This is a genomic window from Nonomuraea endophytica (assembly GCF_014203235.1).
In the GTDB taxonomy this organism is placed as follows: domain Bacteria; phylum Actinomycetota; class Actinomycetes; order Streptosporangiales; family Streptosporangiaceae; genus Nonomuraea; species Nonomuraea endophytica.
In genome coordinates, this window is the sequence record NZ_JACHIN010000024.1 from 1 (window position 1) to 55,672 (window position 55,672).

The 55,672-nt window shown below is 71.5% G+C and carries 56 protein-coding genes and 1 tRNA gene (1 of these 57 cut by a window edge); 32 read left to right on the forward strand and 25 right to left on the reverse strand.

The window, feature by feature from the left end; all coding sequences use genetic code 11:
* Positions 1 to 441: 441 nt before the first annotated feature.
* From HNR40_RS49495 to HNR40_RS49525, 7 genes are all read left to right on the forward strand, one after another.
* The gene (locus tag HNR40_RS49495) at positions 442 to 624 is read left to right on the forward strand and encodes a DUF1918 domain-containing protein (protein ID WP_184974625.1); all 183 of its coding nucleotides are present in this window, start codon (positions 442 to 444) and stop codon (positions 622 to 624) included.
* Positions 625 to 633: 9 nt separating this feature from the next.
* Positions 634 to 1,041, forward strand: a complete 408-nt coding sequence (locus HNR40_RS49500) for a secondary thiamine-phosphate synthase enzyme YjbQ (RefSeq protein WP_184974628.1) — start codon at positions 634 to 636, stop codon at positions 1,039 to 1,041.
* Between the two features lie 119 nt (positions 1,042 to 1,160).
* Positions 1,161 to 1,589 (forward strand): DUF3052 domain-containing protein, encoded by a 429-nt coding sequence (locus tag HNR40_RS49505; RefSeq protein ID WP_184974631.1) that lies wholly within the window; start codon positions 1,161 to 1,163, stop codon positions 1,587 to 1,589.
* Positions 1,590 to 1,618: 29 nt separating this feature from the next.
* Complete coding sequence (locus tag HNR40_RS49510) at positions 1,619 to 2,062, forward strand: peroxiredoxin (protein ID WP_184974634.1); 444 nt, start codon at positions 1,619 to 1,621, stop codon at positions 2,060 to 2,062.
* Entirely contained in the window at positions 2,059 to 2,385 is a 327-nt protein-coding gene (locus HNR40_RS49515) for a hypothetical protein (protein WP_312896833.1), read from the forward strand. The genes HNR40_RS49510 and HNR40_RS49515 overlap by 4 nt, the downstream gene beginning before the upstream one ends.
* A 79-nt stretch (positions 2,386 to 2,464) precedes the next feature.
* A complete protein-coding gene (locus HNR40_RS49520; protein WP_184974944.1) occupies positions 2,465 to 3,406 on the forward strand; it encodes an ROK family protein in 942 nt (313 codons plus the stop codon).
* 16 nt (positions 3,407 to 3,422) lie between these two features.
* A tRNA-Val gene (locus HNR40_RS49525) sits at positions 3,423 to 3,494 on the forward strand.
* A gap of 68 nt (positions 3,495 to 3,562) precedes the next feature.
* Here the strand turns inward: HNR40_RS49525 and HNR40_RS49530 are convergent.
* Positions 3,563 to 4,153 (reverse strand): DUF4240 domain-containing protein, encoded by a 591-nt coding sequence (locus HNR40_RS49530; RefSeq protein ID WP_184974637.1) that lies wholly within the window; start codon positions 4,151 to 4,153, stop codon positions 3,563 to 3,565.
* Between the two features lie 68 nt (positions 4,154 to 4,221).
* A complete protein-coding gene (locus tag HNR40_RS49535) occupies positions 4,222 to 4,929 on the reverse strand; it encodes a LysR family substrate-binding domain-containing protein (RefSeq protein WP_312896834.1) in 708 nt (235 codons plus the stop codon).
* 55 nt (positions 4,930 to 4,984) lie between these two features.
* On the opposite strand from HNR40_RS49535, the gene HNR40_RS49540 reads away from it, so the two are divergent.
* From HNR40_RS49540 to HNR40_RS49550, 3 genes are all read left to right on the forward strand, one after another.
* Positions 4,985 to 5,356: a DUF5997 family protein gene (locus HNR40_RS49540; RefSeq protein ID WP_184974640.1), complete on the forward strand. Its 372-nt coding sequence runs from the start codon at positions 4,985 to 4,987 to the stop codon at positions 5,354 to 5,356.
* Positions 5,357 to 5,968: 612 nt separating this feature from the next.
* On the forward strand, positions 5,969 to 9,658 hold the full coding sequence (locus HNR40_RS49545) for a Pls/PosA family non-ribosomal peptide synthetase (RefSeq protein WP_312896835.1): 3,690 nt from the start codon (positions 5,969 to 5,971) through the stop codon (positions 9,656 to 9,658).
* Positions 9,655 to 10,938 (forward strand): M1 family metallopeptidase, encoded by a 1,284-nt coding sequence (locus HNR40_RS49550; protein WP_312896836.1) that lies wholly within the window; start codon positions 9,655 to 9,657, stop codon positions 10,936 to 10,938. The genes HNR40_RS49545 and HNR40_RS49550 overlap by 4 nt, the downstream gene beginning before the upstream one ends.
* 3 nt (positions 10,939 to 10,941) lie before the next feature.
* On the opposite strand, the gene HNR40_RS49555 is transcribed toward HNR40_RS49550, so the two are convergent.
* On the reverse strand, positions 10,942 to 11,223 hold the full coding sequence (locus HNR40_RS49555; RefSeq protein WP_184974646.1) for a metal-sensitive transcriptional regulator: 282 nt from the start codon (positions 11,221 to 11,223) through the stop codon (positions 10,942 to 10,944).
* A 94-nt stretch (positions 11,224 to 11,317) separates the two neighbouring features.
* Here HNR40_RS49555 and HNR40_RS49560 point away from each other — a divergent pair, with 94 nt between their 5' ends.
* Positions 11,318 to 12,772 carry an MFS transporter gene (locus HNR40_RS49560; protein WP_184974649.1) on the forward strand — a complete coding sequence of 485 codons (1,455 nt, stop codon included), beginning with the start codon at positions 11,318 to 11,320 and terminating at the stop codon, positions 12,770 to 12,772.
* Between the two features lie 117 nt (positions 12,773 to 12,889).
* Positions 12,890 to 14,782, forward strand: a complete 1,893-nt coding sequence (locus tag HNR40_RS49565; RefSeq protein WP_312896837.1) for a hypothetical protein — start codon at positions 12,890 to 12,892, stop codon at positions 14,780 to 14,782.
* A gap of 1 nt (position 14,783) precedes the next feature.
* On the opposite strand, the gene HNR40_RS49570 is transcribed toward HNR40_RS49565, so the two are convergent.
* The 3 genes from HNR40_RS49570 to HNR40_RS49580 are packed head-to-tail and all read right to left on the reverse strand — an operon-like array spanning position 14,784 to position 18,445.
* Complete coding sequence (locus tag HNR40_RS49570) at positions 14,784 to 16,436, reverse strand: VanW family protein (RefSeq protein WP_184974652.1); 1,653 nt, start codon at positions 16,434 to 16,436, stop codon at positions 14,784 to 14,786.
* 26 nt (positions 16,437 to 16,462) lie between these two features.
* The gene (locus HNR40_RS49575; protein WP_184974655.1) at positions 16,463 to 17,278 is read right to left on the reverse strand and encodes a F510_1955 family glycosylhydrolase; all 816 of its coding nucleotides are present in this window, start codon (positions 17,276 to 17,278) and stop codon (positions 16,463 to 16,465) included.
* Between the two features lie 12 nt (positions 17,279 to 17,290).
* Positions 17,291 to 18,445 carry an NAD(P)/FAD-dependent oxidoreductase gene (locus HNR40_RS49580; protein WP_184974659.1) on the reverse strand — a complete coding sequence of 385 codons (1,155 nt, stop codon included), beginning with the start codon at positions 18,443 to 18,445 and terminating at the stop codon, positions 17,291 to 17,293.
* 117 nt (positions 18,446 to 18,562) lie between these two features.
* Here HNR40_RS49580 and HNR40_RS49585 point away from each other — a divergent pair, with 117 nt between their 5' ends.
* From HNR40_RS49585 to HNR40_RS49595, 3 genes are all read left to right on the forward strand, one after another.
* Positions 18,563 to 18,769, forward strand: a complete 207-nt coding sequence (locus HNR40_RS49585; protein ID WP_184974662.1) for a heavy-metal-associated domain-containing protein — start codon at positions 18,563 to 18,565, stop codon at positions 18,767 to 18,769.
* A gap of 77 nt (positions 18,770 to 18,846) precedes the next feature.
* A complete protein-coding gene (locus HNR40_RS49590; RefSeq protein WP_184974665.1) occupies positions 18,847 to 19,176 on the forward strand; it encodes a hypothetical protein in 330 nt (109 codons plus the stop codon).
* 67 nt (positions 19,177 to 19,243) lie between these two features.
* Complete coding sequence (locus HNR40_RS49595; RefSeq protein WP_246510786.1) at positions 19,244 to 19,816, forward strand: DUF305 domain-containing protein; 573 nt, start codon at positions 19,244 to 19,246, stop codon at positions 19,814 to 19,816.
* A 36-nt stretch (positions 19,817 to 19,852) separates the two neighbouring features.
* On the opposite strand, the gene HNR40_RS49600 is transcribed toward HNR40_RS49595, so the two are convergent.
* The 3 genes from HNR40_RS49600 to HNR40_RS49610 all read right to left on the reverse strand — a co-directional run bounded on the left by HNR40_RS49600 (position 19,853) and on the right by HNR40_RS49610 (position 21,000).
* Positions 19,853 to 20,488, reverse strand: a complete 636-nt coding sequence (locus HNR40_RS49600) for a class I SAM-dependent methyltransferase (protein WP_184974669.1) — start codon at positions 20,486 to 20,488, stop codon at positions 19,853 to 19,855.
* 79 nt (positions 20,489 to 20,567) lie between these two features.
* Positions 20,568 to 20,795, reverse strand: coding sequence for a hypothetical protein (locus HNR40_RS49605; protein WP_184974671.1), 228 nt, complete (start codon positions 20,793 to 20,795; stop codon positions 20,568 to 20,570).
* Between the two features lie 61 nt (positions 20,796 to 20,856).
* Positions 20,857 to 21,000 carry a hypothetical protein gene (locus tag HNR40_RS49610; protein WP_184974673.1) on the reverse strand — a complete coding sequence of 48 codons (144 nt, stop codon included), beginning with the start codon at positions 20,998 to 21,000 and terminating at the stop codon, positions 20,857 to 20,859.
* 66 nt (positions 21,001 to 21,066) lie between these two features.
* Between HNR40_RS49610 and HNR40_RS49615 the strand changes: the two genes are divergently transcribed.
* The 10 genes from HNR40_RS49615 to HNR40_RS49660 all read left to right on the forward strand — a co-directional run bounded on the left by HNR40_RS49615 (position 21,067) and on the right by HNR40_RS49660 (position 30,401).
* Positions 21,067 to 21,765 carry a hypothetical protein gene (locus HNR40_RS49615; protein ID WP_184974675.1) on the forward strand — a complete coding sequence of 233 codons (699 nt, stop codon included), beginning with the start codon at positions 21,067 to 21,069 and terminating at the stop codon, positions 21,763 to 21,765.
* Positions 21,766 to 21,880: 115 nt separating this feature from the next.
* Positions 21,881 to 22,210 (forward strand): NADH-quinone oxidoreductase subunit A, encoded by a 330-nt coding sequence (locus HNR40_RS49620; RefSeq protein ID WP_312896838.1) that lies wholly within the window; start codon positions 21,881 to 21,883, stop codon positions 22,208 to 22,210.
* Positions 22,201 to 23,664 (forward strand): hypothetical protein, encoded by a 1,464-nt coding sequence (locus tag HNR40_RS49625; RefSeq protein WP_184974679.1) that lies wholly within the window; start codon positions 22,201 to 22,203, stop codon positions 23,662 to 23,664. The genes HNR40_RS49620 and HNR40_RS49625 overlap by 10 nt, the downstream gene beginning before the upstream one ends.
* Positions 23,657 to 24,508: an NADH-quinone oxidoreductase subunit H gene (locus tag HNR40_RS49630; protein ID WP_184974681.1), complete on the forward strand. Its 852-nt coding sequence runs from the start codon at positions 23,657 to 23,659 to the stop codon at positions 24,506 to 24,508. The genes HNR40_RS49625 and HNR40_RS49630 overlap by 8 nt, the downstream gene beginning before the upstream one ends.
* Positions 24,508 to 24,999, forward strand: a complete 492-nt coding sequence (locus tag HNR40_RS49635) for an NADH-quinone oxidoreductase subunit J (protein WP_184974683.1) — start codon at positions 24,508 to 24,510, stop codon at positions 24,997 to 24,999. The genes HNR40_RS49630 and HNR40_RS49635 overlap by 1 nt, the downstream gene beginning before the upstream one ends.
* Positions 24,989 to 25,294 carry an NADH-quinone oxidoreductase subunit NuoK gene (nuoK, locus tag HNR40_RS49640; protein WP_184974685.1) on the forward strand — a complete coding sequence of 102 codons (306 nt, stop codon included), beginning with the start codon at positions 24,989 to 24,991 and terminating at the stop codon, positions 25,292 to 25,294. The genes HNR40_RS49635 and nuoK overlap by 11 nt, the downstream gene beginning before the upstream one ends.
* The gene (locus tag HNR40_RS49645; RefSeq protein ID WP_184974687.1) at positions 25,291 to 27,057 is read left to right on the forward strand and encodes an NADH-quinone oxidoreductase subunit 5 family protein; all 1,767 of its coding nucleotides are present in this window, start codon (positions 25,291 to 25,293) and stop codon (positions 27,055 to 27,057) included. The genes nuoK and HNR40_RS49645 overlap by 4 nt, the downstream gene beginning before the upstream one ends.
* Before the next feature lie 3 nt (positions 27,058 to 27,060).
* Entirely contained in the window at positions 27,061 to 28,503 is a 1,443-nt protein-coding gene (locus tag HNR40_RS49650) for a complex I subunit 4 family protein (RefSeq protein ID WP_184974689.1), read from the forward strand.
* Positions 28,500 to 29,858, forward strand: coding sequence for an NADH-quinone oxidoreductase subunit N (locus tag HNR40_RS49655; protein ID WP_184974691.1), 1,359 nt, complete (start codon positions 28,500 to 28,502; stop codon positions 29,856 to 29,858). The genes HNR40_RS49650 and HNR40_RS49655 overlap by 4 nt, the downstream gene beginning before the upstream one ends.
* A 9-nt stretch (positions 29,859 to 29,867) precedes the next feature.
* Positions 29,868 to 30,401 (forward strand): carboxymuconolactone decarboxylase family protein, encoded by a 534-nt coding sequence (locus HNR40_RS49660; protein WP_184974693.1) that lies wholly within the window; start codon positions 29,868 to 29,870, stop codon positions 30,399 to 30,401.
* Here HNR40_RS49660 and HNR40_RS49665 read toward each other — a convergent pair.
* On the reverse strand, positions 30,352 to 30,927 hold the full coding sequence (locus HNR40_RS49665; protein WP_184974695.1) for a TetR/AcrR family transcriptional regulator: 576 nt from the start codon (positions 30,925 to 30,927) through the stop codon (positions 30,352 to 30,354). The genes HNR40_RS49660 and HNR40_RS49665 overlap by 50 nt on opposite strands.
* A gap of 450 nt (positions 30,928 to 31,377) precedes the next feature.
* Here HNR40_RS49665 and HNR40_RS49670 point away from each other — a divergent pair, with 450 nt between their 5' ends.
* Entirely contained in the window at positions 31,378 to 33,702 is a 2,325-nt protein-coding gene (locus tag HNR40_RS49670) for a glycoside hydrolase family 2 protein (protein WP_184974697.1), read from the forward strand.
* Positions 33,703 to 33,879: 177 nt separating this feature from the next.
* On the opposite strand, the gene HNR40_RS49675 is transcribed toward HNR40_RS49670, so the two are convergent.
* Positions 33,880 to 34,245, reverse strand: coding sequence for an aldo/keto reductase (locus HNR40_RS49675; protein ID WP_312896839.1), 366 nt, complete (start codon positions 34,243 to 34,245; stop codon positions 33,880 to 33,882).
* Here HNR40_RS49675 and HNR40_RS49680 point away from each other — a divergent pair.
* Positions 34,232 to 35,128 carry a glycoside hydrolase family 6 protein gene (locus tag HNR40_RS49680; RefSeq protein WP_246510787.1) on the forward strand — a complete coding sequence of 299 codons (897 nt, stop codon included), beginning with the start codon at positions 34,232 to 34,234 and terminating at the stop codon, positions 35,126 to 35,128. The genes HNR40_RS49675 and HNR40_RS49680 overlap by 14 nt on opposite strands.
* 41 nt (positions 35,129 to 35,169) lie before the next feature.
* Here HNR40_RS49680 and HNR40_RS49685 read toward each other — a convergent pair whose 3' ends face one another.
* Positions 35,170 to 35,532, reverse strand: a complete 363-nt coding sequence (locus tag HNR40_RS49685) for a winged helix-turn-helix transcriptional regulator (protein WP_184974705.1) — start codon at positions 35,530 to 35,532, stop codon at positions 35,170 to 35,172.
* 89 nt (positions 35,533 to 35,621) lie between these two features.
* Between HNR40_RS49685 and HNR40_RS49690 the strand changes: the two genes are divergently transcribed.
* Complete coding sequence (locus HNR40_RS49690; RefSeq protein ID WP_184974708.1) at positions 35,622 to 36,230, forward strand: NAD(P)-dependent oxidoreductase; 609 nt, start codon at positions 35,622 to 35,624, stop codon at positions 36,228 to 36,230.
* Here the strand turns inward: HNR40_RS49690 and HNR40_RS49695 are convergent.
* Together HNR40_RS49695 and HNR40_RS49700 are read right to left on the reverse strand one after the other, a co-directional pair.
* A complete protein-coding gene (locus tag HNR40_RS49695; protein WP_184974711.1) occupies positions 36,214 to 37,821 on the reverse strand; it encodes a nitroreductase family deazaflavin-dependent oxidoreductase in 1,608 nt (535 codons plus the stop codon). The genes HNR40_RS49690 and HNR40_RS49695 overlap by 17 nt on opposite strands.
* A complete protein-coding gene (locus HNR40_RS49700; protein WP_312896840.1) occupies positions 37,818 to 38,342 on the reverse strand; it encodes a TetR/AcrR family transcriptional regulator in 525 nt (174 codons plus the stop codon). Before HNR40_RS49700 ends, HNR40_RS49695 begins: the two co-directional genes overlap by 4 nt.
* A 552-nt stretch (positions 38,343 to 38,894) precedes the next feature.
* Between HNR40_RS49700 and HNR40_RS49705 the strand changes: the two genes are divergently transcribed.
* Together HNR40_RS49705 and HNR40_RS49710 are read left to right on the forward strand one after the other, a co-directional pair.
* Complete coding sequence (locus HNR40_RS49705) at positions 38,895 to 40,811, forward strand: Xaa-Pro dipeptidyl-peptidase (RefSeq protein ID WP_184974719.1); 1,917 nt, start codon at positions 38,895 to 38,897, stop codon at positions 40,809 to 40,811.
* Between the two features lie 448 nt (positions 40,812 to 41,259).
* Complete coding sequence (locus HNR40_RS49710; RefSeq protein WP_184974722.1) at positions 41,260 to 41,835, forward strand: hypothetical protein; 576 nt, start codon at positions 41,260 to 41,262, stop codon at positions 41,833 to 41,835.
* Position 41,836: 1 nt separating this feature from the next.
* Here HNR40_RS49710 and HNR40_RS49715 read toward each other — a convergent pair whose 3' ends face one another.
* Genes HNR40_RS49715 through HNR40_RS49765 form a run of 11 tightly spaced genes read right to left on the reverse strand, consistent with a single transcriptional unit; the run spans position 41,837 to position 53,236 of the window.
* Positions 41,837 to 43,561, reverse strand: a complete 1,725-nt coding sequence (locus HNR40_RS49715) for a hypothetical protein (protein WP_184974985.1) — start codon at positions 43,559 to 43,561, stop codon at positions 41,837 to 41,839.
* Positions 43,561 to 46,524 (reverse strand): hypothetical protein, encoded by a 2,964-nt coding sequence (locus tag HNR40_RS49720; protein WP_184974725.1) that lies wholly within the window; start codon positions 46,522 to 46,524, stop codon positions 43,561 to 43,563. Before HNR40_RS49720 ends, HNR40_RS49715 begins: the two co-directional genes overlap by 1 nt.
* A gap of 19 nt (positions 46,525 to 46,543) precedes the next feature.
* On the reverse strand, positions 46,544 to 47,521 hold the full coding sequence (hemB, locus tag HNR40_RS49725; RefSeq protein ID WP_184974728.1) for a porphobilinogen synthase: 978 nt from the start codon (positions 47,519 to 47,521) through the stop codon (positions 46,544 to 46,546).
* Positions 47,518 to 48,309, reverse strand: a complete 792-nt coding sequence (locus HNR40_RS49730) for an aspartate/glutamate racemase family protein (protein WP_184974732.1) — start codon at positions 48,307 to 48,309, stop codon at positions 47,518 to 47,520. Before HNR40_RS49730 ends, hemB begins: the two co-directional genes overlap by 4 nt.
* 1 nt (position 48,310) lies before the next feature.
* The gene (locus HNR40_RS49735; protein ID WP_184974736.1) at positions 48,311 to 49,456 is read right to left on the reverse strand and encodes an FAD-dependent oxidoreductase; all 1,146 of its coding nucleotides are present in this window, start codon (positions 49,454 to 49,456) and stop codon (positions 48,311 to 48,313) included.
* A complete protein-coding gene (locus HNR40_RS49740) occupies positions 49,453 to 50,169 on the reverse strand; it encodes a maleate cis-trans isomerase family protein (protein WP_221341788.1) in 717 nt (238 codons plus the stop codon). The genes HNR40_RS49735 and HNR40_RS49740 overlap by 4 nt, the downstream gene beginning before the upstream one ends.
* Positions 50,166 to 50,462, reverse strand: a complete 297-nt coding sequence (locus HNR40_RS49745) for a hypothetical protein (protein ID WP_221341789.1) — start codon at positions 50,460 to 50,462, stop codon at positions 50,166 to 50,168. Before HNR40_RS49745 ends, HNR40_RS49740 begins: the two co-directional genes overlap by 4 nt.
* A complete protein-coding gene (locus tag HNR40_RS49750) occupies positions 50,462 to 50,665 on the reverse strand; it encodes a hypothetical protein (protein ID WP_184974742.1) in 204 nt (67 codons plus the stop codon). Before HNR40_RS49750 ends, HNR40_RS49745 begins: the two co-directional genes overlap by 1 nt.
* On the reverse strand, positions 50,662 to 50,850 hold the full coding sequence (locus HNR40_RS49755; RefSeq protein WP_184974744.1) for a hypothetical protein: 189 nt from the start codon (positions 50,848 to 50,850) through the stop codon (positions 50,662 to 50,664). The genes HNR40_RS49750 and HNR40_RS49755 overlap by 4 nt, the downstream gene beginning before the upstream one ends.
* 20 nt (positions 50,851 to 50,870) lie before the next feature.
* Positions 50,871 to 52,526 (reverse strand): MFS transporter, encoded by a 1,656-nt coding sequence (locus HNR40_RS49760; RefSeq protein ID WP_184974746.1) that lies wholly within the window; start codon positions 52,524 to 52,526, stop codon positions 50,871 to 50,873.
* The gene (locus HNR40_RS49765) at positions 52,523 to 53,236 is read right to left on the reverse strand and encodes a hypothetical protein (RefSeq protein WP_184974748.1); all 714 of its coding nucleotides are present in this window, start codon (positions 53,234 to 53,236) and stop codon (positions 52,523 to 52,525) included. The genes HNR40_RS49760 and HNR40_RS49765 overlap by 4 nt, the downstream gene beginning before the upstream one ends.
* A 163-nt stretch (positions 53,237 to 53,399) precedes the next feature.
* Here HNR40_RS49765 and HNR40_RS49770 point away from each other — a divergent pair, with 163 nt between their 5' ends.
* Both HNR40_RS49770 and HNR40_RS49775 read left to right on the forward strand, forming a co-directional pair.
* Positions 53,400 to 54,638 carry a helix-turn-helix domain-containing protein gene (locus tag HNR40_RS49770; protein ID WP_184974751.1) on the forward strand — a complete coding sequence of 413 codons (1,239 nt, stop codon included), beginning with the start codon at positions 53,400 to 53,402 and terminating at the stop codon, positions 54,636 to 54,638.
* 314 nt (positions 54,639 to 54,952) lie between these two features.
* Positions 54,953 to 55,672, forward strand: partial view of an SAM-dependent methyltransferase gene (locus tag HNR40_RS49775; protein WP_184974754.1) — the 5' portion only. It continues 108 nt past the right edge of the window; 720 of the gene's 828 nt are visible here — the first part of the coding sequence; the start codon lies at positions 54,953 to 54,955; its stop codon lies beyond the right edge, outside the window.

The following is a 55,672-nucleotide window of genomic DNA, read 5'->3' on the forward strand; positions in this document are numbered from 1 at the left end:
TCTGGCACAACGACAAGACCGGCCAGCCCACCGCCCGATCCCTCACCGCCTACGACCATTGATCGTAAGCAGCCGCCTTGGAATCAACCATCTAGGGCGCCGGATGGCGAAGGGTGTGAGGGCAAGGGGTGAGGCGGCAAGGGGGAGGGGTGGCGAGAGGCGGGGCCGTGGGAGGTGGAGAACGAAGGGTCGTGACGGCGGGGACCACGTCCGACGTGAGAAGCGACCCCCACGATCGGCGCCCGCTCACGGCGGCGGGTGGCGTGGGGGGCGGCACCGCCGTAACGGAAGGGCGGGCTTGATCCTGAAGGGATCTTGAAGCGGAAACACGCTGGTTGATCTTGGGGGAGGTAACGTTTGGGTCAGGATTGGGGCCCGCTCTGATGGGAGTGCTGGTTGCGCCTCTTTCCCGAGCGCGCCTGTCGTACCAATGTGTGAGGTATGAACGCGACGGTAGGCGACCGGCTCCTCATGCACGGGAACACCGTTGGCGAAGGGGACCGGCGCGGAGAGATCATCGAGGTTCGCGGGACGGAAGGCGGACCGCCGTACATCGTACGGTTCGACGACGGGCACACGGGTCTGGTCTTTCCCGGCCCTGATGCGGTCGTTGTGCCTCAGTAGGATTTCCGTGTGGAATCCCAGATCATCTCGCTGACCACCGGGTCACGCGAGACGGTGCACGACATCACCCCGCAGTGTGAGGAGTTCGCGCGCGAGCAGGGCGGCGACGGGCTTTTGCACGTGTTCGTCCCGCACGCGACCGCCGGGGTGGCGCTGATCGAGCTGGGCGCGGGCAGTGATGATGACCTGCTGTCCGCCCTGGCCGACCTGCTGCCCGCGGACGATCGCTGGCGGCACGCGCACGGTTCGCGCGGTCACGGACGGTCGCACGTCATGCCCGCGCTGATTCCGCCATACGCGACGGTGCCGGTCCTCGGGGGACGGCTGGCGCTGGGAACCTGGCAGTCGATCTCGGTCGTTGACCTGAACGTCGACAACCGTGAACGCCACGTTCGTCTGTCGTTTTTGTCGGGTTGATTCGGACGGTCCTGTCGCCGTACCCGTGGCGACCGTTGACGACTGAGGGTCACAGCGTGTGGACTGTCCCGAAGCGATAAACCGCAAAATGCGGGGCCACTCAAGCAGGAGGGATAAACGTGAGCGCGACCGCGGGTCAGGCGCAGGGCGAGCGCGGCCTGGCCGAACGACTCGGCCTCAAGCCGGGTCAGGTGGTGCAGGAGATCGGTTGGGACGAGGACAGCGACGAAGAGCTTCGTTCGTCAATCGAGAACCTGACCGGCAACGAACTGCTCGATGAGGACAGTTACGACGTCGTAGACGTGGTGCTGATGTGGTGGCGCGACGGTGACGGCGATCTCTTCGACGTTCTGAGCGATGCCATGCGATCACTCGCAGAGGGCGGCCAGATCTGGCTGCTGACTCCCAAGGCCGGTCGCGACGGCCATGTGGAGCCGAGCGACATCGGGGAGGATGCCGCTACCGCGGGCCTTTCGCAGACGAGCAGCATCTCCGCCGCACCCGATTGGTCGGGGACCAGACTCGTCGGCCCCAAGGGCCGACGCTAGGGAGCCAGAGCGCCTGCCATGATGGCCGTGTGAACCCACTGGTAGGCGCCCTAGCTCCCGACTTCGAACTCCAGGACCAGCACGGCGCCCCGGTCAAGCTCTCCGCCTTCCGGGGCCGCGAGGTCGTGCTGGTCTTCTACCCGCTGGCCTTCAGCAACGTCTGCAACAGCGAGTTGTCGGCCTTGCGGGACTTTGTCACGGACGCGCAAATTCTGACTGTCTCCGTGGACTCTCTTTTCTCCCATCGTGCATGGGCGGACCAAGAGGGCTACACATTCCCACTCCTGTCGGATTTCTGGCCACACGGACAGGTCGCGCGGGCGTACGGTGTGTTCGATGAGCAGAAGGGGCTCGCGCAGCGGGGGACCTTCATCATCGACGGCGCGGGCGTGGTCCGTTGGTCGGTCGTGAACCCGATCGGCACGGCGCGTGACGTAGCCGACTATGCCAAGGCACTCGCCGAGATTTCGTGACAACGGAGGATGCGATGCCCTGCTACAACTGCGGGGCCCGGCAGACCGACCCGGTACGCGGTGCGAGCCCCTGGAAGCGCGGGGTGCGCGACGAGTCCCAGGTGCTCATCTGCCCGGACTGTCAACGGCTGCACGACCTCGACCTCGACACGTGCGGCACCTGCGGGTCCAGCGCGTTGATCTGCCGGTTGGGCGAGGTCGAATGCCGCTCGTGTGGCTCGGTCCGGCAGGCGCGATCGGGGGATCCGCTGGTGCCAGAAACGCCGCCGGGACTGTCGGCCGAGGTCGAGGCCGCTCTGAACCGGGTGCTGGGCCGGGCGTGACGGGGATGGTTGTCTCAGGGCGGCCACATTTTTTCCGGACATATGCTGAGCTGCGCTATCGTCTCCTTTCGTGTCCGCAATGAGTTCGTTCGTCGTCGCACTCGACGTTGGTGGCACGTCCATGAAGGGCGGCCTGGTCAGCGAGTCCGGCGTGGTGCTCCTCACCGAGCGCCGCCCGACCCCCCGCGAGGAGGGTCCGGACGCCGCGGTGAAGGCGATCCGCGAGTTCATCAGCCATCTCGCCGCGTCCGGTGACGGCATCCCGTCCGGGGTCGGCCTCGCCGTACCCGGGCTGGTCTCGGAGAACTCCGCGGTCTACTCCGCGAACATCGGCTGGCGCGACGTCCCCGCCGCCGACTTCACCGCTCTGGATGTTCCGGTACGGCTCGGCCACGACGTACAGACCGGCGGCCTGGCGGAGAACGTCCTCGGCGCCGGGCAGGGGGTGGACGACTTCCTCTTCCTGCCGATCGGTACCGGAATCGCCGGAGCCCTGATCCTGCGCGGCGAGCCGTACGGCGGCTCGGCCGGATGGGGCGGCGAGATCGGCCACATCCCGGTCTTCCCCGACGGCGAGCAGTGCGCCTGCGGCCAGTTCGGCTGCCTGGAGACCTACGCGTCGGCCGCCTCCGTGGGCCGCCGCTACAGCCAGCGCGCCGGCCTGTCAGGCGTCAAGGCCGAAGAGGTAGTGGCCTCCGACGACCCCCTGGCCGTCGAAGTCTGGGACGAGGCCGTAGAAGCCCTCTCCCTCGCCCTGGCCACCTACACCCTCCTCCTGGACCCCAGCATGATCGTCCTGGGCGGCGGCCTGGCCGAAGCGGGCCCCGCATTGTTCGACCCGGTACGCACCCGCCTGGTAAAGCGCCTGGCCTTCCGCGACGCGCCCCCGCTGGTGCCCGCGGCGCTCGGCGTGGACGCCGGCATGCTGGGCGCGTCCCTGCTCGGCTGGCGCGCCGCCGGCCGCCCCGACCTCGGCCCCGGCTGGACCGTCAATGTGCGCTCGGCGCCGTTGGTGTCGTAAGGTGTAGTGCCGTTCGGGACGATTAGCTCAGCGGTAGAGCACTCGCCTTACAAGCGAGGGGTCACTGGTTCGAACCCAGTATCGTCCACCTGGTCTTACACCTTCTTTCCGATCTTGTCTGCCGTCGCCGAGTGACCAATGGCTCGTGCTGGTGGTCTAGGCTCGGCCGTACAGTTGGCGCATGTAGCTGGTGCATCGGGGGAATCTGCGGGCTGACTCCTCCGGGTCGTCCGGGTCCCAGTCCTCGTCGGTCGGAGAGGGCAGACCGTTCAGCACGTAGCCTCGAGCCTGGAGGATGTCCGCAAGGGCGTCCCAATCCTTGCCCGTCACCCGTATCCACGCTTTGCCGGCCACGTAGTCGAGTTCCTCGAACTCCGGCCAGTCTTCGTCGGTGCGTGGGATGCGGTTGCTCTGCAAGTAGAGATAGTGCTGGACCGCCGGCACCTCGGCGAGGCTGTCCGGATCGCTTGTGACTCGTTCGAAGGTCTGCCGTCCAAGTCCGACCAGCCACATCTGGAAGTACCAGACACTGTCGAGGCCGCCCACCAGGTCGAGCTCATATGCCGCACCCCAGACCAGGTTCGTGTCCGCCTTGAGGCGGGCCTCCTGCATCCACGAGGCGAAATCCGCGATCTCCTCGGCGGGTCGCGTCACGAGTCGCTCATGGAGCCATCGCAGGCGCTCCTGCTTCGTCTCGCTCTCGTGGGCGGATCGCTCGATCAGATCCCAGAAGGCGTCGATGTCCATGGGGCGTGATCATGGCATGGCACAGGAGGGCTGGCCACTGCGGGTAGACCCACCGGGCCCCGGTAATTTCAGCGGGGGCGGTGGCCTTTCTTGGTTCGGTTGGTGGAGCGGGGCTGGGTGGGCTTTCGGGGCTTTTGGGGTGTTGGCCTTTTTGCGGGTGAGGTCGTACGGCCGCGCGTGCTGTTCACCGTTCGGCCGCGGACGATGCCGATGAAGTCGTCCATCAGGTCGGTTGTCGCATCCTTGAGCCAGGCCAGGCCGATCTGGGATTGCGGGGCGTCCGTCACCGGGCGGTAGGTCAGGTCTTTGCGGTGGTGGAGGCGGGCCAGGGACTGGGGGACCAGCAGGATGCCGGTGCCGGCGGCTACCAGTTCCACGGCCTCGCCGGTTGTGGGTGGGCGGGTGAACGCGGGTTCGCCGGGCAGGTCGGTCCACTCGATCGGGTCGTCCAGTGGCTGGAGTACCTCTTCGCCGGCCAGGTCCGCGATGGTCACCTCGTCTAGTGCGGCGGCCGCGTGGTCCTTCGGCACCACTACCACTGTGGTCTCGAGATAGAGGGGGATCACGTTGAGTCCGTCCCGGTCTACGGGCAGGCGGACGAATCCGGCGTCGGCGCCGCCTTCGCGCAGCATCGGCACGATTTCGGTGGCGGTGGTCTGGTGCAGGGTGAGTGGAACGTCGGGCTTTCGCTCTGCCCAGATGTTGGCCCATTTCGCGGGGGTCACCCCTGGCGCGTACGCCAGCCGGAACCCCGTACCGTTCTCCCCTGCAGTCACCCGCCCAGGGTACCTATGTCAGGAGAGCCCGTTCCGAGTGACTACGCTTGGCGACATGACCTCGCCCAAGACGAAGACCACCCAGACGATGAAGCCCGCGACCGCGGCCAAGAAGCTGGGTGTCCTGCTCTCGGCGACTCCCGCCGAGTTCCAGGAGGGCGTCGTCTCCAGGGACGAGCTGAACGAGCTGCAGTCCAAGCCGCCTACCTGGCTCGCTGACCTGCGGCGCAACGGCCCGCACCCCAAGCAGGTCGTCGCGGCGAAGCTCGGGGTTTCCATCTCCGGTCTGGCCAGAGGTGGCATCACCGAGCCGCTCACCACCGCCGAGATCGAGGCGCTGAAGGTGGAGAACCCGGGATGGCTGGAGCGCGAGCGGTCCATCCAGGCCGAGTTGCGCAAGGAAGCACTCAAGGTCAAGCAGGGCTGATCGGCGGCCCCATCGGGCGGGCTGCCAAGCGGTTCGTAGGAACGCCGCCAAGCAGGGCTGACCGGCGGCGCTAGCCCACGTCGGGAGGGGCGGGCTGCCAAGCGGTCCGCGGGAACGCCGCCAAGCAGGGCTGACCGGCGGCGGATTCCCGGGCCTTCCATAGACCCGCCGAACAACGCCGCCGAACAACGCCGCCGAACGCCGCCGAACGCCGAACAACGCCGCCGCCCAGCCCGCCCAACAACGGCGGCGGACAGCGTTCCGGCCGCATGCCGTCTCCGAGCGACGAGGTGTCTCCCTGGCGAGGCGCGGATGGCCGCCCGGGAACGAGCTGCGAAAACGCCCGGTCAACAAAACTGAATGACTCGCGAATGACCGGTAAAAGTGCGACAACCCGCGTGGATTGGGAAATATCTGGGTTACGTGGGATCGTTGAAGGCTCGGCGGCGTGGGGAGCGTCGCTACGGGCTGCGACCCGCCAACCGATCGCGTGAGGTCACGTACCGGGGCCCGCATCGTCTACGCATGAGGTGAGCCTTGGTGGTCAATGCCGTGATTCCGCAGGATGCCGTCTTCCTGTCCGCCGCTGGGAGTACGAGCGCGCGGACTCTCGTGGACGTTCTTCACGAGAGTGCCGCTGCCCACCCCCACGCGCCCGCGCTGGACGACGGCGTGAGCGTCCTCGACTACTCCCGGCTGGCCAAAGAGGTGGCGCACCTGGCCGGTTCGCTGGGCGAGATGGGCATCGGGCCGGGGGAGCGGGTCGGGATTCGGGTGCCGTCGGGCTCCAACGATCTCTATGTCGCCATCTTGGCGGTGCTGGCGGCCGGGGCGGCCTATGTGCCGGTGGATGCGGATGACCCCGACGAGCGGGCCGAGCTCGTGTTTCAGGAGGCGGACGTCGCGGCGGTGATCGGGGCGGCGGGGATTATGAGCAGGCGCGACGCCATGGCCGAGGCGCGGCCGCCGGTGCCCGAGGACGACGCCTGGATCATCTTCACCTCCGGCTCCACGGGCAAGCCCAAGGGCGTGGCGGTCAGCCATCGCAGCGCGGCCGCCTTCGTGGATGCCGAGGCGGGGTTGTTCCTGGAGCTGCGGCCCGGGGACCGAGTGCTCGCGGGCCTGTCGGTGGCGTTCGACGCCTCGTGTGAGGAGATGTGGCTGGCCTGGCGCAACGGCGCCTGCCTGGTTCCGGCGCCGCGTTCGCTGGTCCGCACCGGGATGGATCTCGGGCCGTGGCTGGTGGAGCGCGGGATCACGGTGGTGTCGACCGTACCCACGCTGGCGGCGTTGTGGCCGGTCGAGACGCTGGACGGCGTGCGGCTGCTGATCTTCGGCGGCGAGGCCTGCCCGCCCGAGCTGGCAGACCGGCTGAGCACTCCCGATCGGGAGGTCTGGAACACCTACGGGCCCACCGAGGCCACCGTCGTCGCGTGCGCGGCGCCGCTGGTCCAGGGGGAGCCGGTGCGGATCGGGCTGCCTCTGCGGGGCTGGGACCTGGCCGTGGTCGACCAGACGGGCCGGCCGGTCGCCATGGGGGAGGCGGGCGAACTTGTCATCGGGGGCGTCGGGCTGGCCCGCTACCTCGACGAGGACAAGGACCGGGAGAAGTACGCGCCGCTGGAGTCGCTCGGCTGGGAGCGCGCGTACCGCAGCGGTGATTTGGTCGTGGCCGATCCCGACGGGCTGCTGTTCGTGGGGCGGGCCGACGAGCAGATCAAGCTGGGCGGGCGGCGGATCGAGCTGGGCGAGGTGGATGCCGCCCTTCAGGCGCTGCCGGGGGTGACCGGTGCGGCGGCCGCGGTCAAGACCACGGCCTCAGGACACCAGCTTCTCGTCGGCTATATCGTGACAAATGGGGAAACAACCCACGCGCGGGAACAGCTTGAAGCCGTGCTGCCCGCCGCCCTCGTGCCCCGGCTGGCCGTGGTGGATCACCTGCCCACGCGCACTTCGGGGAAGATCGACCGTGACGCGCTGCCCTGGCCGCTCGATGACGACGACGAGGAGGCCGCCGACCTCGACGGACTCCAGGCGTGGCTGGCCGAGCAGTGGCAGGACGTCCTGGGGCAGCGGGTCGGCGGGCCCGACGCCGACTTCTTCACCGCGGGCGGCACCAGCCTGGCGGCGGCGCGGCTGGTCTCGACGCTGCGCGGCAGGTACCCGGACGTGGCGGTGGCCGACCTCTACGACCATCCGACGCTCAGCGGGCTGGCCGACCGGCTGGAAGAGCTGGAGCCGCCCGCCGAGGAGAACACGCGCGTCGTGCTGCCGATGCCGCGCCGGGCGGCGCTGGTCCAGACGGCGCTGATGCTGCCGCTGCTGACCGTGCGCGCGATGCCCTGGGTGGTCGGCGCGCTCGCGGTGGGCAATCTGACGAACGTCCACGCGGTCGGCTGGTGGTGGGTGATCGCGGGCGCGCTGCTGTTCCTGACGCCGTTCGGCCGCCTGTCGCTGGCGGCGGGCGCGGCGCGGCTGGTCCTGCGCGGCGTCAAGCCCGGCGTGTACGCCCGGGGCGGCGCCACCCACCTGAGGGTCTGGTTCGCCGAGCAGATGGCGGCCGGTCTCGGCGCCAGCGGTCTCGCCTCGGCGCCCTTGATCACCTATTACGCGCGGGCGCTGGGCGCGCAGGTGGGCGAGGACGCCGACCTGCACACGATGCCGCCCATCACCGGCATGCTCAAGCTCGGCCGGGCCGCCGCGATCGAGCCCGAGGTGGACCTCACCGGCTACTGGCTGGACGGCGACCTGTTCAGGCTCGGCGAGATCAGGATCGGGGCCGGCGCGACCGTCGGCGCCAGGTCGATCGTCCTGGCGGGCGCGCGGATCGGGAAGAACGCCCAGATCGCCCCCGGCTCGGCGGTCGGCGGCGACGTCCCGGCCGGGCAGCGGTGGGCGGGGGCGCCGGCCGTACGGAAGGGGAAGCTGACGCCCAAGGCGCCGGCGCCCCGCAGGTACCGCCGGTGGAGTGTGGCCTACGGCGTGTCCGCGATGGCGTTCAGCCTGATCCCGCTGGTGGCCGTGCTGCCCGGGATCGCCGTGCTCGGCCCGGCGGGCATCGCGGCGGCGACGGTCGTCTCGATGGTCAGCATGGCGTTGCTGCTGCTCGTGGCCGTCAGGCTGCTGTCGATCGGGCTGCGCGCGGGCAGCCACCCGGTGCACAGCCGTACGGCATGGCAGGCCTGGGCGACCGAGCGGCTCATGTCCATGGCCAGGGTGTGGCTGTTCCCGCTGTATGCCAGCGGGCTCACCCCGATGTGGCTGCGCGCGCTCGGTATGAAGGTGGGCCGCGACGTCGAGCTGTCCACGGTGCTCGCGCTGCCCTCGATGACCGAGGTCGGCGACGGCGCGTTCCTGGCCGACGACACCAAGGTCGCCCCGTACGAGCTGTCCGGCGGCTGGATGCGCCTGGACCATGTGCGGATCGGCAAGCGGGCGTTCGTCGGCAACTCGGGCATGACCGCGCCCGGCCGCAAGGTGCCCAAGGACGGGCTGGTCGGCGTGCTGTCCGCGGCGCCGAAGAAGGCCAAGGCGGGTTCTTCCTATCTCGGGATGCCGCCGGTCAAGCTGCGCAGGACCGCTCAGAGCGGCGATACGGGGCGTACCTATGACCCGCCGTCGCGTTTCAAGGTGGCGCGGGCGCTCGTGGAGGTGTGCCGGGTGGTTCCGGCGATCGCCACGGCCGCGCTGGCGGTGCTCGTCGTCACCGCGCTGGTCACGATCGCCCGCGACCTCCATCCGGTCGCCGCTGTGCTGCTCGGCGGCGTGGTGCTGGCCGGGGCCGGGTTCGCGGCGGCGGCGGTGTCCGTGGTGGCCAAGTGGGCGCTCATGGGCCGGATCCGGCCCGGCGACCGGCCGCTGTGGAGCGCGTTCGTCTGGCGCAACGAGCTGGCGGACAACTTTATCGAGGTGCTCGCCGCACCCTGGTTCGCGACCTCATGGCTCGGTACGGCGGGGCTGAACGTCTGGCTGCGTGCCCTGGGCGCCAAGATCGGCCGGGGCGTGTGGTGCGAGACCTACTGGCTGCCGGAGATCGACCTGGTCAGCCTGGGTGACGGCGCCTCGGTCAACCGCGGTTGCGTGCTTCAGACCCACCTGTTCCACGATCGGGTGATGAGCATCGATACAGTCGAGCTGGCTGAGGGTTCCACACTCGGCCCGCACGGGGTGGTGCTGCCCGCGGCCAAGGTCGGGAGCAACACCACGATCGGCCCCGCCTCGCTGGTGATGCGGGGCGAGTCGCTGCCCGCGCGGACCCGGTGGTACGGCAACCCTGTCGCCGCGTGGCATCAGGCAGCGTGATCGACGGGAGGATGGTGCGGTACTTCCCCGACCGTGGCGACGACGGGTACTCCGTCCGGCACTACGATCTGGCACTCGACTACCGGCCGGGGCCCAACCGGCTGGCCGGCGTCGCCAAGCTGGACGCGGTCGCCGCCGAGCCGCTGGAGCAGGTGCGGCTCGATCTCGGCCCGCTGCACGTCTCCCAGGCGCTGGTCAACGGCATGCGCTGCCGGTTCACGCACGGCGGGGGCAAGCTGCGGCTGACGCCCGGCGGGCGGCTGCCCGAGGGGCGCGAGTTCACGGTGGAGATCCGGTACGCGGGCAACCCCAGGCCGGTGCCCAGCCCGTGGGGCGGGCTCGGCTGGGAGCAGCTGGAGGACGGCGCGCTCGTGGCCAGCCAGCCGACCGGCGCGTCCTCCTGGTTCCCGTGCAACGACCGGCCCTCCGACAAGGCGACCTACCAGATCGCGGTGACGACGGCCACGCCGTACACGGTGGTGTGCAACGGGCGGCTCACCTCGACGCGGCGGGCGGGTTCGCGCACGACGTGGGTTTACCACGAGGCGGTGCCGATGGCCTCCTACCTCGCGAGCGTGCAGATCGGCCGCTACCAGCTCGGCGACCTGCCGGGCGAGGTGCCGCAGCGGCTGGCCGTGCCGGCGTCGGCGGCGGTGCGGGCGCGGCGGGCGCTGGCCCGGCAGGACCGGATGATGCGGGTCTTCACCGAATGGTTTGGTCCCTACCCGTTCGCGGAGTACGCGGTGGTGGTGACCGAGGACGACCTGGAGATCCCGGTCGAGGCCCAGGGCATGTCGATCTTCGGGCCGAGCCAGCTCGCCGAGGAGCGGCTGGTGGCGCACGAACTGGCCCACCAGTGGTTCGGCAACAGCCTGACACTGGCCCACTGGCGTGACATCTGGCTGCACGAGGGCTTCGCCGCCTACGCCGAGTGGCTGTGGTCGGAGGAGTCGGGCGGCGAGAGCGCCGCCTCGCACGCGCGCCGCTGGCACGCGGCGCTCAGCGCGCAGCCCGCCGACCTGGTGCTCGCCGATCCGGGGCCGAAGCGCCTGTTCGACGACCGCGTCTACAAGCGCGGCGCGCTCACGCTGCACGCGCTGCGCGGCGTGCTGGGCGAGCCGGCGTTCCGCTCGGTGCTGCGCGAGTGGGCCGACGGGTACCGCCACGGCACCGTCAGCACCGGCCGCTTCACCGAGCTCGCCGGCCGTTACGCCCCCGAGCCGCTGGACACGTTCTTCCTGTCCTGGCTCTATTCGGAACGGCTCCCGCCGCTGTCGTAGACCTCAGGACCGGACGAGGCGGGCGATCGCGTCGGCCGCCTCCTTGACCTTGAGCTGCGCCTCCTCGCCGCCCTTCCGGGTGGCCTCGGCGACGCAATGCGCCATGTGCTCTTCCAGGAGTGCCAGGGCGAACGACTGCAGAGCGCTGGTCGTCGCCGACACCTGGGTGAGGATGTCGATGCAGTACTTGTCGTCCTCGACCATCCGCTGCAGGCCCCTGGCCTGGCCTTCGATCCTGCGCAGCCGCCGTAGGTGCTCCTGCTTGTTCTCGGTGTATCCGTTCACGTGACCCCGTCCTCTCGTCACCTTTCGCAACGCAATACCCCCCTACCGTATTTCCTCTCATGCCTTACGGGGGTAGGGTCTCCATAACTTGAACATGAATGTTCGACTTGTGGAGGTGATGGTCATGGGGCGCTGGGCCGTACTGGGACTGCTGGGGTTGGCGCAGTTCATGCTGATCGTCGACATCACGGTGGTGCAGGTGGCATTGCCCACGATCGGGACCGAGCTCAAGCTCGGCCGGGAGGCGCTGACCTGGGTGGTGACGACGTACACGCTGGTGTTCGGCGGGCTGATGGTGCTCGGCGGGCGGCTGGCCGACGCCTTCGGGGCGCGGCGCACGCTGCTGGCCGGGCTCGGGGTGTTCGCCGCGGCCTCGCTGGTGTGCGGGGTGGCGGGCGACGGGGCGACGCTGATCGCCGGGCGGGCGTTCCAGGGGGTCGGGGCGGCGTTGATGTCGCCGTCCGCGCTGGCCGTGATCACCCGGACCTACCACGGCGAGCTCCGCAACCGGGCGCTGGGCGTCTGGGGGGCGATCGGCGGGTCCGGCGCGGCCGTCGGCGTGCTGGCCGGTGGGCTGCTGACGGCGGGGCCGGGGTGGAGCTGGGTGTTCTACGTCAACGTCCCGATCGCGCTGGCCGTCCTCGCCGTCCTGCCTCGGCTCGTGGAGCGGGACGAGGCGGTCCTGCCTCGGCTGGTGGGACGGGATGAGGCGGGTGCCTCCGGTCGGCGGGTTGACGTGCCGGGGGCTGTGACGGTGACGCTGGCCACCGGGCTGCTCATCTACGGGCTGGTCGGCGCGGGTGACGCCGGGTGGGGCGCGTTCTCCACGCTGGCCGCGCTGGGCGGCGCCGTACTCGGGTATGGGCTGTTCGTGCTGGTCGAGCGGAGCGTGCGCACGCCGTTGATGCGGGCCGAGACGATGGCCAGGCGGGCCGTGGTCTCGGGGACGTTCGTGATGCTGGCGGCCACGGGACTGCTCCTCGGACTGTTCTTCGTCAGCTCGCTCTACCTGCAGCACGTCCTCGGCTACGACGCGCTGGCCACCGGGCTGATCTTCCTGCCGGTGGCCGTCGCGATCACGCTCGGGGCGCACCTCGGCGGGCGGCTGGTCGGGAAGGTCGGCGGGCGGCCGGTGGCCCTGGTGTCGTTCGCGCTGACAGCGGCCGGGGCGGCCCTGATGATGCGGATCTCGCCGGACGCGAGCGTCTGGACCACGCTGGTGCCCGGGTTCGTGCTGGCGGCGTTCGGGATCGGACCGGCGTTCGTCACGGCGACGACCACGACCATGGCCAACGTGCCGGCCGGTGAGGCGGGCGTGGCCTCGGGCGTGATCAACACCTTCCACGAGCTGGGCGGGTCGATCGGGGTGGCGGTGGTCTCGACGATGGCCGCGGCGAGCCTCGCGCCGGGGGCGGTCGGCATCGAGGGCTTCACGGGGGCGCTGCTGCTGTGCGTGATCGTGGCCGCGGTGGCGGCCGTGGTCTCGTCGGTGCTGGTGCCCGCGGGCAAGCCGTCCGGGGTCACCGTGGGGCACGGGCACGGCCACTGACATTCCGGGAAACATGCCGAGGCCGGATAATCGCTCGGCTCTAGACGGAAGTTCTAATATAGTGACATCTTCAACTAAGGGGGCCCCGTAATCACATGAACCGGAGAGGGTTGACTTGTGAGCACGGTGCGAGAACGGGGGGCATGCGGGACCGCGACGATCTCTCTGATCGAGGGTGAGCGTGCTCTGCACGCTGACGGGGATCTGAACGCCGCACGTCACCACTTTGACGCCGCCTATCACGAGGCGGAGCGCGACGGCGACACCGTGGCGCTGGCCAGGGCGGCACTCGGTCTGGGTGGCATCTGGGTGCACGAGCACCGCACCGCCGCCGAGGCGCAGACGATCCGCATCCGGCAGCGCCATGCCCTGACCCTGATCGACCCGCGCTCGCCGCTGGCGTTACGGCTGCGCGCCCGCCTCTGCGGCGAGGAGGACTACCGCTCCGGCCGCCACGCCGGGATCCTGGCCATGCTCACCCAGGCCAGGCACTCGGGCGACCCGGTGGCGCTGGCCGAGACGCTCAGCCTCGCCCACCACTGCGTCCTCGGCCCCGAGCACGGCGTGCTGCGCCACGAACTGGCCGAGGACCTGATCGGCCAGGCCAGCAGGACGGGCCGCCGCGGCGACCTGATGATGGGGCTGATGTGGCGGACCGTCGACCTGTTCCTCGCCGGTCACCCGCACGCCGGACGCTCGCTCGACGAGTTGCGCGCGCTCCTGGACGAGACCGACCACCTGGCCGTGGGCTTCATCGTCAGCGCGATCGACGTGATGCTCGCCATCAGGGCCGGCCGCTTCGCCCAGGCCGAGCAGCTCGCCGCGGAGAGCGGGGAACGCGGCGCGCGGGCCGGCGACATCGACGCGGCGGGCTGGCCCAGCGGCCAGGTGACGATCGTCCGCTGGTACCAGGGGCGGCTGCCCGAGCTGCTGCCGGTCCTCACCGAACTGGTGAACTCCTCCGTGCTCGGCGTCCTCGACTACTCCTACCTCGCCGCCACCGCGACGGCCGCCGTGGGAGCCGGGGAAACCCGCCTGGCCGCCAACATGCTGGCGCGCCTGCGCGGTCAGGACCTCGCCTGCCTGCCCAGCTCCAGCGTGTGGCTGACCACCCTGTACGGCGTGGCCGAGGCGGCCCACCTGCTGGGCGAGGCCGACCTGTCCACCCAGACCTACGAGCTGCTGCGGCCCTACGCCCATCTGCCGGCGATCACCAGCCTGGGCGTGGCCTGCCTCGGCTCGGTGCACCACCCGCTGGGCGTGGCCAGCCTGACCACCGGTGACATCGCCCGCGCGGTGATCCACTTCGGCGAGGCGGTCCGCGCGAACCTGGCGCTCGGGCACTGGCCGGCCGTGGCGCTGTCGCGCTGGCGGCTCGGCCAGGCGCTCGCCCTGCGTGGCGAACCCGCCGAGCGGGAGCTGGAACTGGCCGCGCAGGAGGCGGCCGAGATGGGGATGGTGCTGCCCGCCTCGCCTTCCGGTACGGCCCGCCGTACCGGAAAGGTGGTGTGCAGGAGGCGCGGGGCGCAGTGGCAGTTCGAGTTCGGCGCCCGCTGCGCGCACGTGGACCACAGCGTGGGCATGGGCCATCTGGCGACGTTGCTGGCCAACCCCGGGCGTGAGGTCCGGGCCGGCGACCTGGTCACCGGGCCGGCCGCGACCGAGGCGGTCTCCACCCAGCCGCTGCTGGACGAGGAGGCCAAGCGCGCTTACCAGCAGCGGCTCGGCCAGTTGCAGGACGACATCGACGAACTGGAGTCCATGAACGATCTGGAACGCGCCACGGCGCTGCGCGCCGAGCACGACTGGCTGGTCACGGAGCTGGCCGCGGCGGCGGGGCTGGGCGGGCGGACGCGGTCGTTCGCCGGCACCGACGAGCGGGCCAGGATCTCGGTGGGCAAGGCGATCCGGCGGGCGATCGGCCGGATCGCGGAGGCGGACCCGGTCATCGGGGCCGAACTGCGCGCCACCGTCCAGACCGGGCAGCGCTGCGTCTACCAGCCCCGCTGACTCAGGTGGTGCAGGTGAGCTTGGGCTCGGGCTGGTAGACGGTGGTGAACTTCTGCCTGCGCAACTCCTTGCCGTCCCGCTTGAAGATCCGCCAGACGTCGATGGTGAAGCCCTCCACGCCGCTCATCGGCTGGCACTTGGGGCCGGACTCCTTGAGCGTGGGGAAGCTCTTGACGTTGTAGCGGGCCGAGCTCTGCGACTCGACCTCGTAGCGCTTGGTGCTCCAGAACTGCACGGTGATCGAGGTCGAGGTGTAGGAGGTCTTGATCAGCACGCCGTACTTGGAGTCGTTCTTCCAGCGGAAGTCGGGCTGCGGGTAGGAGACGGTCGACTCGCGGCCCGCCGGGTAGCGCGAGATGTAGTACATGTGCGGCATGTGCTGGACGTCCTGGAAGCCGCCGAAGAAGACCGCGTTGAACATCGTGGTGGCGAACTGGGAGACGCCGCCGCCCACGTCGTCCACGAAGCGGCCGTTGAGGATCATGGGCGCCTCGACGAAGCCGCGGGCCTTGTCGCGCTTGCCGACCAGGCCGTTGAGCGAGAACGTCTCGCCGGGCTTCACCACGTGGCCGTCCACGATGTCGGCGATCGTGTGGATGTTGGTGACGCGCGGCGCGCAGCACGGGTGGTTGGAGGTGTAGGAGGAGACCCGCTCCTTGACGCCCAGCTTGCCGGCCGCCTCGGTGGTCAGCCTGGCCGGCGTGACCTTGACCGGAGCCTTGGCGGTGCGCTCGCCGGCCGCCACCGCCTCGGCCACGGCCGTCCCGAGCTCCTTGTCGTCGATGCCCTTGCCGTCGCGCGCGGGCACGACCTTCGGCCGGCCGGACACGATCTTGAAGGTGGCGTCGCGGGGGAGGTGGCCCTCCTCGACGAGCCGCTTCTCCAGACCGGGAGCCACCGCCTTGGCGTCGAAAACCGGCTTCAGCGTGCCGCCGTCGCCGGTGAAGCTCAGGCCGGCGGCCAGCTCGGCGCGGGTGATCGCCGCCTCGCGGGCGCCGCTGGTCACGGTGAAGTCGGCCGCGACGGCAGTGCGCGCCGTGGTCGAGGCCACTTCACGCACCTCCTTCGCCGGTACGGCAGGCGGCAACGTCTTGGTGACCAGCTCCACCGGCCCGCCGTCGCCCAGGAAGGCCCCGCGTACGGCGCTCGCCGCCGCCGCCCGGTCCAGGGCCAGCCCCTTCTTCGGCATCGCCGTACGCGGCTCCAGCCCCTGGTAGGAGATGACGCCTTCCTTCGGCTTGCGGTCCACGGTCTTGGCCAGGGCGGTGATCCGCTCGGTGAGCGCCTGCTCGTCCACCTTGACGACCGGCTGGAGCTCGCGGCTGCCGAAGATCGAGCGCACGACCCCGACCGGGGTGGAGGCGCCGTCCATCGCCGCTGCCACCGTGGCCGCGACGTCCACGGACAGGCCCAGCTCGACCGGCTCCAGCCGGGTCTTCTTGCCCGCCGCCGTCACCTCGATCGCCCGGGTGGCGCGCGGGCGCAGCTCGCGTTCCAGCCGCGAGCGCGCCTCCTCGGGTGACAGCCCGCCGATGTCCACGCCCGCGACCTTGGTGTCCGGAGGCACCTCTCCGGCCAGCATGATCGCCGGTACGGCGTAGGCCAGCACGGCCACGCCGAGCACGGCGGCCAGGATCACGAGGGTTTTCGGCATTTTGGGCATTCAGGTCTCTCCGGGCATCAGGTATTCGCCGGTCTGAAGAGTACGTTGAACATGCCACCACCGTCGCCCGAGTCGTGCACGATCCCGTCCTCGGTGACCGCCAGCAGGCGATTCTCGCCGATCGCGGCGAAGGCTACCGCGGGGCCCGGCAGGGCGCCCGCCGGACGCCACGAACGCCCGCCGTCGTCGCTGGAGTGGATCCGGCCGCCGGTGTCGACGCCGGTCAGCTCCTTGGCCGCCGCCACGTGGGTGAGCGGGGGCGCCTTCTCGACCGGCTCGAAGTCCATGCCGCGGTTGGCGCTGACCTTGAGGCCGTCCGGGGTGGTCGCGTACAGGCGCTCGCCCGCGAAGGCCAGGTCGTTCACCTGCTCCGCGGCGCCCTGCGTCCAGGTCGTGCCGCCGTCGCCGCTGGCGCGTACCCGGCCGGTGACGCTGTCGAAGGCGTAGAGGTCGGCGCCGGCGGGCTCCAGCGCGTGGAAGTCGGCGCCGCCCTCCTCCGAGACGGTGGTCCAGGTGGCGCCCGCGTCGGTCGTGCGGATCAGGCCCAGGTTCGGCGGGGCTTCGGGGGTGTCCTCGCCGGGGTGGCCGCTGGCCAGGAACGTCTTCGGGCCCGTCACGGTGAAGCCCATGTGGTCCCGGACCCGCCCGGCCACGCGCTGGGCGCTGCTTTCGCCGGTGACCTTGAACAGCCCGTAGTGGGCGGCCAGGTAGACCGCGCCGTCGGCCGGGTCCACGCCGACGCCGTGGACGTGGCCGATGCCGGGGTCCGGCCGTTCCTGGGCGCAGGCGGTGGCGGTCAGGACCAGGAGGAGGCAAGCGAGGGTTCTGGGCATGGCCAGATACTACTATTGGTCGTCGTAGATGGGCTGTCCGGCCGTGATGCGGCGCTTGAGCTTGATCAGGTCCTTGGGGGAGTTGACGGCCACCGCGCCGACCAGGACGTCCTCGCGGGTGAAGGCCACCGCGAACCGGTCCTCCTCCGGCGCGCCCGCCACGACCGTCGCGGTGTCGGCCAGGTGCGGCAGGCCGGCGGTCTGGATGCGGCTGCCGTGCACGCTGGTCGCGAAGTTCGGCACTCCGTCGAACGCCCGGGACTCCTCGGGGCCGGCCAGCAGGTTGCGGGCCGCGGCGGCGCCCTGGTCGTTGGCGTTGGACCAGTGCTCGACTCTGACCGTGGCGCCGCCGTACAGGCTGTGGGGCCAGCGCGCCACGTCACCCGCCGCCACGATCCGCGCGGACCCGCGCGCGAACAGCGTCTCCTCCACCAGCACCCCGTCGTCGACGGGCAGCCCGCTGCCGTCGAGCCACTCGGTGTTCGGGACCACGCCCAGGCCCGCCACCACCAGGCCGGCCGGGATCGCCCGCCCGTCGGCCAGCCGCACCCGCCCCTCCTCGACCGCCTGCACCCGCACGCCCGAGACCAGCTCGACCCCGCCGCGCTCGTGCAGCCCGGCCAGCCACGCCGACGCCACCTCGCCCAGGCCCGCGAGCATCGGGCGGCGGCCCGAGTCGATCAGCGTGACCTTGAGCCCCAGCTCGCGGGCGGTGGAGGCGACCTCCCCGCCGATGAACCCGGCGCCGACCACCACCACGTGCTCGTGCCCGCGCTCCAGCTCGGCGCGCAGGGCCAGCGCGTCCTCCAGGGTCCGCAGCATGCGCGCCGCCGCCATCGGGCGCGGGCGGGCGCCGGTCGCGATGACCAGGCCGTCGTAGCCGAGCTCGGCGCCGTCGTCGAGGGTGAGCGTTCTGGTCGCGGGATTCAGGTGTACGGCGGTGCGTCCGCGCGACCACGAGTCGTCCAGCTCGCCCGCGCCGGGCAGGAGGATGTCGTCGTCGCCGCGCAGGAGGCCCTTGGACAGCGGCGGCCGGTTGTAGGGCAGGTGCGTCTCGGCGCCGACCAGGGTGATCTCGCCGTCGAAGCCTTCCTGGCGCAGCGTCTGCACGGCGCGCAGGCCGGCCAGCGAGGCGCCCACCACGATGATCTTGTTGAGGGTTCGCATGAGCCAGGACTATACCCCCTATGGGTATGTAGGCAGGACTTGCGCTCCCGGCTGTTGGATGCGTATGTTGCTCACCATACCCGTTGGGGGTATCTATGGAGAAGGAGTTGGGACGACATGAGCACGACGACGTTCGCGGTGACCGGGATGACCTGCAACGGCTGCGCCAACAAGGTGAAGGGCGAGATCGGCAAGGTTGACGGCGTGTCCCAGGTGGACGTGGAGCTTGCCACCGGGCGGGTGACCGTGACCGCCGACGGTGTGGCCGACGCGCGGATCATCGACGTGGTGGAAGAGGTGGGCTACGAGGCCGTCGTGGTCTGAACGGTGTGGGGGATGGGGCCGGGCGCCGGCGCGTCCGGCCCTTGCTACTATTTCTAGTAGTTGTCATGGGGGTGAGCATGCTGCTTCGGCTCGGGCGGTCGCTGCTGCTCATCCTGCTCGTGGTCGGGGTGTGCGGGATGCACACGCTCGGCCACCTCACCCATGACAAGGGGCATGCCGCCGTGGCCCAGGCGCCCGTGGCCCTGGGCGAAGTGGGCGGGCTGCCGGGGGTGGATCCCGGGGTGGTGTGCCTGGCCGTCCTGACGTCGATGGTGTTCCTGCTGCTCGCCGTCGTGTGGGCCGGGATGCTGCCGTGGCCGCTGCGGGCCGTCCGCCGTACGTGGCGGGTGCGCGAGGTGGCGCGGGCGCCGCCTCGGCTCACTGAGCTCTCCGTGATGCGCATATAGGCCGACCTGGTGTTCATCAGGCCTTATCTCATCTTTGACGGGAGTTCAGTTCACCATGTTCATCAGCATGTCTCGCCGGATCTCGCTGGCCGTCGCCTCCGGAGCGGGGGCGCTCGTCCTGCTCACCGCCTGTGGGGGGAGCGAGCCGCCGGCCGCCGCGCCCACACCGGCCGCCGCCACCTCCGCCACGTTCAACGACGCGGACGTCATGTTCGCGCAGATGATGATCCCGCACCACCGGCAGGCGGTCGAGATGGCCGACCTCGCCGTCGGCCGCGCCGCCGACCAGGAGATCAAGGACCTGGCCGCGAAGATCAAGGCGGCGCAGGACCCGGAGATCCAGACCATGCAGGGATGGCTCCAGGAGTGGGGCAAGCCGCTGCCCACCGGCGGCATGGACCACGCCATGCCCGGGATCATGTCGGAGGACGACATGAAGAAGCTCGCCGCGGCCAAGGGGGCGGCGTTCGACCGGATGTTCGCCGAGCTCATGATCGCCCACCACAACGGCGCGATCGAGATGGCCAGGACCGAGCAGCAGCAGGGCGCGGACCCTGAGGCCAAGGAACTGGCCAAGGCCATCGAGACGGCGCAGCAGACCGAGGTTGCCCAGATGCGCGCGCTCCTCGAACGCCTCTGACCGCGGGGGTTTCCCGGAGGTATCTCCGGGAAACCCTCAGGTCCGCTCGTAGACCGCGACGTTGAAGAAGCGGCCGTCGTGCTCGCCGTCCTCGTTCGACACGCTCGTCAGCCGGGGGTGGCCGTCGAAGTGGGTGTGCAGGAGGCGGGCCTGCGGGCGGGAGTGGGTGAGGACGAGGTGGCCGCCCGGCTCCAGCAGCCCGGCGAGCCGGTCGGCCACCGCCGGGGTGTTGCCCAGGTAGTAGAGGAGCTCGCCCACGAAGATCAGGTCGTACGGCCCGCGGGCGTCCTCCGTCAGGATGTCCAGGCGCACGAACGTGGCCGACGACCCGGTGCGCGCCGCCTGCTCGCGGGCCCGGCGCAGGGCGCGGTGGGAGATGTCGGCCCCGACCGTCTCGGCCTCCGGGTGCGCGGCGGAGGCGAGCATCGTGAAGCAGCCCTCGCTGCACCCCACGTCGAGGACCCGGGTGTAGTCACGCTTGGGCACCTGGTCCAGCGTCGCCTTGTACTTCTCCCGCTCGTACGCGTCCACCGTGACGCTCCACGGATCGGCGCGGATGTGCCAGAGATCGAAATACCCGCGCAGCAGCCGCCGCTGAACCCTCGGCCCCGCCAGCGACATGGCTCCGAACAAGAGCTGATGAATCCGGTTGGGGCGCTCGTCCTCGGCCATGATCCTCCACATCTCCCAACGACGTTCCGCCCAACCTACGTCGTGACCGGCGCGAATGATCGGGAACGCGGCGGGAAACTCATGGCATGCGCGGGCTGATCCGCCCCTGGTCAACCAGCGCCAGATACACCGCGAACGCGCCGACGGCCCACGTCTCCGCGTGGGCGCTGGACAGGATGATCTCCTCGCCGTCCCTGGACACGATCTCGTATCGCCCGAACGGCAGGCGCCGCCAGGCGATCAGCACGTTCTCGTACACGAGCACGTCCAGCATCGCTGCCAGGTTCTCGCGGTTGGGGGCGGGCACGGGGCAGGACTCCTCGCTCCCTCGCCGTCCCCTCCATTCTGCGTCCTCGCAGCGGGTTTAACTACTGGGCCGCCGGTCGGGTGGCGGACTCGGAGCGCTCGTGTTCGCGGTCGGCACGTTCCCGCTTGAGTACGGCACGCACCCCGAGCAGGAAGGCCGTGGCCACAACCGCGGGCGGGACGAGGGCGGCGACGACTTCATACATGCGAGCCAGTTTACGGCCCGGAACCTCCGGTCCCGCTGGCGGTGTACAAGCAGCGGAGGTGTAGTCATGAGAAGACTCCTGTTCGTGCTCTCCGCCACGCTGGTCCTGGCGGCGGGCTGGCTCGCGACCCCCGCGAACGCGGGCGGCTGGGCGATGACGTACCTGGACCCGCTGCCGGCACAGTTCCAGCCCGGCACGAGCTACACGGTCGGCTTCTGGGTGCTGCAGCACGGCACGCACCCGTTCGACGGCGACCTGGGCAAAACGGGCCTGCGGCTGACCGCCGCCGACGGCAAGGTCATGACGTTCGACGGTACGGCGCAGCCCGAAGCCGGCCACTACGTGACCTCGATCGCCGTCCCCAAGGGCACGTGGAAGGTGGAGGGCATCCAAGGACTGTTCAAGGAACACGACGTCGGCACGCTCACCGTGCCCGGTGGGCTGAAGATCAACCCGGCGCCCGAGGACCTGCGCGGGGACGGCAAGGACTACTGGGGCGCGATCCGCCCGCCCGGCTTCCCGGCAGGCGGCTCCGCCGACCGGGTAGTGGCCGCCCCCGCCGCAGCGTCGGCTCTCGCGCCCGCCCCGGTCTCGGCGCCTGCGCCCGCTCCTACGGGTGAGACCGCGGGCTTCCCGCCGTACGCGCTGCTGCTGGCGGGGGTGGGTGGCGCTGTGGTCGCCCTGGCAGGGGTACGGCTGGCCCGCAGGCGCCCCATGGACGAGACCCCGGCGGACGACAAGGACACGATCACCGTGTCCGGCTGAAGGACACGCCGGCCGGTGGCCCTCGCCGTACGCGGCGGGGGCCACACGCGTGATGGTTGGCGCCTGCCGATCGGGGAACTACGGATCTTAGTAGCTTGGTGAGGGGGTGGCCGGCGTGCTCGTCGTGCTGATCCTGCTCGCGGTCGGCATCGCGGGCGTCTACTGCGTCTCGCTGGTCGTCGCGCCCCGGGGTGCGCTGCGGGCGGGGCCGTACCTGTCGGGAGCGCGGCCGGCCGAGCACGCCCTGTCGCGCTACCACGTCCGCTGGTACGCCGTGACGCTCATCTTCCTCGCCTTCGACATGGAGATGGTGTTCATGTACCCGTGGGCGCTGGTCGTGGCCGAAGTGGGGACGGTCGCGGTGGTGGAGATGTTCCTCTTCCTCGGGTTGCTGATGGTCGGGGTGGTCTACGCCTGGTGTGAAGGGGCGCTGCGGTGGGTCTGAGGGGGTGGCTGCTGCGCCACGCCGCCTCCCGGCCGCCGGTCCTGGTGGTCGCCGGGCCGTACGGCACGCGTCTGCGTCTGCTGGTCGAGGCCTGCGGATGGCCCCAGGCCCGCTCACCGGCGGCGGCCGCCGTCCTGGTGAGCTGCGGACCACTGGGAGACCGATTGGCCTCCGCGGCCGACAACGTGTGGAACGACATGCCGGGGCCGCGGGCCCGCGTGTCCCTGCCCGCGGACGCGACGGCCGCGCAGGTACGGGCCGCCTTGGAGCAGGCCCGCGAGTCCCTGGCCGACGAGACCGCCCAGCTACGGGACGCGGCAGAACACCTCACCACAGCCTGGCACCCAGGTGAGGCGGCCGACCCCACGATGTCGTGCGCCACCCCCTCAGAACCGCCCGCCGACGAGCACGAGCCTTCGGACGAGCACCTCGGCGGGCACGGGTCCTCGGGTGGGCACGCGGCGTCGCATGAGCACCCGGGTGGGCACGGGTCCTCGGGTGGGCGCGCGGCGTCGCATGAGCACTCGGGCGGGCATGGGGCGTCGCATGAGCACTCGGGCGGGCATGGGGCGTCGCATGAGCACTCGGGCGGGGGCGGGGCTTCGGGTGGACATGAGGGGCATATGGGGGTTGTGGGTGGGGTGGCGATGGCTGGGCGTGGGCCGGATCGGGACGGGCTCATGCTTGACCAGCTGCACGTGCCTCTCGGGCCGGTGATGGCGGACTGGCCGGATGGGCTCGTCGTCGAGACGGTCATGCAGGGTGACGTCATCCAGCGGGCTGTGGTGGTGACGGGGCACCCCGAGGCCGGGCGGAGCTTCTGGGACGAGCCGTGGCTGGCCGCCGCCGAGGGCGAGCCGGTCACCCGGGGCGCCGCGGAACGCCGCCGGGCGGCGGCACACCTCGACAGCCTCGGCCGCCTCCTCGCCGTGGCCGGCTGGCCCGACGCCGCCCGCACCGCCCGCCACTTGCGCGACCGCCTCCTGCAAAGTGACCGCCTCCTGCAAGGCGACCGCCTCCTGCAAGGCGACCGCCTCCTACAAGGCGAGGACCGCCTCGTGCGGGGCGATGAGGACGTGGTCGCCGACTATGCGCGGTTCGCCCGGCGGGTGCGGAGGTCGCGGGTGCTCGCCTGGATGCTGCGTGGGCTCGGCCAGGTCGACAGGGACCACGCCTTCCTGGCCGGAGACGTGCTCGACCGGGTCCACCGCCGGCTGGAGGCGGCCGGTGACGCGATCGGGCGGCTCCAAGACCACGCACCGCTGACCGTCGACCTGGGAGCGGGGGGAGAGGACCGCGGACCGTGGGGAGACGGCCGGGACAAGTGGAGCCGGGTTGCTGTCGATCTTCTGCCTGGGCTTCTGGAGGGTGCCGAGCTGGCTGAGGCGCGGCTGATCGTGGCCAGTCTTGACCCGGATCTGGCCCAGCTCTCACCCGAGGCCGCACATGGGTGAGGTGGCCGGGCTGATGGGTGGGCTGGGGGTGCTGGTGGCCGCCGTCGCGCTCAGTGAGAGGAACTGGGCGGGGGTGGCGCGGGGGCTGGTCGTGCAGCGGCGGCGCACGCTTCTGCCCGATCTGCTGCTCATCCGGCTCGGGGTCGTGACGCTGCCCGTTGTCGCGGTGCTGGCAGCGCTGGTGCTGCCCGTGGGGGAGCGGGCGGTACTGGATCTGGGCGTGGGGATCGTGTGGTTCAACGCGATGGAGGTCGGCGCCTGGGCGGCGGTGTGGCTGGCCGGGTGGGGGGCGAACTCGGTCTTTCCGCTGGTCGGCGGGTATCGGTTCGTGGCCCAGGGGCTGGCCTACGAGCTGCCGCACATGTTCGCGCTGATCACGGTGGCGCTGGGGGCGGGTTCGCTGCGGTTCGGGGAGGTGGTGGCGGCTCAGCGGGGGCTCTGGTTCGTGGTGTGGATGCCGGTGGCGTTCCTCGTGTACGTGATCTCGGCTCTGGCCATGGCGTTCTGGGGGCCGATGGGGGAGCCGGGCGGGGCGGGTATCGCCGGTGGGGTGACGGCCGAGCTGTCCGGGCCTGATCGGCTGGTGTTTCTCGCGGGGCGGTACGCGCTGCTGGTGGTGGCGGCCGCGGCGGCGGTGCCGCTGTTCCTGGGCGGTGGGGCCGGGCCCTGGCTGCCCGCGTGGGCGTGGACGGCGGTGAAGACCGTCGCCGTGCTGGCCCTGTTCGCGGGGATCGGGCGGCGGGTGCCGGCCGTACGGATGGACAGGTTCATGACGTTCGCCTGGATGGTGCTCATCCCGCTGTCCCTGCTGCAACTGCTGGTCGTCGGGATCGTGGTGATGTGATGGCGTTCTGGATCCTGGCGGTGCTCGCGGTGGCGAGCGGGATCGCGGTGTTCGTGGTGGATTCGATGGCGCGGGCCACGTTCGCGCTGCTGGCCTCGCTGATCGCGGTGGGTGCGACGTTCCTGCTGATCGACCTGCACTATCTCGGTGCGCTGATCATCCTGATGATGATCATGGAGATGCTGGTGATGGCGGTCTTCATGATCATGTTCATGATGAACCCGGCGGGGCTCATGCCGATGTCGATGCTGCACAACAAGACGGGCGCGGCGGTCATCTCGGCGGCGGTGTTCGCGCTGCTGGTGGCCGGGATCTTCCTGACCGACTGGCCGGACCGCAAGGGCGCGCCGCCGCCCGACCCCACCGAGGCGCTCGGCATGTCGATCATGGGGCCGAAGATGCTGGTCATGATGGTCATCGGGGTCGCGATCCTGGCCACGATGATCTCCACGGTGGTGCTGGCGACGCGGCGGGGCCGTTATGACGCTTGAGGGCTTCCTGCTGCTGGCCGCCGCGCTGTTCGCGATCGGCCTGTACGGCGCGCTGTCCCAGCAGTCGATCGTCATGCTCATGATGGGCCTGGAACTCATGATCAACGGCCTCATCGTGGCCGGCGGCGCCTTCTGGTACTTCGTGGCACCCCAGACGGCCGACGGCCAGGTCCTCGTGCTCGTCGCGGTCACCGTGATGGCCCTGGAGATGGCGATGGGCTTCGCCGTGACCACCGCCATCTTCCGCGCCCGCGACGTGGACACCACCGACGGCGCGGAGGACCTCAAGGGATGATCTGGATCCTGCCCACCGCCGTCGGCGCCCTGCTCCTCCTGGTACGGCGGGCCCCGCGCGCCACAGCCGTATCCACCGCGGCGGCCACCCTCGCGCTGGCCGTCTGGGCCGCCGTGACCAGGCCCGCGACGAGCTTCCCGCTGATCTTCACCTCCGGCTTCTCGGTCGACGGCCTGGCGGCCGTGATGGTGGTGACCGTGGCGGCGGTGGCGCTGGCGGTGCTGGTGTTCGCCACCGGCGAGCTGCGGGAGGCCCGCTTCTACGGCCTCATGCTGATCTTCGTCGGCGCGATGCTCGCGACCGTCACCGCGACCGAGCTGACCGTGCTGCTGATGGGGTGGGAAGTGATGGGCGCGATGTCGTACGCGCTCATCGGCTACTGGTGGCGCGACGGCGACCGGGTGACCTCGGCGGGGGTCGCGTTCGTGACCACGCGCGCGGGCGACCTCGGGCTATACGTGGCCGCGGGAGCCGCCTTCGCCGCCTTCACCACGGGCGGGACGTCCGGGCAGGTGCTCGGGCTGGCCGCACTGCCCGAGCTGCCGCAGCCGTGGCGGGACCTGGTGGCGGGCGGGATCGTGCTGGCAGCGCTCGGCAAGTCGGCTCAGCTGCCGTTCTCGTTCTGGTTGTCGCGGGCCATGGCCGGTCCGAGTCCGGTCTCGGCGTTGCTTCACTCGGCGACGATGGTGGCCGCGGGGGCGTACCTGCTGCTGAGGGTGGAGCCCCTGCTCGCCGCGACGGGATGGGCCGGACCGCTGGTGGCGTGGGTGGGCGGGCTGACGGCGCTGCTGCTCGGCGGGGTGGCGCTGGCCCAGCGTGATCTCAAGCAGCTCCTGGCCGCCTCGACGTGCGCGCAGCTCGGGTTCATGGTGATGGGGTCGGTGGCCGGGGGCGCGGCTCATCTGGTGGCGCACGCGGCGGTGAAGAGCCTGCTGTTCCTGGGCGCGGGCGCGTGGCTGACCGCGCTCGGCACCAAGGACCTGTCCGAGCTGCGCGGGGCGGGCCGCCGCTACCCGGTGGTGGGGGTGAGCTTCGCCGTGGGCGCGCTGGCGCTGGCCGGGCTGCCGCCGCTGTCGTTGTGGGTGACCAAGGACAGCGTGCTGGCGGCCGTCCACGACCCCTGGCTGCACGCGGTCGGGCTGGCCGCCGGGGCGCTGTCGGCGGCCTACGCGGGCCGGGCGCTGGTCGCGGTCTGGCGGGGTTCCCGTTCGGACGGGCGGCCAGCGGAGACGCTCTCCTGGGCGCCGCTGCCGGTCCTTGCCGCGGGCGCGGCGGTGCTGGGCGTCGTCGGGCTGCCCGCGGTCTGGGCCTGGTGGTCAGGGCTGGTGGGCGATCCTGGCGCCGCGCGGGTGGACGCGGGCTCGCTGGCGCTGTCGGGGGCGCTGGCCGCCGCCGCCGTGCTCACCGCGCTGGTACGCCTGCCCGAGCCACGCGTGCTGACGGGCTGGCTGGGACTGGAGGCGGCGGCGCGGGCCGTGCTTTGGCGGCCGCTGCTCGCGCTGGCCAGAGGGGCGGCGTGGTTCGACGACCGGGTGCTCGACGGCGCGGTCGAGGCGGTGCCGAGGCTGGGGATGGCGGCGGCCAGGCTGGCGCGCACGCCGTTCGAGATGGGCGTGGACGGCGTGGTGCGGGCGGTCGGCGGCGCGGCCATGGGGCTGGGACGGCTGGCCAGGCGCCCGCAGACCGGCCAGGTGCACACCTATCTCGCCCAGGCGGCCGTCGGGCTGATCATCCTGGCCGTGGCGATCGTGTTGGTGAGGTGAGCGGTGCTCGACCTGGTGATCTTCCTGCCCCTGCTGGCGGCGGCCCTGCTGGCGGTGCCCGGGGTCAGTGCCCGCTGGGTGTGGCTGGGCGCCACCGCCGTGGACCTGGCGCTGGTCGTGGCCATGTGGCTGGGCTACGACGGCGGCATCGGCTACGAGACCCGGCTGCGCTGGATCCCGTCGGTCGGCGCGGGCTACCACGTCGGCGTGGACGGGCTGTCGCTGCCGCTGATCGCGATGACGGCGGTGCTGTTCCTGCTGTGCGCCGTCTACTCGTGGCGCGAGACGCGGCGGCCGAGGTCGTACGCGGCGCTGTTCCTGTTCCTGCAGACCGTCTCCATCGGCCTGTTCGCCGCGCTCGACCTGCTGGTCTTCTTCGTCTTCTTCGACCTGTCGATCGTCGGCATGTACTTCGTGATCGCCGGCTGGGGGCACGGCGACCGGGCCAGATCGGCGCTGAAGTTCTTCCTGTACACCTTTCTCGGCTCGCTGGCGCTGCTGCTCGGCTTCATCGGCCTCTACCTGGGCGGCGGCACGTTCGACATGGTCGAGCTGATCGCCGAGCCGCCCGTGGTCCCCGCGGTGGTGCTGCTGGCGATCGGGGTGGGGCTGGCGGTCAAGACGCCGACGGTGCCGTTCCACACGTGGCTGCCGCCCGCGCACACCGACGCCCCCGCCGCGGGCTCGGCGATCCTCGCCGGCGTGCTGCTCAAGATGGGCACGTACGGCTTCGCCAGGATCGCGATGCCGATGCTGCCGGAGGCGTGGCGCGCGTACGCCTGGGTGATCATCGCGGTGGGCGTGGCCAGCGTGCTCTACGGCGCGCTGGTCGCCCTCGCCCAGGACGACCTCAAGCGCCTGATCGCCTACACCTCGGTCAACCACATGGGCTACATCGTGCTGGCGCTCGGCGCGGCCGGGCTGGCCCCGGGCGCCGGGCGGGCCAGAGAGCTCGCGGTCAGCGGCGCGGTCACCCAGATGGTCAGCCACGGGCTGATCACCGGAGCGCTGTTCCTGCTGACCGGCGTGCTCTGGGATCGGGCCAGAAGCTATGACATCGGCAGATACGGGGGGATCGCCGGGACCGCCCCGGTGTTCACCGCGATGGTGGCGGTCGCCGCCTTCGCCTCGCTCGGCCTGCCCGGCCTGTCGGGCTTCATCGCGGAGTTCCAGATCTTCACCGGCGTGATCGGGGCGGGCGCGGTCGTGGCCGGGGTGCTCGCCATCCTCGGCATCCTGATCACCGCCGCGCTGCTGCTGCGCGTCTTCCACCGCGCCTTCCTCGGCGCGCCGGGCGAGCTGCAGGTCTCCGACGTACGGCCGCGCGAGCTGATGGCCGTCGCGCCGCTCCTGGTGTTGTCCCTGGTCATCGGCCTGGCTCCGCGCTGGCTGCTGGACCTGGTCGAACCGTTCTCCGCCGCGCTGGTGAGCCTGGTGAGCCGATGACCGGCATGGCGGAGAACCCGCTCGACCTGCTCCCCGAGCTGCTCATCCTGGCCGGGGCGGTGCTCGGCCTGCTGACCGGCCTGTTCGTGCCGCGCGAACGGCAGGGCGTCGTGGCCTGGATCTGCGCCGCGGCCCTGGCCGGCTCGCTGGCCGCGACGCTGGCCGTCATCGGCCGCCCTGATGTGATGGCGTTCGAGTCGTTCGCCGTCGACCTGCCCACGAACGTCGCCCGCCTCACCGTCGCCGCCACCACCCTGCTCGTGCTCCCCCTGGCCAGGTCGTGGGCCCCCGGCGACCGGCGGGAGAGCGAGGTGTACACGCTGGTCATGCTGGCCGCGCTCGGCGCGCTGGTGCTGGCGGGGGCCGACGATCTGCTGGTGCTCGTGGCGGCGTACCTGCTGGCGAGCATTCCCGCCTACGCGCTCACCGGCTTCGCCAAGGACGCCGCCGGCACCGAGGCCGCGCTGAAGTACTACCTGCTCGGCGCCTTCCTCGGCGTGCTCATGCTGGCCGGCGTCACCCTCGTCTACGGTACGGCCGGCGTCACCGCCTACCCCGATCTGGACCGCGCCGCCCCCGGCGTGGCCGTGGTGCTGCTGCTGGCCGGGCTGCTGGTCAAGGCGGGCGGCGTACCTGGCCATTTCTGGGTGCCGGACGCGGCCGAGGGCGCCTCCAGGCCGGTGGCGGCGTTCCTGACCACGGTGCCCAAGGCGGGCGCGTTCGTGGCGTTGTACCGGCTGGCCCAGGACGTCTTCGACCAGCCCATGCTGCCGGCGGTCCTGGCGGCGGTGACGATGACGCTGGGCAACCTGGCCGCCTTCGCGCAGGACAACGTGCGCCGCCTGCTGGCGTACTCGACCGTGAGCCAGGCCGGGTACCTGCTGGTGCCGGTGGCGATGGCGGGCCGCGGCGACCTGGCGGAGCCGGCGCTGCTGTTCTACGTGGCCGCCTACGCGGTGACGAACCTGGGCGCGTTCGCGGTCGTCGCGGCGGCCGGGACCGACCGGCTGTCCGGGTACGCCGGACTGGCGAGGAGGTCACCCCTGCTGGCGTTCTCGCTGGTGGTCTGCCTGCTGGGGCTGGTGGGCACGCCGCCGACGGCGGTGTTCGTCGGCAAGGTGCTGGTGTTCGCGGCGGCCTGGCAGGGCGGCTACGCCTGGCTGGCGGTGGTGGCGGCGGTCAACACGGTGGCGAGCCTGTTCTACTACCTGCGCTGGATCCGGCCGCTTTACGCGGAGGGGGAGGGTGAGCCGGTGGGCAACGGGTGGGTGGCCTGCGTCTGCGCCGCGGTCTCGCTGGTGCTGGGAATAGCCAGTGGAGCCGTCTTGCTTATACCCTCAGGGGGTATCAACTGAGGAGGAAGCATGCGACGCCTGAACGCTCTGGAGCCCGAGCAGGCCCCGGCCAGGTCCCGTGACCTGCTGAACGAGATCATCGAACGGCGCGGCTCGGCGGGCGAGATGGTCGCCACCATGGCCCACTCCCCGGCGCTGCTGGAGGGCTATCTCGCCTTTTCGCGGGCCATGAAACGGGTGAAGATCCCCCGGCCGCTGTCGGAGAAGATCTCGCTGGCCGTACAGGAGTGGATCGGTTGCGCGATGTGCAAGCAGGCGCACGAGCGGGCGGCGCTCGCGGCCGGGCTGAGCGAGAGCGACGTGGCACTCGCCCGCCAGGGGACCTCGACCGACGCGCGCGAGGCGGCGCTCATCGGCGTGGCCGTGCGGGTGCTGGCCGAGCCGGGCTCGCTCACCGACGAGGACCTCGCCGAACTGCGCGCGCACGGCTGGAGTGACCGGATCATCGCCGAGGTCGTCGGCCTGGTCTCGCTGAACCTGCTGACCGGCGCGTTCAACCTGCTGACGGGGATCGAGCCGAAAGCAGAGACCGCAGCGACGTGACGAGCACGCCGCCCGCCTCCCCGCCGACGAGGCGGGCGGCCTCCACCTCCTGCGCCGCCGTGTGCAGCAGCGCGAAGAACGAGCTGACCTGCCACGACACCGGCACGTCCGTGCGGAAGTCGCCGCTTTCGCGACCGCGCTCGATGAGCCCCTCGACCCGCTTGAGCGGCTCGGCGTGCCGTTCGCGGATGCGCTCGGTGGGCAGCGTGCGGTCGGCGGCGATGAACAGGCGGCTGTGCCGGTTGAGTATCTCCCAGGACGAGCTCACCAGCCGGGCGAGCGCGTCGGGGGCGGGCAGCGTGGCCAGTTCCGGGTCGTCCAGCGCCTGGTCCGCCTCGGCGATCGCGCGGGTCAGCACCGCGGCCACCAGGTCCTCGCGTGATGGGAAATGCCCATAAAGCGTGACCCTGCCGACGCCCGCGGCCTTCGCCACCTCCGCCACGCTCGCACCGGGATCGCCGCTCAGCAGGCGTTGTCCGGCGGCGAGGATGGCTTCGATGTTGCGTTCGGCGTCGGCGCGGACCATGGCACGACCCTAACCTCTGGCCCGTCCCCGCCGGCAGCGCCGCCGGAAAACCGTCATCCAGCCCGCCAGGCCATCCCGTCCGGCCCGCACGGCGGGCGCCACCACAGAACAGCCCGGGAACGCCTGCGCACGCGGCAGCTCAACCACGACCAGGACCGGCTGGAGGCAGAGCGGCACCGCCACCGTGGCCATCGCGCCCACCTTCAGGACCCGCCCAGGTCCCAGGGGTCGCGGGTTCGGGGCTCGGGAAGGGGCGCGCGGGGGATGGAGGGTGTCGCAGACTGGGCAGGACGACAGCTCCATAAGCGGGAAACTCGCGCTATGTCGGGATTCCTGGCGACCTTGCCGTAATTTTCGCGAAATGTCTGTAGATCAGGTCAACGTGGCTGATCTTGACAACGTTGTCACGTCCGCCCTAGCGTCAACCCGGCCCCCACCAGTGGAGACGACTTGCGCACCCTGCACCAAGGCTGGACCCTGACCGGCTCAGACTTCTCCGGCGTCCCCGCCACGGTCCCCGGCTGCGTACACACCGATCTGCTGGCGGCGGGACTGATCGACGACCCCTACCTCGACCGCAACGAGGAACGGCTGACCTGGATCGGCCGCACCCCCTGGACCTACGAGACGACGTTCGACTGGACCGACACCGGTGAAGAACGCGTCGACCTGGTCTGCGCCGGGCTCGACACCGTGGCGACCGTGCTGGTCAACGGCATGCAGGCGGGCCGCACCGCCAACATGCACCGGACCTACCGCTTCGCCGTCGAGCACCTGCTGCGCGAGGGCGTCAACACGCTGGCCGTCCACTTCGACTCGCCCTACGCCTATGCCGAGGCCCGCCGCGCCGAGCTGGGGGAGCGGCCCGGCGCTTACGCGGAGCCGTACCCCTTCATCAGGAAGATGGCCTCCAACTTCGGCTGGGACTGGGGACCGACGCTGGTCACGGCGGGCATCTGGCGGGCGATCGGGCTGGAGGCCTGGTCGGGCGCGCGGCTGGCGGAGGTGCTGCCGACCGCGCGGGCCGACGGCGAGGTCGAGGTGCGCGTCCGGGTGGAGCACGCGCGTCCGGCCGCGTGCGAGGTGGTCGCTGAGGTGGCGGGCGTCGAGGCGCGGGTACGGCTGGCCGCCGGAGAGACCAGCGCGGTGCTGCGGATGCGGGTGGAGGATCCCGAGCTGTGGTGGCCCCGGGGGTATGGGGAGGCCCGGCTTTACGACCTGACGGTGCGGCTCGGCGACCAGGTGCGGACGGAGCGCATCGGGTTCCGAGACGTCCACGTCGACCGGGAGGCCTTCCGCCTGACGGTCAACGGCGCCCCCGTCTACGTCAAGGGCTTCAACTGGATCCCGGACGACTGCTTCCCGGCCCGGATCACCCCCGAGGACCTGGCCGAGCGCTTCACCCAGGCCACCGACGCCGGAGCCAACCTGCTGCGCGTCTGGGGCGGCGGCACGTACGAGTCGGACGCCTTCTACGACCTCGCCGACGAGCGCGGGGTGCTCATCTGGCAGGACTTCCCGTTCGCCTGCGCCGCCTACCCGGAGGAGGAGCCCCTCTGGAGCGAGGTCGAGGCCGAGGCGCGCGACAACGTGGCCCGTCTGATGCGCCATCCGTCGCTGGTCCTGTGGTGCGGCAACAACGAGAACATCGAGGGCTTCTGGCATTGGGGCTGGAAGAAGGAGCTCGCCGGGCGTACCTGGGGAGAGGGCTTCTACCAGGACCTGCTGCCGCGCGTCGTGAACGAGGTCGACCCGGCGCGCGCGTACTGGCCGGGCAGCCCCTACTCCGGCACGCCCGACCGCGACCCGAACGACCCCTCGCGTGGCACGATCCACATCTGGACCGTCTGGAACGCCCAGGACTACACCCACTACGCGAACTACACTCCGCGCTTCGTGGCCGAGTTCGGCTTCCAGGGCCCGCCCGCCTACGCCACCCTGCGAAGAGCCTCATCCGACCAGCCGCTCACGCCCGACTCCTCCCCGCAGAAGGCGATCGGCGGCCAGGACAAGCTCCTGCGCGGCCTGGGAGCGCACCTGCCGCGCCCGGAGACGTTCGACGACTGGCACTACTACACCCAGCTCAACCAGGCCCGCGCGATGGCCTTCGGCGTCGAGCGCTTCCGCGCGCTGATGCCGTACTGCATGGGCACGATCATCTGGCAGTTCAACGACTGCTGGCCGGTCACGTCGTGGTCCGCCGTCGACGGCGACGGCCGCAAGAAGCCGCTCTGGTACGGCATGCGCCGCGCCTACGCCCCCCGGATCCTCACCTTCCAGGGCGCCGAACTGGTGGCGGTCAACGACTCCGCCGAGCCGTGGGAGGGCGAACTGGCGATCACCAGGATGTCCGTCGCCGGCGAGACGCTGGCCAAGGAGTCGGTGACGATCAGGGTCGAGCCGAGGGCCGTGCTGGGCGTGGAACCGGCGATAGCCGACCTGGCCACGGGCGAACTGCTGGTGGCCGAACTCGACGGCACAAGAGCCCTGCGCCTGGCCGCCGAAGACCCGGAGATGGGCTACCCGGCCGCCGACTACACGACCGGCGTGGAGGTCGTGGACGGCGGCGTGAGGCTGCGGGTGACCGCCAGGACGATCCTGCGCGACCTGGCCGTCTTCCCCGACCGCCTGGCCCAGGACGCCGTCATCGACGACCAGCTGGTCACCCTGCTGCCCGGGGAAAGCGCCACCTTCCACATCACCACGACGCAGGCCCTGGACCACGAGGCGCTGACCAGCTACCCGGTCCTGCGCTGCGTGAACGAACGCCGCTGAGCCCTCGACCGGCCAAGAGCGGAGTTGTCACGGCGAGCACCCCGTGAGCCCTCACGACCATCGCTCGACAGACCCCGGCGGGGTACGGCGGGCCGGGCAACCGGGCTTGCCGTAACCCCGCAAGAGGGTTGGGGCGCGGAACGCGCCTTGCCCCAGGACGAACGCGAGAGAGGGCGGTTACGGGCGGGATTGGGGGCTGAGGGGGCCGGTGAGGTGGGGTTCGATGACGTCGGCGAGGATCTCGTCGATCGCCTTCAGCGCGTCCGCGCCGAGGTGGACGCCCGCTGCCGCAGCCGAGTCCGTGATCTGCTCCGGCCGGGAGGCGCCGACGATGGCGCTGGAGACGTTCGGGTTGGCCAGCGTCCAGGCGATCGACAGTTGCGCGAGCGGGAGGCCGTGGTCGGCGGCGAGGGGGCGGAGGTTCTGGACGCGGGTCAGGATCTCGTCCGTCAGCAGCCGGGTGACGTACTGGCCGCCCTCCGGGTCGGTGGCGCGGGTGCCGGAGGGGAGAGGGGCGCCGGGCAGGTACTTGCCGGTCAGCACTCCCATCGCCTCGGGCGAGTCCAACCCGGCCGTGTGGGTCAGGAACAACTGGGACGCCCAGCGGGCCAGGGCCGAGGCGATCAACAACGGCATCGCCACCAAGCCGATCTTCATGTGGTTCGGCGGCTGGTTCGGCGACCTGACCAAGGCCGTGGACGACTACGTGGGCGCCGCGCAGGCGGCCGACAAGCTGCCCATGCTGGTCGCGTACAACATCCCCTACCGTGACGCCTGCGCCACCCACTCCAACGGCGGCGCGGCCGACGCGGCCGCCTATCACGCGTGGATCACCACGTTCGCCCAGGCGATCGGCAGCCGCCACGCGGTCGTGATCCTGGAGCCCGACGCCGTCGCCGCCGCGCCGTGCGTGACGCAGGTGGGCGGGGATCCGGAGGACCAGTACCGGATCCTCCTGGACGCGACCCAGGTGCTGAGGGCCAACGCGCCGAACGCCTGGGTCTACCTCGACGCGGGCAACTCCGGCTGGGTGACGAACAAGAACGACCTGGTCACCCGCCTCGGCAAGGCCGGCATCGCCAACACGCGCGGCTTCGCGCTGAACGTCTCCAACTACAAGTGGACCGACCAGACCACCACCTACGGCACGGATGTCAAGAACCTGCTGGCGCCCGCCCACGGGAGCAAGCCGTTCGTGATCGACACCAGCCGCAACGGCAACGGCCCCTACCCCGGCGACTCCACGCCCGAGGACGACTGGCGCAACCCGCCGAAGCGCAAGCTGGGCGCGGCCCCGGCCAAGTCGGCCTCGGGCGCGCCGAGTACCACTACTGGGTCAAGGTGCCCGGCGACTCCGACGGCAGGTGCGGCATCGCGCCGACCACGCCGGCCGGGCAGTTCAGCCCCGACCTGGCCATGGCGCTGATCAACGGCAACCCGTAACGGAGGACTCCCGGCCGGGGCGGGTCAGCGTTCCTGTCCCTGCCGGGTCTCCCGCGCGGCCATGACCTCGGTGACGTACTGCTCCGCCCAGTCGGTGATCGCCTGGATGGGCTCCTGCAGCGAGCGGCCGAGCGGCGTCAGCGTGTACTCCACCCGGGGCGGCACCTCGGCGAACACCTCACGCGTGAGCAGCCCGTCGGCGGCCATGGCGCGCAGCGTCTGGGTCAGCACCTTGGGCGTCACCCCGCCGATCATGTCGCGCAGCTCGGTGAAGCGTTTCGGCCCGTGGCGCAGGCTCAGCACGACCAGCACGGACCATTTATCGCCGATCCGGTCGAGCACCAGCCGGGTGGGGCAGTTCGGGTCGAAGGCATCGCCGTTCGTCATGGTTTCCCAAAGGTAGCAATGGCACGTTGAAGTAACCAGTATCCAATGGATACCTTCGCAGTCGCAACCGCAACTGAGGAGGCTCCACCATGAACATCCTGCTGATCGGCGCCAGTGGAATGATCGGCAGCCGGGTGGCCGCCGAGGCCGCGAACCGCGGTCACGAGGTCACCGGCGTCACCCGCTCGGGCAAGGACGGCACCCAGGCGGCCGACGCCGCCGACGTCGCGGCCATCACCGCCCTGGCCAAGGGCAAGGACGCGGTGGTCCTGTCCATCGCCCCGCCCAGGGACGGCAGCGAGCCCGAGGCCCCGCTGCTGGCCGCCGGCCGCGCGGTCCTGGCCGCTCTGCGCGCCGCGGGCGTCGACCGTCTCGTGGTCGTCGGCGGCGCCGGAAGCCTGGAGATCGCGCCCGGCACCCGCCTGGTCGACGCCCCCGACTTCCCCGAGATCTACAAGAAGGAGTCGCTGTCGCAGGCCGCGCTGCTCGACGTGATCCGGGCCGAGGCGGACGACCTGCGCTGGACCTACATCTCCCCGGCCGCCGAGATCGCCCCCGGCGAGCGCACCGGCGCCTACCGCAAGGGCGGCGACGCCCTGGTCGGCCCGTTCATCACCGCCGAGGACTACGCCGTGGCGCTGGTGGACGAGCTGGAGAACCCGACCACCCCGTCACAGCGCATCAACGTGGCGCACTGAAGCGCACGAACGGGATCCGCCCGCCGACCTGCCGGAAGTCCAGCACGTCGTCGAACCCCATCAGGTCGCACAGCCGCCGGGCCGCCGCCGGGTGGCGGGCGGCGTACGTGGCCATGACGTCCGCGCCCTCGGCGGCGGACAGGGGGACGGCGACGGCCGGGCGGGGATGTCCGCCGATCTGGATCGTGACCTCCGGCGTCTTCAGCACGTTGCGATACCAGTCGGCGCCCGTGCCGAACCCCGACGCCGCGACCACACTCCCGCGGTCCCGGGCCACGATCTCGATCACCGCCTGGCGCGGCTGCCCCGAGTTGCGGCCGGTGTGCGTCAGCAACATCATCCGGTGCGGCACCAGCCGGCCCAGCCCAGCCCGGAACAGTCCGATCGGCAGCCGCCACGCCCGTCGCCGCCACCCGGTCGGCGGCGCCGCCCGCTTGGCCAGGATCGTCCCGGTGCCGAACCGCCGCCGCAGCACCGGCGCGAACGCCGCACGCGTGATCGTCCTGGTCACCGTTCTCTGCACCAGCAGCCGCGGCCGCGTGGCCGGGATCAGTGTCCTGGTGAACAATCGCGCGGTGCGCTGCCGCCTGGCCACCTCGCCGCGCATGCGCCGCTCGTAGCGGTCGAACGCGCGCTCCGGCTCGCGTTCGTCGCGCAACGCCTCGGCCAGCAGGTACGCCCCGCCCATGGCCATCGAGACACCCTGCGCCGAGAGCATGGTCAGCGAACCGCAGGCGTCGCCCACCAGCACCACCCGGCCGCGGTGCCAGGAGGGCAGCACGATCTGCGTCACCGTGTCCATGAAGACGTCCCCGTCGGCCGGCGCGTCCTCCAGCAGGGCCGGGGTGATCCAGCCCATGCCGTCGAAGGCGGAGCGCAGCAGGTCCAGCCGCTCCTGCCGGGGTACGGCGCCGCCGTACCGCGCCCGGAAGACGAACAACGCGGCCAGTTCGTCCGCGCGCCCGGTCGGATACACGACGGTCTGACGCCCGGGTTCGGTGTAGTGGGCGCGGACCCGCCCCAGGTGGTAGCGGTCGGGCACCTTGTAGGAAGCCAGGCGGCAGCCCAGGTACCGGGCGAAACGCTCCTCGGCGCCGAAGACGAGTTCCCTGGTCAGGGAGTGGCTGCCGTCGGCGCCGACGAGCAGGTCGAACTTCTCGGTGCCGCCCGAGGCCAGGTCGGCCTCCACCCCGCCGCGCACGATCCGCACACCCTCGATGCTCTCCCCGAAGCGGATCTCCACGTCGTCCCGGACCGCCTCAAGCAGCGCCTCCTCGAGCGTGTTCTGCATGAGCCCCAGGCGCGGCCCCTTGATCACCCGATCGAGCAGGGGAACGGTCAGGCGCGCCCATGCCCGCCCCGAGGCGTCCACGAAGTCGACCGAGTCCACCGGCAGCTGCTGTGCCTCCAGCCGGTCGACGATCCCCATGCGCCCGGCCACGTCGTGGGCGGTGCCGAGGAAGTCGATCCCGTACTCGCCGAGCCGCCCGTGCGGCGAGCGTTCCAGGACGACCGGCTCGATCCCGTTGCGCCGCAGCCAGTAAGCGAGCGTCAGCCCCGCGACCCCGCCCCCGTTGATCAGCACCCTCATGACAGCAACCCCTCCGCCGCGCTCACCGCCTGGCCCACGGGAAGTCCCGGATCGAGCAGGTAGTGCAGCATCAGCCCGTCGACGGCCGCCGTCACCAGCACCGCCACCCCGGCCCTGCGCTCGGCCGGCCACTCGGGATGCATCCGCCCGAGCGCCTCGCCGATCTGCCCGCGCGCCTGCCGCAGCTGCTCGCGCAAAACCTCCCCGAGCGCCGGATCCCGCGCCGCCCCGGCGATCACCTCGACCGCCAGCCGCGTGGCCCGCTCGTCCCCGGTGGTTTCCCCCAGCATGTCCCGGATCCTGCCCAGCGCCGCCCGCGCGTCAACGGCCCCGAGCAACTCCGTCACCAATGGCCCGATCACCAGCTCACCGGCGGCCCGCGCGATGGCGGCGTGCAGGCCGGGCAGCCCGCCGAAGTGGTAGTGGATGAGGCCCGGGTTGGTACCGGCCCGCTCGGCGACACCGCGCGTGGTGACCGCCGGCCACCCGTGCTCCGTGAGCAGCGCGATCCCCGCCCCCACCAACTCCTCCCGCCGCCGATCCCCCCGCCTCGAAGTTGGCCGCTCGACCAAGTTAGTCATACGGCCAAATTAACACACCTCGGCCTCGCTCACCTTTCCGCTGCGGCCGGGTTGCCCGTCACACCCGCCCTTCCGTTACGGCACAGCCACCCCCACCCCACCCGCCGCCCACGGCCGGGCTCTGTCCAGGGTCACGGTCGTCCAGCGTGCGGGGCACCCCGCCGTTACGTCCGCCCCGCCGGCCGGGGCCTGCGGAAAACAGGTTCCCGCCCGGCCCGCCGCTACGTCCGCCCGCCCGGCCGGAGCCTGCGGAAAACAGGTTCCCGCCCGGCCCGCCGCTACGTCCGCCCGCCCGGCCGGAGCCTGCGGAAAACAGGTTCCCGCCCCGCCCGCCGTTATGTCCGCCCCACCGGCTGAGGCTCACGGAAACCAGGTTCCTGCCCGGGGGGTTTTGGGCGTTTGTCTGGTAATGGCGGCAGGTGGGGGGTTGATCAGGTTGGGGGTTCGTGACACATTGCGGATGTTTTTCGTCAATAGTCACGGAGGACACGCGTGCCACAATTATCCCCAGCCATAGCCGCGATCGCCGTCACCCTGGCGCTCGCCACCCCCGCCCAGGCCACGGCCGATCCGGCCGTCACCGTGGCGAACGGCCGGACCCAGCCGGTCTTCTCCTACGCCGACGCCGTACGCGAGCACGTCTACGTCGAGTCGCCGCTCGACAGCGACGGGGACCGCAGGCTCGACCGGGTGCGGGTGGACATCATCCGGCCCAAGGAGTCGGGCCCGGGGCTGAAGGTTCCGGTCATCATCGATGAAAGCCCCTACTACGACAATTCTGGACGAGGCAACGAGGCCGAGCGGAAGGTTTACGACGCCGCCGGGAACGTGGTCAAGTTCCCCCTCTTCTACGACAACTACTTCGTGCCGCGCGGCTACGCCGTACTGAACGTCGACATGCTCGGCACCACCCGCTCGGACGGCTGTCCCGACATCGGCGGGCGGGCCGACGTGCTCGGCGGCAAGGCCGTCATCGACTGGCTGAACGGCCGCGCCAAGGCGTTCCGCGCCGACGGCAGCGAGGCGGTCGCCGACTGGACGAACGGCAAGTCCGCGATGATCGGCAAGTCGTACGACGGCACGCTGGCCAACGCCGTCGCGGCCACCGGCGTCGAGGGTCTCAAGACCATCGTCCCGATCTCGGCGATCAGCTCGTGGTACAAGTACCAGCGCTCCAACGGCGTGGTCTACAACTACGACTACGCGTCTTGGCTGGCCAACTATGTGGACACCGATCCTGAGCCGAAGTGCCAGGCCGTACGCGCGAGAATGGACGCCGAGGACGGCGACGCCACGGGCAACTACAACGCGTTCTGGGCGCTGCGCGACTACATCGCCGGTCTGCAGGGCGATGTGTCCAAGGTCAAGGCGAGCGTCTTCGTCGCCCACACCAGCAACGACCTCAACGTCAAGCCGGACAACTTCTCCATCTGGTGGAAGAAGCTGGCCGAGCGGAACATCCCGCGCAAGATCTGGGTCGGCCAGTACCAGCACGTGGACCCGTTCGACTTCGAGGGCCGCCGTGACCTCTGGGTGGACACGTTGCACCGCTGGTTCGACTACTGGCTGCACGACGTGCGCAACGGGATCATGAACGAGCCCAGGGCCGACGTCCAGCTCTCGCCCACCGAGTGGATCACCCAGCGCGACTGGCCCGCGCCGAACGCCTCCCAGATCAGCCTGCGGCCCGGCGCCGACGGCTCGCTCGGCCTGAAGCCGGCCAGGCGTGGCGCGACAGCGACGTTCACCGACACCCGTCTGAGCGAGGAGCAGATGGTCGCCGACGTCGGCACCCCGCACCCGGGCCGGGTCGCCTTCACCACCGGCGAGCTCCCGCTCAACATGCGTCTTTCCGGTACGCCGAACGTTGACCTGCGGGTGTCGCTGGACAAGTCCACCTCGAACCTGACCGCCCTGCTCGTCGACTTCGGCGAGGACTCCCGCGTCGACTGGCGGCGCGGCCTCGGCATCACCACGCTGACCGAGGAGAGCTGCCACGGCGAGAGCACGGCCCTGGACGACGCCTGCTACAAGAAGACGATCACCAACGTGGCCACGCGCCCGCTGGAGATCGTCGCCCGCGGCTGGATCGACGTGCAGAACCGCGACTCGTCGCTGGTCTCGCAGCCGGTGCCGCCCGGAACGTCGGTCAAGGTGGCGTGGGACACGCTGCCCCACGACTACACGTTCAAGAAGGGCCACCGGATCGGCCTGGTGATCGCCGGCACCGACGGCGACTACAGCGGTGAGGTGGGCACCGGCGCGAAGGTGACCGTGGACCTGGCCAAGAGCCAGGTGCGGGTGCCGTTCGTGGTCGGCAGCCCGCTGGCGGACGTGCCGCAGGACAGGACGGCCTTCCGCGGTCCGGCACTGCTTGACCTGCCGGAGCCGGAGAACACGTTCTTCTAACCGGACCCTGGCCCGGGGCTTGAGCAGCCCCGGGCCCCTTTTTGTCGATTTTTCGCGTTATGGGGAGTCAAAGACGATGACACACCCGTACGACGCCGGACGGCACCGCGACGCCGACCCCGGCCAGCAGGACCCACCCACCCACCAGGAAACGCCGGACCCCGACACGTCGCGATCCAACGCCCTCGGCCGGCGCGCCACGTCTGGGCCAGAGGCAGCGTCCGACACTTCCAGCCCCAGCCCCAGCCCCAGCCCCAGCCCCAGCCCCAGCCCCGGGTCCGTCTCCGGGTCCAGCTCCGGGTCCGGGTCCGGGTTCGGTGAGTGGGACACGTCAGGGTCTGGCCAGCGGGACTCGCTATGGCATGACAGCGGGCCCGGTCAGGGGGACGGGCCCGATGTCTGGGAGAGCCGGCCGCGTACCCGGTGGCCGGGGGAGCCGGAGCCCGATGTGCTGGATGACTGGCCGGGGCGCGGGCACCTGAAGATGCGGGCGGTGGTGCCCGTCGCCGCCGGGATGGTGGTGCTGGCGGGGCTGGGCGCCTGGCTCGGACTGAGCGGTGGCGATCCGGACGAGCGGCCCGCCGTGGCCACGCCCAAGATCAGCCTCATGGAGGTGCCGGGGGAGGTGGTCTTCACGCCGCTGCCGAGCCGTACCCCTGAGGAGCCCGGGACGAGCGGGCCCGCACGGGAGCCGAGCACCGAGCCCACGGCGGACGCGCGCGAGCCGACCACCAAACCCCCGGCCCAGCCGAGCGCTAAGCCCTCCACGAAGCCGAGCGCCCGGCCGAGTGCGAAACCGTCGGCCAAGCCGAGTACGAAACCGAGCACCAAACCGAGTGCGAAACCGAGCGCCAAGCCGTCCGCCAAGCCGTCCGCGAAACCGTCGGGCAAGCCGTCGGTCCAGCCGTCCGCGAAGCCCACCCAGGCGCCCACCCAGAAGCCCAGCCCGCCCCCACAGGGCGGGGATCCCGAGCCCACCTGCGACAACTGGGTGGATTGTCACGACCTGCCGCCTGACATGTGACTCACACCAGCACGAAGATCTCGCTGACACCCTTGGCCAGCGCCTGGATGTCCGCGCTCACGCTCACCTCCGGGTTGCCCGGATCGAACAGCACCGACAGCCGCTCCCGCATGCCCTTGCCGATCAGGGCCTGCCACACCGCGTTCGGCGCCAGCCCGGCGTCGAGGATGCGGCGGTGGTCGGCGTCGTAGCTGATCCGGTGGCCCCACAGGGTGACGGTCTGCGCGCCGAGGCCGATCGCGTTGCCGACCCGGGCGTCGACCTCGGCCTGCGCGCGCTCCTTGGCCCAGGGGGAGCTCTGGCCGGAGTGGGTCAGGCCGTACTCGCGTGAGCCGATCTGCACCACGGCGTCCCATCCGAGCGCCTTGACCGCCATCCACTGCGCCTGCGCGGCGATGGCCGGGGTGATCGCGCTCTCCTGGCCGTCCAGGGTGACCTTGAAGCCGCTGTACGACTTGCCGAACAGGCCGGAGGCCACGTACACACGGTCCACCCCGGAGGTGCGGATGTAGTCGTCCACCCGCGAGCGCGTCACCAGCGGATAGCGCGAGCGCATGTCGGCGACGCACTGCTCGGCCTGGCCGCAGCCGAGCTCGGGCACCACCACGCCCATGGCCAGCCGCTTGCCGGGCAGCTTCGCCCGCAGCTCCTTGGTCGCCTCGGCGACGAACTGTTTGACCTGCGCCGCCGAGGTGAAGTCACGGAAGCCCAGGTAGTCGGCGAACTTCACGCCCACCACCCCCGGCCGCTTCGCCGCCGTCACCAGCTTGGCCACCGCCGCCCGGAACTGCGCGTCACCGGCGCGGAAGTCGTCGGCCAGGTCGTTCTCCACCCAGATCCGCAGCCCGGCCTTGCTCGCGGCCGTGATCGCGGTGCCGACGGGGGCGGCGGACCGCACGGTGGGCCCGGGTCCGAGCTCGTTGGAGGGCGTCGGTGAGGGTACGGCGGGCCGGCCCGTCTCACCGGTGTCACCGTTGCCGGGATCCGTCGTACCAGGGTCTGTCGTACCTGGGTCCGTCGTCCTGGAGTCTGTCGTACCAGGGTCTGTCGTACCAGGGTCCGTCGTACCTGGGTCTGTCCTACCGGGGTCCGTCGTCCTGGAGTCCGTCCTACCAGGGTCCGTCGTCCTGGAGTCTGTCGTGCCCGGGTCTGTCGTGCCGGAGTCTGATGGGGCACGGTCGGTGTTGTCGCGGTTGGCCGGGGTCATGGCGTCGGGCGGCGGGCTGGTCAGGACCTGCTTCTTGCCGTCCACGTACTTCTCGTAGGTGACCTGGTTGTTCACCATGTTGGTGCACTTGTACCAGCCGCTCGGCAGCTCCTCGCAGAACGTCTGCCCGCCCCGGCAGTTCGGCTCCTTCGACAGGTCCGTCTTCTGGTTGCAGCGCACGTAGTTCTGCGGCAACGGCTGCGCCTTCTCGAAGTTGGCACCGCCGTCCGCCGCCCAGAACGCCGCCACCTTCGCCGCGTCCTGCGGCGGCGTCAGCCATTCGCACACCACGTACGACGGGGTGTCGGCGGGCAGCACGTCCTTGCACGAGTCGCCCTGCTTCACATCCAGCGGCTTCTCCTGGGCCGACGACGGCCGCGTACCGGATGGCTCGGAGCCCGGGATGCTGCCCGGATCCGCCATCGCCAGGAACGGCATGAAGAACACCAGCGCGATCACGATCCCGGCGACGGCGAACTGCTTCTCGCGCCGGGAGATGCCGGTGAAGAACCCTTTCATCAAATCTCCCTGCCATAGTCGTCGCCGCTGTTCGGGCTGCAGTTGCTCCAGTAGCCGCCGCCCTTCATGTCCGGCACGAACGTGCCCTTGTCCTTGGCGACCGTCCACGACACGCTCATCGTCAGCGTGCCGCCGCCGCTGGTGGTTCCGGCGGTGGTGCTGCCGTCACCGGTCCTGGTGCCCGACCACGAGACCGTGATCGTGCCGGACTCGCTGGTGGGAGCCCCCGGGCAGCCGGGACGGCTGGCGGGCGCGCTGACCGAGTAGGAGGAGCCGGAGACGCTGACGCCGTTCGAGCCCGAGGCCGAGGTGATCTGGCACGAGCCCTCGCAGTCGAGCGAGAACGAACCCGACCGGCCCGAGCCCAGCGACGCCGACGAGGACGACAACCGCGCGCTGGGCGGCGGCGGCTTCGGCAGCTCGACCTTCTTGGCCATCGGCTGCGCCGACTCCTTCGCCGAACCCCTGTCCGGCGCCCTCGTGGGCTGCTTGGTCGGCTGCTTCGTCGGTTGTTTCGTCGGCTGGCGGGTGGGGGCCGTGGTGGGCTCGCGCGGCGGGTCCGGCGAGTCGTCGGAGCTTCTCGTGTCCGAGGGCTTCTTCGTGGTGCCGTCCTTCGGCTCGGCGGGGTTCGTGGTGGGGGAGGCGCCGACGTCGGTGGTCGGCGGCGGCGTCCGTCCCGGTATGAGCTGTTCCGGGGTCCCCAGATCCTCCTGCGGCGGGACCTCCACCTCGGGGTCGGAGCCCGGCTCGTTCAGGGTGATCACCGGCCGGGGCTGCGGGGCCGCCGCCTCGCTGACCGTGGTGGGACGGGGGCGGGCGTGAATACCCGACCACGCCAGCCCGGCCACCAGCACCCCGGCGCCGACCAGCAGCCCGACCCGCGCCACCGAACGCACCGAGATACGCGCCTCCGGGTCGGCCTCGTCGGGACGGTCCTTCCAGAACTCGTCCCACTTGCCGCCCCGCCGTTCCCACGCCCGGAACTCATCCTCGGCCAGCGGCTCATCGGGGGTGGCCACGGTGTAGGGATCGGCGAAGTCGCCCCCGTCCCCGTGCGACGGCCGGGCGTCCCCGCGCGTCGTGTCCCCGGGAGGGGGAACGGCGTCGCCGTGTGAGGGAACGGCGTCCGCCCGAGCGTCCCCGCGAGCGAGAGCGGCGTCCTCGGGAGGGGCGGCCCCGCCGGGAGGGGGGGCGGACCTGCCGGAGGCTCCGCGAGGGTCCGTCTCCTGGAGGTCGGCTCCGCGGGAGGCGGTGACTCGGCGGAGGGTGCCTGTGCCGGGGTCCGTCTCGTGGAAGTCGGTGCTGCGGAGGGGGGCGGCGGGCTCGTGGGTGGTGGGCTCGTCGGGTTCCGCGCCGTAGACGGGTGCCGCGAAAACGGGGGCCGCGTAGATGGGCGTTGTGTAGCTGGGCGTCGCGGAGCTGGGCGTCGCGTACGGGTGGCCGCGACCGGGCTGGCCCGCATGGGACGACCCGGACCTGGCCGGGCCGCCGAACCCCAGGGGCGGCCCGGCCGTCGGTCCGAGGGTGGGATCGGTGGCCTCGGCATCCGGCGCGGCGTCGGCGGCCCTGCGGTCGGCCCCGAAGGCGATCAGCGCGTCCAGATACCCGGACCCCGCCGCTTCTCCGGGCGTGTCACCGGAAGCACGCCCGGAGAAGGTGTGGTCGGCCGAAACCCCCTCGGACGAGGCGGTGGAACCCTGTCCGGAAGATCCCAGGCCGAAGAACACGCCGGTGTGCGGACGCCCGGATGGCGTGTCGGCTGACGCCGGACCAGGCGGTGCGCCGGTCGAGAGGGGCGTGTCGGGCGGCGTGCCGGTGGCGGGGCCGGACGCCGCGTCGCCGGTGGGGGAAGGGCCCGATAACGCGCTGGTGGCGCTGAGGCTCGATGGCGCGCTGGTGGGGGCGAGGCTCGATGGCGCGCTCGTGGCGGCGAGGCCCGATAACGCGCTGGTGGGGGCGAGGCCGGATGGCGCGAGGGTGGGGATCGGTGGCTCGTTGGAGGAGAGGCGGGGGAACGCGTCTGTTGTGGTGAAGTCCGGGCCGTAGCGGGAGGGGATCCGGCCGGGGGCAGCCGCGCCCGCCCCCGGTCGGACCCCGGCCCCGGTCGCCGTCGTGGGGTCGGCGACCGGGGTGTTCAGGGGATCGGCCGCCCGCGCGTCGGCGTATGCCGCGTGGGTGGCGGTGAGGGCGCTCGGCGGCGGCGTGGCCAGGGCGGCGCCGTCGGCCAGGCGCGCGTGCGGGACGCCGCCAAGCCCGTGCGACTGGACGGGAAACCCGTCGGCCCGCCACCCCACGGCGTCCGGGGCCAGCGGCGAGGCGAGCGGCAGCAGGTCCGACAGCGGCCCGCGCGGGACCGCTATCGGCAGGTGGGTGAGCAGGGTGGCCGCGGGCATGCCTTTGGGCGCGGCCAGACACGACACGCAGCCGTACAGGTGGCGGCCCAGGCGGGCGCGGGTGCTGCGGCTGGGCGCGGCGGCCCACTCCGCCACCCGCCCGGCCAGCTGGGCGCACCCGTGGGCGGCCCGTGCAGCGGTCACTGCGGCCAGCCAGGTCTCCAGCCGCCACGCCGCCTCCCTGACCGTGGCGTCGATCAGGGACTCCGGCACGTCGAACAGCAGGGCGATCTCGGCGTGCGGCAGGCCGTGCCGTACGGAAAGATCCAGAAGTTCCCGGTACGGCCCGTCGAGCGCGATCAGCGCCTCGGGCAGCAGGTCGGACATGCGGCTGGAACGCGCCCACGACCCGGTGCTCGCCGGACGTGAGGCGGCCCGCGCGGCGCGGTGTGCGCGGGCCAGCGCGTAGAGCCAGGGGCGCAGCGCGGCCGGGTCGGTGACCTGGCCCGCGCGCGCCGACGCGGTCAGCAACGTGCCCGCGGCGGCCAGCTCGGCGTCGGACTCGCCAAGCTCCGTCCTGCAGTAGTCGTACAGGTGAGGCCCGTAGTGCTCACACAGTTCGCGGGACACGTCTCTCCTCCAGGAGGGGCTAGCGGTGCAGTCGCTGGGCGACCTCGGTGGCCCAGTACGTGATGACGATCCGGGCGCCGGCCCGGCGGATCGCGGTGAGGCTCTCCTCGATGGCCCGCTCGCGCTGCAGCCAGCCGTGCCCGGCGGCGGCTTCCAGCGCGGCGTACTCCCCGGACACCTGGTAGGCGGCGACGGGGACGTCGACCGCGTCGGCGACCCTGCGCACCACGTCGAGGTAGAGCCCGGCCGGTTTGACCATCACCAGGTCGGCGCCCTCCTCGACGTCGAGCTCGACCTCGCGCATCGACTCGCGGAGGTTGGCCGGGTCCTGCTGGTGGGTGGAGCGGGTGCCGACCAGCGACGACTCCACGGCGGTGCGGAAGGGCCCGTAGAAAGCGGAGTCGTACTTGGCGGCGTAGGCCAGGATGGGCACCCGCTGGTAGCCGGCGTCGTCGAGCCCGGCGCGGATGGCGGCGACCTGGCCGTCCATCATGCCGCTGGGCGCCACGACGGTCGCGCCGGCGGCGGCCTGCGCGACGGCGACCCTGGAGTAGGCGCGCAGCGTCGCGTCGTTGTCGACGTCGCCGTCCGGGCCGAGCAGGCCGACGTGCCCGTGGTCGGTGTACTCGTCCAGGTTGATGTCGCCGATCACGACGGTGGCCTCGCCGACCTCGGCGGCGACGTCGGCTAGGGCGAGCTGGGCGATGCCCTCGGGGTCCCAGGCGCCGCGCCCGTCGGCGTGCTTGGCCGCGGGGACACCGAAGAGCATGATCCCGCCCACGCCGGCCTGCGCCGCGGCGGCGGCGGCCTTGCGCAGGCTCTCGCGCGTGTGCTGGACCTGGCCCGGCATGGAGGGGATGGGCCGGGGCTCCTCGATGCCCTCGCGGACGAACAGGGGCTGCACGAGGTCCGACGGGTGCAGCCTGGTCTCGGCGACGAGCGCGCGCAACGCCGCGGTACGGCGCAGCCGCCGCGGCCGGTCGGACGGGTAACTCATGGCCGTGCCCCCAGGATCCGCTCGGCGTGCTCCAGGACGACCGCGGGCGGGCGCCGGTTCCAGTAGCCGGCGTCGGAGCGGGCGGTGATGCCGAGGTCGCGCAGCCGTACGAGATGCTCGGCGGTCTTGACGGCCAGGCCGCCGGGGTCGATCACCGGCAGCCCGTGCAGGTCGCGGATGCCGAGGTGGACCAGGATCTCGTTCGGTATGCCCTCGGCGGGTACCAGCCATTGCGCGCCGGCTCTGGCCGCCCGCCGCGCGGCCGCCGTGTACGCGCGGACGAACGGGTCGAAGTCCTGGGCCAGCGCCCTGGTGACCACGGCGGCCCCGTCGTCGATCATCTCGTAGGCGGCCAGCGTGGCGCCGGCGGCCCGGATGTTGTCGGTGATCGGCTCGGCCAGGTGCGGGATGAACCCGATCAGGCCCAGCCGGTGGCGTTCGTGGCGGGCGGCATGCCAGGTGGCGTCGCCGTACCCGATGACGGGGATGGTGGCGCGCACGCGCGCGGCGGCGAGCCCGGGGTCCTGGCCGGCGCCGCTGATCCAGGCCGCGCAGCCGTCGCGCTCGGCGGTGCTGGCGGTGCGCGCGAAGAAGTCGCCGAACAGCAGGCCGAGCGGGCCGAATCCGACCAGTTCCTCGGGCAGTTCGGCGGCGTAGGTCTGCGGCGGCAGGGTGTGGATCTCGATGGTGGTGCCGGGTCCGGCCACCTTGGACAGGTGCTCCGCGTAAAGCTTGTCGAGGAGCGGCGAGCGGCCCTCGACGGCGTGCTTCTGGAACCAGATTCGCATGTCAGGTGTGCCTCACGGGAAGGGGGACGGTATCGAGCATGGAGGCCTTGGCCAGGTAGGCCCTGGTGGCCTCGCCGTCGGCGGCGATCGCGCGCAGCGCGGCCATGGCGGCGGGCAGCCGGGCGGCGTCGCCGTCCTGCACCCCCGCGACCCTGGCCTCGCTGGCCGGGATGACGTGGTCGACGAGGACGGCGCGGCGGCGGCGCGCCCAGCTCTCCAGCGCGGCAGGCGGCTGGTGTCCCCCGAGTACTCCGGCGAGTGTTCTGCCGAGGTCGACCGCGTCGTGGATGCCGGCGTTCATGTTGAGGCCGCCGGCGGTGGAGGTGACGTGCGCGGCGTCACCGGCGAACAGCACCCGGCCGTGTCGGAAGGAGGCGAGCACGCCGCTGGCCAGGTCGTAGCGGTGCGTGCCGAGGATGTTCAGGTCGGTGAGGGCCAGACCCGCGACCCGGCTGGGAATGGCCTCCCGGGGCGCGAGCCTGAGGATGATCCGCCAGTGGTCGGGCAGGCGGAGCAGGCTGCACGACTGGGCCGGATCGCGAACGTAGGTGAGCGGTGCCAGGCCCGGCAGCATCTCCTCCAGGCGTGAGCCGGTGAAGATCCGCAGCGCCTGGGTGGGGTAGCCGGACTGGGGGAACGGCAGGCCGAGCGCGGTCCTGACGCTGCTGTGCGCCCCGTCGGCGCCGATCAGGTAGCGGGCGCGCTCCCATCCGCCCCCGGTCCTGACCCGTACGGCGGTGCCCGTGAGAGCCACCGCCTCGACCGGGGCCCCGAACCGGACCTCGGCATGCGGGTGCGCGACGAGCTCGCCCAGCAGCAACGGCGTGAGCGCCGCCTGCTCGGCGTGCAGCCGGAAGGGATGCGCGGTGAGCCCGGCCAGGCCCGCCATCCGCATCTCCGCCAGCACGGAGCCGGCCAGGTCGCGCCACTGCACCCGGTCCACGACCACGCCGCGGGCGACGAGGCCGGCCGCGACACCGAGCTCGTCGAGCAGGTCGAGCGTGGCCGGATGGATGGTGGAGGCGCGCGAACGGGTGCCGAGCGCCGGCTCGCGTTCGAGCACGAGCACCGGCACATCCGCCCTCGCCAGCGTGAGCGCCGCGGCCAGCCCGACGGGGCCGGCTCCGGCCACGATCACGGCGCTCATGTCGGCACCCGTTCGCCGTCACGGTGTTTCCTGCGGCCGAGCATGACCTGCTGGCCCGCGCTGGTCAGCGCCCACCACGCGCCGCACAGGTTGGAGGTCAGCACGACCCGTTCATTGCCCTCGGCCAGCTTGCCGATCGCGCTGAGCGTGGGCATGCCGGTGCCGGTCAGCAGCAGCACCGCGTCGGGCGCCGCCCTGGCCTGCTCGATCTGGCCGACGAGCTCTTCCGTGGTCACCTCGTACGGCGCGAAGCGCTCGCCCGCCTTGACCGGGATCACCCTGGCCACCCGCACCCCGGCCGCCGTCCAGTACCTGTCGGCGTGGTCGGTCAGCCACGGCTGGTACGGCGAGACCAGCGTGATCTCCCGCGTGCCCAGGTGTTCCAGGGCCCGCCGGGTGGCCTCGGTGGCGGAGGCGACCGGCAGGCCGAACTCCGCGCTGAGCTCCTCGCAGCGGCGCCGGTCGAGCTCGGGGCCGAGCAGGTAGCGCGAGCCGCTGCAGGCCATGACGAGGGCGTCCAGCGGCAGGCCGCCGAACGAGCGGATCATGGCGGGCAGCGCCTCGTTGTAGGCGTCGAGGCGTTCGGCCAGTTGCAGGCCGGGCCGTACGGGGAAGCGGGTGACGTGTAGGTCCGCCCGCGCGCCCAGCAGGCGCGCGAACTCCGGCTCCACCGCCGGGTTGGCGGGCGGAACCACGACACCCACTCTGGTCACGATCTGCCTCCCGAGGGGTCGAGTGAGAAGAGCACGCGCAGCGCCTCGGCCAGGCCCGCGTCGCGGGCCACGCGTTGGCCGAGGTCGCCGCCGATGAAGGCGTCCACCACCCGCTGGACGGTCATGCCCACCTCGTCGCGGGCGCGGGCGTCCAGCTCGGGGACCCGGGCGGACAGGCGGCGCAGCTCCGCGTCGCACATCAGGGCCGCCCGGTTGCGCAGTGCCATCACGAGCACCGAGCTGCCCCAGGAGGGCACCGGAGCGGTCCGGGGTAACAGCGTGGGGGCGGTCATCAGCAGCCCGACCACGACGCGGCGCGGATCGCCGCCTCGCGACGGGCACGGGCGTCCATGGGGGGCTCGGCGTCGACTTCGACCCGGGCGCCGCGGCCGAGCACCTCGCGGGCCGCGCCGCCGATCCGGGCGGTCAGCTCGTCCTGCTGCTCGCCGGTGAAGCCCGGCTCCACGGTGACGGTGAGCTTGCGGCGGGCGCTCACGACGCGCGCTCCAGAGCCTGGTCGATCACGTTGATGGCCAGGTCGGACACCTGTCGGATGTGGCGCAGCCGGTGGACGGTGCGCGCGGTCGCCGCCGACAGCGCGGGCATGCCGTCGGTGGGCGTCTCATCGGGGTTCTGGTAGGGGTGCTGGTACGGCCGGCGGGGTTCGTCGTCGTCGTGCATGAAGTGCTCCTACGGGGGGTTCAGCGCTGGTCAGAGGGTTGCCGCTGCCCGGGGACACCAGGCGGCCAGCCAACCCGGACTCCGGACGGATCGTTGATGCCGAACCTGGCCAGCTCCTCCTCGGCCTCGGCGCGGACCTGGATGAAGCTGGCGCGCAGCTCGGCGAGCAGGTGGCGCAGCATCGCCACTTCCTCTTCGAGGGCGAGCACTCCGGGCATGGGCGTCCGGCCGGCACCGCGGGCCACCCGGACGAGCGCGGCCGTCCCGATGATCGCCGTGATCCCGAGACAGGTGGTGAAGACGGAGGCGAAACCGGGTGCGGGCCCGCTCAGGAACGGGTGCTCGATCAGCACGGAGGCGGCGGCCACGCCGATGGCGCCGCCGAGCATCCTGGCCGTGTTGATCGCGCCGACCGCCGCCGCGTACTGGGTCGGTTCGGCGGCGATCGTGCCCGCTGTGAACGTTCCAGTCGACAGCAGGCCGAAGCCGCTGCCGAGCAGGACCGCGCCCAGCAGGCTCCACGCCGTGGGTGACGGCTGGGCCAGCAGCAGCGCGCAGCCGCCGCCGAGGATCAGCGCGCCGAGGTAGATGACGCCGTTGAGGCTGAGCCGGCGGCTGGCCAGCGTCGCCATCGGGCTGGCCACGATCATCGCGATCGAGATCGGCGTCAGCCACCAGCCGATCTGTATCGTGTCGAACCCGCTTTCGCGCAGGTAGAGCGGACCTGTCGCGAGCACGATGAACGACAGCGCGCCGTAGAGGAACGACGCGCTGCCGCCCCACAGGAAGCCGGGCCGCCGCCACAACCCCATGTCGATCGCCCCGGCCGGGTGTCTCCATGAGGTGGCCAGTGCCGCGCCGAGCAGCACCACCGCCGCTCCGGCGCAGATCAGTGTCCGGTCGGAGGTCCAGCCCCACACGTCGCCGCGGGAGACGGCGATCACCGCGCTGGCGATGGCGCCGACGAGGGCGAAGGCCCCGAGTATGTCGGGGATGCGGCGATTGGAGCCGCGGGAGCGCGGCAGGCGGATGGTGAGGCAGAGCAGCAGGCCCGCCAGGATCGCCCCCGGTAGGTACAGGCCGCGCCAGCCGTACGCCTCCATGAGCCACCCGCCCCCGCCTTGCAGGGCGAGCGCGCCGATCCCGGACGACGCGCCCCACAGCGCGACCGCCCCGGCACGGCGCGATGGAGGGAGCTCGCCGAGCAGCAGCCCCAGCGACGCGGGGAACATCATCGCGGCGCCCAGGCCCTCTGCGAGCCGCCCGGCGAGCAGAATGTGCCAGGCGGGCGCCAGGATCACCGCGGTGGCGCCGAGGCCGTAGATCAGGAGGCCGAGCGCGAGCACGCTGCGCCGGCCGAGCAGGTCGGCGAAGCGGCCCGCCGTCGCCAGCAGCGCGGCGACCGCCGCGAAGTTCCCCGTGCTCACCCACGTGATCTCGGCGAGCGGCAGCCCCGCCGTCATGGGATCGGCGCTCAGCAGCGGTACGGCCAGCGTCGTCGCCGTGCTGTCCGCCATGATCGCCACGACCGCGCCGGCGGCGACCACGCGCAGCAGGACGTAACCACGCCGGGCGCGGTGGCGGTGCGGGCGCCGCCGCTTCTTGGGCGTCTTCGCGGCGGCCTTCTTGGCCGCCGGCGGGAGCGTGACGTGCTCACGGATGGGCGTGAGCGTCATTGGGGACTCCGATTGGGAACGGTTGCAGCGACCAGGCGCTCCGCGGTGCCCACCAGGCGGGTCTCGGGTTGCGGTTCGGGCGGCGGGGCGGTGAGTCCGGCCAGGGTGCGGATGGCCCGTAAGGCGATGTCCAGGTGTTCGGCGCAGCGCCGGCGCACCCGTTCCTCGAGCCCGGTCACCTGGGCGAGCCTGATCCTGAGCGGCTCGACGGTGGAGGTGCGTTCCAGGTCGCCGAGCACCGCGAGCCTGGCCGGCCAGCGCAGGTCCTGCGCCACGCGGTCGAGGGTCTGCGCGGCGATGTCGGCCGGGTCGGCGCCGGGCCGGCACAGCAGCCGGGCGGCGGTCCTGAGCGCCAGCGAGGCGGTCCTCTCGTGGTCGCCGAGCCGGTGTTCGAGCGCGTTGCGCAGCACGCGGGCCCGGTGGTCGAGCGCGGGCGCGCTCCAGCCGAGCACGAGCAGCCGGTCGGGGCCGACCTCGGTATGCCATCCGGCCAGGCCGATCTCGCGGGCCATCCGGTGGTGGACGGCCCAGAGCCGGTCATGAGCGTACGAATCTGGCTCCGCCCACACCTGGACGCCGCCCAAGGGCAGGTCGGCGGTGCGTATCCGGGCTTCAGGACCGGCTATCCGAACGCAGATCTGCTGGATGGCGAGGGCCTGCGCGCCCTGTCCGGTCTGGTCTCTGACGAACCACGAGCTGCCCTGGATCACGACCCGGCCACCTCTCGTTGTTAAGTGGCAGTTATCAGATACGGTTTTGATAGTGCTCAGATGTGTTCTAGCGTGTCAACTGTCACTTTCGTCATGGGAAGATTACGCAGGTCAGGGGGCCTTCCTTTACGCTGTGGTCAGTCCGCTCCCGACGGGAGGTTTGGTGGCAAATTTCGCTGAGCGACTCGATCACGCGCTGAGCAAGCGCGGATACACGGGTGCTCAGGTGGCCGCCGCCCTGACGACCGCCGGCATCCCGATCACCCGGGCCTACGTCAGCCAGCTGCGCACGGGCAAGCAGACGAACCCGACGCTGCAGGTGCTCCAGGCCCTTGCCAGTTACCTTCAGGTGAGTGTCGGGTGGCTCCTCGGTGAGGACTATCTGGAGTCCGGGGCCATGCAGGACCTGCAGCTGCGCGCCGCCGCGATCGGCGCGTCCGCCTCGGGCCTGTCCGAGGGCTCGCTCGACCTGCTGCGCGACGTCGTCGACATCGCCCGCCGGGCCGAGGGCCTGCCCGCCAGGACCGCGACCAACGACCTGCCCGACGCCGCCAGGCTCAGCGACATCGCCGTGACCGCGCTCGCCGACCGCCTGCGCGGCCTGCGGGTGGCCGCCCGGATGTCGCCCGCCGACGTGGAGTTCGCGCTCGGCCGGGGCGTGGCCGCCGTCGCCGCGATCGAGGAGGGCAAGCTCGCCCCCGCGCCCGCGACCGTCGCCCGCATGCTCTCCCTGTACGGCGTGGCCGCCCCGCACCTGCGCGAGCACCTGATGACGCTGGCCAGAGGCGAACGCGAGCCGTCCTGGTACGACTCCAGCACCGTCTCGCCGCTCGCGGCCACCGCCTACGCGCTGGAGGAGCGGGCCTCGGTCATCAGGACCTACCAGACCCAGATCGTCCCGCCCCTGCTGCAGACCGAGCTCTACGCCAGGGCCGCCATCCAGGTGGCCGGGCTGGCCACGCCCGGCCTGACCTCGGTCGACGACGCCGTCCAGGTGCTGCTGACCCGTCAGGCGCTGCTGACCAGGCCCGACGGGCCCGTCTTCTGGTCGGTGGTCGACGAGAGCGCCCTCATGCGCTCGATCGCGGGGGAGGAGATCCAGGCGGCGCAGCTCGACGCGCTGATCCAGCACGCCAAGCGGCCCAACGTGTCGATCCACATCGCGCCGATCACCGACCCGGCCTACCTGCCGCGCACGGGGCCGTTCACGTTGTGGCGGTTCGCCGAGCCGTACGAGCCGGACCTGGCCTGCGCCCACTGGATCGAGTCCGACGAGCTGGTCACCGACACGACCTCGATCGAGGTCTACCATCAGGCGTTCGCCAAGCTCTCGGTGATCACCACGACCCGCGACGAGACCCTCGATCTGCTCTACGCCCACCGCCAGCGCCTCGGCCCCTGATCACGCTGCGTGCATCCGTGACCGGGGTTTCGGGCAGGGGGTCCGCGAGGGCCCCGGAAGGGGCCGGAGAGCTTGTCCCCCGAGGGGCCCGCGTAAACAGGCCTGTCCGGTATGGGCGCGGCCCGTTCCGGGAGGGCTTCTACCAGGGGTTTTCCGAGGCCCCTCCGGACGCTCAAACAAAAAAGAAGTATTTCCCGAAATAGCTATTGCCAGACCACGGCGATTATGGATCATTATTGACTTCGGTCACCGCGTGGGGTCAGGTGCCAACTTTCCCGTGATTGTTTGTGGCGAGGGGAAAGGGCCCACACTCAATGCGTCAACGCGCCATCCGAAACCTGGCCAATCTCGTAACAGAGAAAGCCACGCCGACCCGAGTCCTAGACGCGGCAGCCGGAGGAAAGAACAACTTCTTCGCTGACCGAGACGCCGTCCGCCGCTACGACAGCGCCGCCGCCGTGAGCGCGACAGCCGCCAGGGAAGTCCACGCCTTCCTGGCCCGAGTCATCCGTCATCTGTCGTCAGTGGGAACCGACCAGCACCTAGTGATCGGCAGCGGCGTCCCCGGCGGCCTGCCCGCCGGCCGCCTCCTCCACGACGTCGCCCGAGCACATCCGCTCACCCCCAGCGCCCGCGTGGTCTACGCCGAATCCGACCCGATGATCCTGGCCAACGCGCACGCGACTATCGAACCGATCACCGACCTGGTGCGCGTCGTCGAAGGAGAGGCCCGGGAGATCGACGCGTTGCTGGGCGACCGGATCGTGAACACGTTCATCGACTGGGATCGGCCGGTGGGCATCCTGATCGTCTCAGGGCACAGCATCCTGGACGACGAGGAGTTCCGATATGTGGTCAAACGCCTCGGACAGGCCGGGCCACCCGGCAGCCACCTGGGGCTACTCCAGGCCACCCTTGACGGCATCCCCGCCGAGTTGTTGCCCGCGGTCTACGACCTGATCGCCATGACCCTGCCCGGCTACGCGACCCGCGACCGCGAACGCCTGGCAGCCGTCCTGGACGGCCTCGACCTG

Excerpts from the sequence above, each read along its gene's own strand:
- HNR40_RS49760 (WP_184974746.1), bottom strand. The coding sequence starts at position 52,526 with ATGACGCTCACGCCCATCCGTGAGCACGTCACGCTCCCGCCGGCGGCC.
- HNR40_RS49745 (WP_221341789.1), bottom strand. The coding sequence starts at position 50,462 with ATGACCGCCCCCACGCTGTTACCCCGGACCGCTCCGGTGCCCTCCTGG.
- HNR40_RS49540 (WP_184974640.1), top strand. The coding sequence starts at position 4,985 with ATGACCTCGCCCAAGACGAAGACCACCCAGACGATGAAGCCCGCGACC.
- hemB (WP_184974728.1), bottom strand. The coding sequence starts at position 47,521 with ATGAGTTACCCGTCCGACCGGCCGCGGCGGCTGCGCCGTACCGCGGCG.
- HNR40_RS49590 (WP_184974665.1), top strand. The coding sequence starts at position 18,847 with ATGCTGCTTCGGCTCGGGCGGTCGCTGCTGCTCATCCTGCTCGTGGTC.
- HNR40_RS49495 (WP_184974625.1), top strand. The coding sequence starts at position 442 with ATGAACGCGACGGTAGGCGACCGGCTCCTCATGCACGGGAACACCGTT.
- HNR40_RS49530 (WP_184974637.1), bottom strand. The coding sequence starts at position 4,153 with ATGGACATCGACGCCTTCTGGGATCTGATCGAGCGATCCGCCCACGAG.
- HNR40_RS49665 (WP_184974695.1), bottom strand. The coding sequence starts at position 30,927 with ATGGTCCGCGCCGACGCCGAACGCAACATCGAAGCCATCCTCGCCGCC.
- HNR40_RS49520 (WP_184974944.1), top strand. The coding sequence starts at position 2,465 with ATGAGTTCGTTCGTCGTCGCACTCGACGTTGGTGGCACGTCCATGAAG.
- HNR40_RS49580 (WP_184974659.1), bottom strand. The coding sequence starts at position 18,445 with ATGCGAACCCTCAACAAGATCATCGTGGTGGGCGCCTCGCTGGCCGGC.
- HNR40_RS49635 (WP_184974683.1), top strand. The coding sequence starts at position 24,508 with ATGGCGTTCTGGATCCTGGCGGTGCTCGCGGTGGCGAGCGGGATCGCG.
- HNR40_RS49730 (WP_184974732.1), bottom strand. The coding sequence starts at position 48,309 with ATGCGAATCTGGTTCCAGAAGCACGCCGTCGAGGGCCGCTCGCCGCTC.
- HNR40_RS49695 (WP_184974711.1), bottom strand. The coding sequence starts at position 37,821 with ATGAGGGTGCTGATCAACGGGGGCGGGGTCGCGGGGCTGACGCTCGCT.
- HNR40_RS49630 (WP_184974681.1), top strand. The coding sequence starts at position 23,657 with ATGGGTGAGGTGGCCGGGCTGATGGGTGGGCTGGGGGTGCTGGTGGCC.
- HNR40_RS49600 (WP_184974669.1), bottom strand. The coding sequence starts at position 20,488 with ATGGCCGAGGACGAGCGCCCCAACCGGATTCATCAGCTCTTGTTCGGA.
- HNR40_RS49660 (WP_184974693.1), top strand. The coding sequence starts at position 29,868 with ATGCGACGCCTGAACGCTCTGGAGCCCGAGCAGGCCCCGGCCAGGTCC.
- HNR40_RS49655 (WP_184974691.1), top strand. The coding sequence starts at position 28,500 with ATGACCGGCATGGCGGAGAACCCGCTCGACCTGCTCCCCGAGCTGCTC.
- HNR40_RS49715 (WP_184974985.1), bottom strand. The coding sequence starts at position 43,561 with ATGAAAGGGTTCTTCACCGGCATCTCCCGGCGCGAGAAGCAGTTCGCC.
- HNR40_RS49690 (WP_184974708.1), top strand. The coding sequence starts at position 35,622 with ATGAACATCCTGCTGATCGGCGCCAGTGGAATGATCGGCAGCCGGGTG.
- nuoK (WP_184974685.1), top strand. The coding sequence starts at position 24,989 with ATGACGCTTGAGGGCTTCCTGCTGCTGGCCGCCGCGCTGTTCGCGATC.
- HNR40_RS49560 (WP_184974649.1), top strand. The coding sequence starts at position 11,318 with ATGAATGTTCGACTTGTGGAGGTGATGGTCATGGGGCGCTGGGCCGTA.
- HNR40_RS49595 (WP_246510786.1), top strand. The coding sequence starts at position 19,244 with ATGTCTCGCCGGATCTCGCTGGCCGTCGCCTCCGGAGCGGGGGCGCTC.
- HNR40_RS49585 (WP_184974662.1), top strand. The coding sequence starts at position 18,563 with ATGAGCACGACGACGTTCGCGGTGACCGGGATGACCTGCAACGGCTGC.
- HNR40_RS49685 (WP_184974705.1), bottom strand. The coding sequence starts at position 35,532 with ATGACGAACGGCGATGCCTTCGACCCGAACTGCCCCACCCGGCTGGTG.
- HNR40_RS49735 (WP_184974736.1), bottom strand. The coding sequence starts at position 49,456 with ATGAGCGCCGTGATCGTGGCCGGAGCCGGCCCCGTCGGGCTGGCCGCG.
- HNR40_RS49615 (WP_184974675.1), top strand. The coding sequence starts at position 21,067 with ATGAGAAGACTCCTGTTCGTGCTCTCCGCCACGCTGGTCCTGGCGGCG.
- HNR40_RS49570 (WP_184974652.1), bottom strand. The coding sequence starts at position 16,436 with ATGCCGAAAACCCTCGTGATCCTGGCCGCCGTGCTCGGCGTGGCCGTG.
- HNR40_RS49575 (WP_184974655.1), bottom strand. The coding sequence starts at position 17,278 with ATGCCCAGAACCCTCGCTTGCCTCCTCCTGGTCCTGACCGCCACCGCC.
- HNR40_RS49755 (WP_184974744.1), bottom strand. The coding sequence starts at position 50,850 with ATGCACGACGACGACGAACCCCGCCGGCCGTACCAGCACCCCTACCAG.
- HNR40_RS49645 (WP_184974687.1), top strand. The coding sequence starts at position 25,291 with ATGATCTGGATCCTGCCCACCGCCGTCGGCGCCCTGCTCCTCCTGGTA.
- HNR40_RS49610 (WP_184974673.1), bottom strand. The coding sequence starts at position 21,000 with ATGTATGAAGTCGTCGCCGCCCTCGTCCCGCCCGCGGTTGTGGCCACG.